Genomic DNA, 56,195 nt, shown 5'->3' on the forward strand with positions numbered 1-56,195 from the left:
GGGACTTGCCGCCCTCCTCGGTGGGCATCGACTGGTCGAGCATGATGGTGACCGCCGGATTTCCCGACGGCGCGGCCGTCGAGTTCGCCAGCGTCACCCGCATGGTGTTGTCACCGATCGACAGCGGCGCCGCGAGCTGGGAGAAGCCGGTGACGTCGCTGGACGGCGGCGTCGTTCCCTCGGCGCGGAACCCGGCCTTGGCGAGCTCGGCCAGCTGCTCCGGCTTGCGCAGATAGCGGGCGAACTCGTTGGCCGCGGTGACCTGTTCCTTCTCCAGCCAGTCTCCGGCCAGCAGCACCGTCGGGTAGTCGGCGGTGGCGGTCGGTCCGGGCGGCAGCCAGCCGGCCAACGAGGACTTGGCGTTGTCGAGCGAGGTGCCCCGCTGGAAGATCTGCTGTTCGGTGGTGGCCACCGCGTGCACCGGCGCGGTCGCCGGATCGGAGGCATTGAGCAGCGCGTCCATGGCGGTTCCCAGCTCGGAGTCGTCGAGTTTGGGCTGCCCGCGGAGCAGGCTGTTGACACCGCTCATGCCCGAGGTCGCCGGTGCGCCCGCGGGGGCAGATGCCGCGGCGACGGCCTCGACGGCCAAGGCGGCGGCATCGCCGTTGCTGTGGGTCGGCAGTGCGAGTTTGAGTGTGCCCCAACCGGGTAGCTTGAGCGCGTTCATCGCGGCCGGGCTGCTCTGCAGTTGCGGCAGGGTGGCCCAGGTCTGTTGTGCCAGTGCGTCCTTGAGCTGCGGACGGACAGCGAGCAGAACCGGTGAGGTGACCAGGGAGCGGCTGTCGCTGACCGTCTTGGCGCCGGCCGTCGCCTCCAGTCGCGCCTCGGCGATGCTGCTCGCCGGAATCCACAGCGCCGGACGGTCGCCGAGCTCGCTCGGCCACGCGTTGGCGAAGCCACTGACCACCCGGTCGGAATCGGCGGACTGGACGCGCACCTTGACGCAGCGGTCACCCACGGGGCTGACCGACTCGTTGTAGGTGTTGGCCAATCCCTCGATGCGGGACGAGATGGTCGGGTCTGCGATAACGGCGACCCCGAGTTCGCCGTCGACGCAGCGCGCGGCCGCGGCATCGCTGCGGCCGGCGAGTACGTCACCGAAGAACTTCCACAGGATCATCGCGCCGACCACGGCCACCACGGTGCACAGCGCGACGATCACGCCGATGCTGACACCCCTGCGGCCGGACTGAACGGCGCGGTGGCTGCCGGTCCACTCACCGTCCCAGTCGCCGCGCTGGCGACTCGTCGGGGTGGCCGGGGGTGGCGGTTCGGAAACCGCGCCGAACTGCGCGGTCGGTTGATCGTCGGCGTAGTCGTCGCCGTCGGAATACTCGCCCGCGTACTCCGCGGCATAGCCGTCGTCGGCATCGGCGTACTTGCCGCGATAGCCGTCGACGTATTCGTCTTCGTAGCCCTCGTCGTCCCCGGTGTAGTCGCCTTCGTCGTACTCGGCTTCTTCGTAATCGGCGTACTCCGAATCGCGATAGTCGGATTCGTAGTCGTCGTCACCGTCGGCGTACTGGGGCGTGCGGTAATCGGGCTCGGCCCGGTACCCCCGGTCGTCCCGGTAGTCAGGCCCTTCGAGGTACCCGGGCGCATCCCGGTACCCGCGATCGACCTGACGCCCGGGCGTGTCGAATTCGTCTCCGGCGCGCCCTGACTGGTCGCCGCGGGGACGCTCGTACTCGCCGGAGTAACCGGAGTCACCGACGGGCCCGTGGTCGGGCCCGTCGGGGGCATCCTCAGGGTCGGGAATGCTGTGCCTGCCCATTCCTAACCCCTGTACGTCTCGCGCCGACTAGTCATCCGGACCCGCCGAAGTCTAATCACTTCCCGGCGGTGCTCGCTTTGAACTCGCGGCGGCGGCGGTGCAGGATCGGCTCGGTGTAGCCGTTGGGCTGCTGAGCTCCGGCCAGGATCAACTCCTGCGCCGCGCCGAACGCGATGCTGGCATCCGGGTTGGGCGCCATCGCCAGATAGTCGGGATCGCCGGCGTTCTGCTCGTCGACGACCGCGGCCATCCGGCGCAGGCTGGCCTTGACGTCCTCTTCGGTGATGACGCCGTGACGCAGCCAGTTGGCCAGCAGCTGGCTGGAGATCCGCAGTGTGGCGCGGTCTTCCATGAGCGCGATGTCGTGGATGTCGGGAACCTTCGAGCAGCCGACACCGGCGTCGATCCAGCGGACCACGTAGCCCAGGATCGACTGGCAGTTGTTGTCCACCTCTTCGTGGATCTCCTCGGGCGACCAGGTCAACGAGGAATCCGCCAGCGGGATCGTCAGCAGATCTTCGATCGTGGCGCGCTTCTTGCCGGCCAGCTCCTTCTGCACGGCCTCGACGTCCACCTGGTGGTAGTGCATCGCGTGCAGGGTGGCGGCGGTCGGCGAGGGAACCCACGCGGTGGTGGCACCGGCCTTCGGCTGACCGATCTTCTGCTCGACCATGTCGGCCATCAGATCGGTCATGGCCCACATGCCCTTGCCGATCTGGGCCTTGCCGGCCAGGCCGGTGGCCAGGCCCACGTCGACGTTGTTGTCCTCGTAGGCCTTGATCCACGGCTGGGCCTTCATGGCGCCCTTACGGATCATCGGTCCGGCCTCCATCGAGGTGTGGATCTCGTCGCCGGTGCGGTCCAGGAAGCCGGTGTTGATGAACACCACGCGGTCGGCAGCGGCCTTGATGCTGGCCTTCAGGTTGACCGTGGTGCGACGCTCCTCGTCCATGATGCCGACCTTGAGGGTGCCGCCGGGCAGGCCCAGCACATCCTCGACGCGGCCGAACAGCTCGCAGGTGAAGGCGACCTCGTCGGGGCCGTGCATCTTGGGCTTGACGATGTAGACCGATCCGGTGCGGCTGTTCTTCAGCGGGCCATTCGCCTCATCGTCCTTGAGCCCGTGCATGGCGATCAGGCCGGTGAACAGCGCGTCCTGGATCCCCTCGGGGATCTCGTTGCCGTCCGCGTCCATGATCGCGTCATTGGTCATCAGGTGACCGACGTTGCGCACGAACAGCAGGCTGCGTCCGGGCAGGGTCAGCTCACCCTCGCCGTCCGGGGTGGTGAAGGTGCGGTCGGGGTTGAGGACGCGGGTGAAGGTCTTGCCGCCCTTGGCGACCTCTTCGGCCAGGTCGCCCCTGTTCAGGCCCAGCCAGTTGCGGTAGCCGAGCACCTTGTCGTCGGCGTCGACGGCGGCCACGGAGTCCTCGAAGTCCATGATCGTGGTGATCGCGGATTCCAGCACGACGTCCTTGATGCCTGCGGGGTCGGTAGAGCCGACGGGGGAGTCGGGGTCGACCAGAATCTCGATGTGCAGGCCGTGGTTGGCCAGCAGCACGGACCACTGCGGCTGCCCCAGCTCACCGGTGTAGCCGACGAACTGCTCGGGAGTGGCCAGGCCGGAGGACAGCCCGTCGCCGTACTCGACGAGCAACTGGCCGGCCCCGTCTTCGTGGACGATCTTGAGACCGGTTGCCTCGGCCCAGGTGCCCGCGGCCAGCGGCACAGCCTCATCCAGGAAGTTGCGCGCGTAGGCGATCACCTTGTCGCCGCGGACCTTGTTATAGCCCGTGCCCTTTTCGGCGCCGTCCTGTTCACTGATGACGTCCGTGCCGTAGAGCGCGTCGTACAGCGAGCCCCAGCGGGCGTTGGCGGCGTTGAGCGCGAAGCGGGCGTTGAGGATCGGCACCACGAGCTGCGGACCGGCGGTCGAGGTGATCTCGTCATCGACACCGGAGGTGGTGATGGTGAAGTCGGCGGGCTCGGGCAGCAGGTAGCCGATATCGGTGAGGAACTGCTTGTAGGCGTCGGGGTCGACAGGCTCCAGCACGTGAGCGCGGTGCCACTTGTCGATCTGCGCCTGCAGATCGTCGCGACGGGCCAGCAGGTCCTGGTTCTTCGGGGTGAGGTCAGCGACGACCTTGTCCACGCCGGACCAGAAGCTGTCCGGGTCGACGCCGGTGCCCGGCAGTGCCTCGTTCGTGATGAAGTCGTGCAGCACCTGCGCGACGCGCAGGTTTCCGACAGTCACGCGATTGGTCATGCGCGTTTCCTCCCTCGGCTCCAGGCACCGTGCGATGCCTGCCGTTTATCCAGCTTACCCATTGGTAACGTCGGCCTTTCAGCCGTCCAGCCTGGTGAGCAACTGCTCACACCTGTTTGCCAGAGTGACCCGCAACGGAGCCGCCCGTTCGGCGATGCGCTGTTGGGCCCTGACGTATTCGGCACGCCCGGCCGGTGTTTCGATGGCGATCGGCTCGAAACCATAGCGCTTCAAGTCGTATGGGCTGGCACACATGTCGAGTGCCCGCGCGTCGGCCGCCAGATCGAGCGCGTCCATCACCAATTCCGAAGGCACCAGAGGGCCCAGTTTGTAGGCCCATTTGTAGGTGTCCATGGCGGCGTGGATGCAGCCGGGCTGCTCGGCGTCGATCTGGTGCTCCCGGCTCAGTTGCCGGTCGTTGCGGGGAACGGCGGCGTCGGTGAAGAATCGGAATGCATCGAAGTGACTGCACCGCAACGGCATCGACTCGACAACGGCATCGGTTCCGGCGGTGCCGAGGCGCAGCGGAACCTGGTCGTGCCGTAGCTGGGGAGTCCGGTAGACCATCGCCCATTCATGTAGGCCGAAGCAGTTCATCCGGGGTGCCCGCGCGGCGGTCGCGCGCATCAGCCGCGCGACGAATCGGACCGTCTCGATGCGTGAGCTCAGGTAGTCGGCCCGCACCGTCACACCGTGCGGGTGCGGACCGTACCCGGTACGGCTCAGATAGGAGGCGGCGTTATCGCCCTCGAGTACCACCCCGAAACCCGGATGCCATCGCCGCAGCTGCCGGGGACGGAGGCTGTAATAGGTGAACAGGAAATCCCACACCGGATGCGGTTCACCGGCGTGTTGGCGGCGCAGGTGCGGTGTGAGGAATTCGTCGGCGCGTCGCCGGTGTGATTCAGCTCGTTCCGCCCAGTCCGGGGCCGCCAGAACTTCTTCGGCTTCGGCGATTCCCGGAAGGGTCAGTCCAGCCGCGTGAGATCCAGCGCGTCCTTCCATGTCTCCTCCACCGGGTGGCCCGCCGCCGCCGTGCGGCTCGAGCCTACCTGTGGAGTCACGGGCTCAGTCGTGTGCGCCCGTGGTGACCACCAGCCGGCCGGTGGTCTGCCGGGCCTGCATCCGCTCCAGTTGGGCGGGCAGGTCCGACCACGCCACCTCGGCGCCGATGACGGTCCGGATGGCCCCGGTACGCAGCATTTCGAGCAGTTTGACGTGGGCGTCGAGGCCCTCGGAGCGGGCCGGCCAGTTGAACCCGAGGGTGCGGCGAACCGCCAGCGGGTCGGTCACGTAGACCAGGCAGACCCCGCACACGTCGAAGTTGCCGTAGGCGATGGGACGCGGCGAGAGGTAGTCACCGTCCTCCAGAGCGATGTCCTCGGCGAACCCCGCCATCAGGTGCCGCCCGTGCAGGCCCATGCAGCGGAAGGTGTCGGTGGTCACGCTGCCGCCGACCGCGTCGAATGCGACGTCCACCCCGCGGCCGTAGGTGAGGTCCATGACCTGCTCCACCCAGTCGCCGTTGCGGTAGTTGACGGCGTGATCGGCGCCCAGTTGGCGACAGAACTCGACCTTCTCGTCACTGCCGGCGGTGGCGATCACGCGAGCGCCGAGCGCCTTGCCCAGCACCAGCGCGCCCGACCCGGTTCCGCCGGCCGCCGCGTGCACCAGCAAGGTCTCGCCGGGCTTGAGCCGGCCGCGCTCGTGCAGTGCGAACCAGCCCAGATGGAACGGGTAGTGCAGGGCCGCGCCGTCGGCGTCGCTGACCCAGGCCGGCAACTCCAGCGCGGTCGCCGCGTCGACGATGGCGTAGGAGGCGTACCCGCCGAAGGCCATCGAGGGGATGCCCACGATGCGCCGGCCCACCAGGTGCTCGGCGCCGAGCCCGGCGCTCTCCACGACGCCCACGGCCTCCATGCCGGGGATGAACGGCGGCTGCAGGGGCATGGTGGTGTACCGGCCACCGATGACGTCGATGTCGTTGAAGTTCAGGCAGAACGCGCGCACCGCGACCCGCACCTCGCCGGGCCCGGGTGCGCGCACCTCGACGGTCTGGCGTTCCAGGACCTTCGCCGGGTCCCCGAGGGCGGTGGCCACCCAGGCTTCGGCCGAAATCGGTTTGGCTGCAATATCGTTCACTGACTCACACCTCCATGGAGCATTTGTTATTACAGGATGTAACAACAAATGTGACACCATGGCAACAGTGAGTTCCGGTAGGCGGCCACCGTTGTGCCAGACTCGGCTGACCTGCCCGGCGATGTGAGGAGACAGCGTGGCGACGCGTTCGGTCGGCACTCGCCATCGGCGGCAGGGCTCGCGCCCCGACCCGTCGATCGACCAGGCCGTGCTGAGCACGACCCGCCGGCTGCTGGTGCAGCGCGGGTATGCGGCGACGTCCATCGACCTGATCGCCAGCACGGCCGGGGTCAGCCGGCCGACCATCTACCGCAGGTGGAAGTCCAAGGCGCTGCTGGTCCATGAGGCGGTGTTCCCGGACCTGGACCCGGCTGCGCCGAGCGACGACATCGCCACCGAGATCACCCGGCTCTGTCGCGGAGCGTTTCTGATGTTCTGCGATCCCGCTGTGCGGGAATCGATTCCGGGCCTGTTGACCGATCTGCGGGCGGACTCCGACATCCGCAGGCTCATGACGGAGCGGCTGGACTCCGCCGCGCGCACCCAGCTCGCATCGCTTTTGACCGATCCCGCCTCAGCGCGGCGGGCCCACCGGCCGATCAACGTCGACACCATCATGGATGCGATCGGCGGGGCGGCCCTGTACGCCGTGTGCGTACGTGGGGTCGACGATCCCCATGAGATCGAACGTGCCGCCGCCGATCTGGCCGACCTCATCCTGCGCGGGATGCTCGATCAACCCGAGGGATAGCCCTACCGCTCAGATGCGGTGGGTACCGTCGCGCACCGTGCCGACCAGATCCTCGACCAGGTCCTCCAGGGCCACCATCGCGGTCACGGTGTCGTCCGGTCCGGTCACGAGCGCGAGGTGGCTGTTGCTCCGCCGCATCCGCGACAAGGCGTCGGGCAGCGGTGTGGACGCCGGGATCCGCGGCAACGGGCGCACCATGGAAATGTCCAGCACCGCATCGGGGTCGTTGATGTGCGGCAGCACATCCTTGATGTGCAGGTACCCGATGAACTCGCCGAACGAATCCGCCACCGGGAAGCGTGAATAGCCCGTATCGGTGAGGGCCCGTTCCACATCGCCGACGGTCGGCCCTGACCCCGGCGCGGCGACCCGGATGGCATGGATCTCGCTCAACGGCATCGCGACATCGTCGACCGTGCGGCTGCGGGTCTGCAGGGCCCGGGTCAGCCGACCGTGTTCCTCGGTGTCGAGCAGGCCTTCCGAAACCGACTCGGCGATCATCTCCGACAACTCGACAGTCGACACCGCCGATTCCAGCTCGTCCTTCGGCTCGACGCGGAAAGTCCGCAGGGTGATGTTGGCGCACCAGTTGTAGAACGCGATGAACGGACGGGCCGCGCGGATGTAGACCAGATACGGCGGGACCAGCAGCATCGCAGCGGTCTCGGGGCCCGCGATGGCGATGTTCTTCGGCACCATCTCGCCGAGCAGTACGTGCAGGATCACCACGATGGCCAGCGCGACGACGAACGAGACCGTGTGCAGGACGGTGTCGGACACCCCGACCAACGCGAACGGCTTCTCCAGCAGGTGCGCGACGGCAGGCTCGCCGACCCGGCCCAATAGGATCGAGCAGATCGTGATGCCCAGCTGAGATCCGGCCAGCATGAGCGACAGGTGCTCGCCGGCCCGAATCACGGTGACAGCGCTGCGCTTACCCTGTTCGGCCAGCGCCTGCAGCCGATCGCGACGGGCCGAGATCAGCGCGAATTCCGCGGCCACGAAGAACGCGTTGGCGGCCAGCAGCAGCACGGTCAACAGCACACCGAGGATGTCACCCATGGCTGTTCCCCTTGTGGCCGAGGCTGGTCAGCTCGAGCAGGTCGATCCGGCGGCCGTCCATCCGCACCACCGTGGCCAGCCAGTGCGTCGGTTTGTCGGGGTCCCCGTCGGGATCGAAGGCGGCCAGCTCCACGGACTCGCCGGTCTCCGGTATGTGGCCGAGTTCCTGCAGGACCAGGCCTCCTATGGTTTCGTATTCGCCTTCGGGAGCACGGAATCCGGTGCTTGTCGCCACCTCGTCGATGCGCAGCAGCCCGGACACCTGCCAGCCGGCCCCGGCGGGCACCACGTCGGGAGTGGCGTCATCGTGTTCGTCGCGCACGTCGCCGACGATCTCCTCGATCAGGTCCTCGACCGTCACCATGCCGGCGGTGCCCCCGTACTCGTCCACGACGAGCGCGGTCTGCAATCCGTTGGCACGGATCTGGGTCATGACGGCGTCGCCGTCGAGGGTGGAGGGCACCGTCGCCACCGGCAGTGCCAGGGCGGCCAGCCGGGTCTTGTCCCGGTCCTCGCGCGGAATCGTGAACACCTGCTTGATGTGGACCACGCCGATGGTCTCGTCGAGGTCGCCTTCGACGATCGGGAAGCGGGAGTAGCCGGTGCGGATCGCCGCCGACATCAGGTCGGCGACCGAATCACCTGCGTCCAGAACCTCGATCTTGGAGCGCGGGGTCATCAGCTCCTCGGCGGAACGCTCGCCGAACTGCAGCGAGCGGTGCACCAGCAATGCGGTGGACGCGTCGAGCGACCCGCTGCGGGCCGAGTTGCGCACCAGTGACGCCAGTTCCTGCGCCGAGCGTGCCGACCGCAGTTCCTCGGCCGGTTCGATGCCCAGCCGGCGCAGGATCCAGTTGGCGGTGCCGTTGGTCAGCCGGATGACCGGGGTGAACAGCATCGAGAACAGCAGCTGGAACGGTGCCGACGCGCGGGCGGTCGGGACCGGGCGGGCCACCGCCAGGTTCTTCGGCACGAGCTCGCCGAACACCATCGACAGTGACGTCGCGATGAGGATGGCCAGGAACAGTGCCAGGCCACCACCGACGTTCGGGGGAATGCCGATGGCGTCCAGGCCGGGGCGGATCAGCTCCCCGACGACGGGTTCGGCGAGATAGCCGGTGGCCAGGGTGGTGATCGAGATGCCGACCTGGGCCCCGGAGAGCTGGAAGGACAGGGTGCGGTGCGCGCGGCGGACCAGCTGGTCGCGGCGGTCGCCGGTGCGGGCGTTGGCCTCGACCGTGCTGCGCTCCAGTGCGGTCAGGGAGAACTCGGCGGCCACGAACACCGCGGTGCCGAAGGTGAGCAGGACGATCGCGAGAATCGACAGCAACGAGGAGACCACGTCGGTTGAGCTGCCCATCAGATTCTCACCAGTGCTACGCCGGGCCCGGGGCCCGGCCGACTAGAAGCGGGGTCGTCAGCTTCGGCGCTCAGAAGTGACTGGTGTTCCACCCCGAAGGCCGGTTCAGAACCGGAGGCCTCGGTGGGTGCCTGCGGCACGTGAACCCTTTCGTTCGATCTGACCGAGTGGACGAAAGGGCGCGATGCCACCGTCCGCTCGGTATGCAGGAACCCCAATAGTATCGCGACTCGCCGGACTACCAGCCCGTCGGCAGCGGATGGCCTTCGGCGAAACCGGCGGCCGACTGGACTCCCAGCACCACCTTCTCGTGTAGTTCGGGGAGGTTGGTGGCGCCGACATAGGTGCAGGTGCTGCGCACCCCCGAGGTGATGTGGTCGAGGAGGTCCTCGACGCCGCCGCGGCCCGGGTCGAGGCTCATCCGCGAGGACGAGATGCCCTCCTCGAACAGGGCCTTACGGGCCCGGTCGAACTGGCTGTCCCCGGCGGTACGGGCGGCCACCGCACGCTTGGAGGCCATGCCGTAGCTCTCCTTGTACGGCCGTTCCTCCCGGTCGTGCAGCAGGTCGCCGGGGGACTCGTAGGTCCCGGCGAACCAGGAGCCGATCATCACGTTCGCGGCGCCGGCGGCCAGCGCCAGCGCTACGTCGCGCGGGTGCCGAACCCCGCCGTCCGCCCACACGTGGGCGCCGAGTTCCTTTGCCGCAGCCGAACATTCGACGACGGCCGAGAACTGCGGCCGGCCGACACCGGTCATCATCCGGGTGGTGCACATCGCGCCGGGGCCCACGCCGACCTTGACGATCGACGCGCCGGCATCGATGAGGTCGCGGGTGCCCTCGGCGGAGACCACGTTGCCCGCCGCCAGCGGCAGGCCGAGATCCAGTGACGCCACCGCCTTGATGGCCTCGAGCATCTTGACCTGATGACCGTGGGCGGTGTCGATGACGAGCAGGTCGACCCCGGCCTCGGCCAGTGCGCGGGCCTTCGCGCCGACATCGCCGTTGATGCCGACCGCCGCGGCGATGCGCAGCTGTCCGGCCGCGTCGACGGCCGGGGTGTAGATGCCGGCCCGCACCGCGGCGGTGCGGGTCAGCACGCCGGCCAGGGAACCGTCCGCCTCGGTGAGCACCGCGAGGTCGATCGGCGCGTGTTCGAGGAGGTCGAACACCTTCCTCGGGTCCGTGCCCACCGGCGCGGTGACGAAGTCCGTCACCGCGACGTCGCGGATCCGGGCGAACCGGTCCACGCCCGCGCAGCCGGCCTCGGTGACCAGCCCGATCGGGCGTCCCTCGAACACCACCACCGCAGCGCCGTGCGCGCGTTTGTGCAGCAACGCCGTGGCGTCGGACACCGAGTCGTCCGGGCTCAGGGTTACCGGCGTGTCCACCACCAGGTCGCGGCTCTTGACGAACTGCACGGTGTCGGCGACCACGGTGCTCGGCAGATCCTGCGGCAGCACCACGATGCCGCCGCGCCGGGCGATGGTCTCGGCCATGCGTCGGCCCGCCACCGCCGTCATGTTCGCCACCACCACCGGGATGGTGGTGCCGGATCCGTCGGATGTGGACAGGTCGACGTCGAACCGCGATGCCACATCCGACCGTCCGGGCACGACGAACACGTCGTTGTAGGTCAGGTCGTACGGCGGGGTGTGTCCGTTCAAAAATCTCACTGCAACCTCACACCAACGAATCTACTCAGGCAGGGACTTCGCTGCGGTCACCGCTCCAGAGGGTGTGGAACTTCTGGCCGGGCTCCGCGTCGGTGCGCCCGTAGGTGTGCGCGCCGAAGAAGTCGCGCAGGCCCTGGGTCAGCGCCGCGGGCAGCCGCTCGGTGCGCAACGCGTCGTAATAGGACAGTGCCGACGCGAAACCGGGGACCGGAATCCCCAACTCGGTCGCCTTGATCACGACCCGGCGCCAACTGTCGATGCCCGCCTCGACCGCGTCGCGGAAGTACGGAGCGGCGATCAGGGTGGCCAGATCGGCATCGTCGTCGTACGCCTCCTTGATCCGGTTGAGGAACTTCGCCCGGATGATGCAGCCGCCGCGCCAGATGGTGGCCATATCGCCCAGGGTGATGCCCCACCCGTACTCGGCCGAGCCCGCCTGGATCTGGTTGAAGCCCTGGGCGTAGGCGATGATCTTCGAGGCGTACAGCGCCTTGCTGACATCGTCGATGAACTGTGCCGATTCAGAAGGCTTGTCGCCGAGCTCGCCTGACGCCAGTCCGGTCGTCGCCTTGCGCTGGGGCACGGAACCCGACAGCGCCCGGGCGAACACGGCCTCGGCGATGCCGGTGACGGGAACCCCGAGGTCCAGGGCGGACTTCACGGTCCAGCGCCCGGTGCCCTTCTGCTCGGCCTCGTCGACGATCACGTCCACCAGCGGCTTGCCGGTCTTGGCGTCCACCTGACGCAGCACCTCGGCGGTGATCTCCACCAGATAGCTGTCCAGGTCGCCCTTGTTCCACTCGGTGAACACGTCGGCGATCTGTGCGGCCTCCAGGCCGAGCCCGTCGCGCAGCAACTGGTACGCCTCGCCGATCAGCTGCATGTCGGAATACTCGATGCCGTTGTGCACCATCTTCACGAAGTGCCCGGCACCGTCCGGGCCGATGTGGGTGCAGCACGGCACACCGTCCACGTGCGCGGAGATCTCCTCCAGCAGCGGGCCGAGGGACTTGTAGGACTCGGCGGGGCCGCCGGGCATGATCGACGGGCCGTTGAGCGCGCCTTCCTCGCCGCCGGAGATCCCCGCTCCGACGAAGTGCAGGCCGCGCTCGCGGATCGCCTTTTCCCGACGGATGGTGTCGGTGTAGAGGGCATTGCCGCCGTCGATGATGATGTCGCCGGGCTCCATGGCGTCGGCCAGCTCGTTGATCACCGCATCGGTGGGGTCGCCGGCCTTGACCATGATGATCACCCGGCGTGGCTTCTCCAGGGCGTCAAGGAATTCCGCGATCGTCTCGCTGCGCACGAACTTGCCCTCGGAGCCATGCTCGGCCAGCAGCGCATCGGTTTTGGCGATCGACCGGTTGTGCAGAGCGACGGTGTAGCCGTGGTGGGCGAAGTTGCGGGCGAGATTGGAGCCCATCACGGCCAGGCCGGTGACTCCGATCTGCGCCGTGCCGGAAGTGCTGGTCTTGGTCATGCCGCAGCCTTTCGTTGTTTTGTTGTAGCAGAACGCCTGTCGTGCAGAGCTTTATCCGAGTCCGGCGAACAGGCGGTGAAGCTCGGTGAGCCAGGGGACGGCAACGGCGACGGTGGGGACCACCAGGACCGCGGCCGCGGTGAGATAGGCGGTGACCGCCATGGCCACACTGTTGGGCTTGCCGCCGAGGCGTCGTACCCGGATCACGGTGGTGGGCCCGCCGGCGGCCAGCGCACCCGAGGGGGTGCGGCCGCTCGCACAGGCGACCAGCGCCCGGGCCAGGGGAGTGGGACCCGCGGTCCGTACCGCGGCGTCGTCGGCCAGCAACTCGATCAGCAGCCGGACCGCATCGAGGGCGTTGGCACTGCGGACGAACCTCGGGAAGGCGGCATGGACGGCGGTGAACATCTCCAGGACCAGATCATGGCGGGCGCGCAGGTGGGCCCGCTCATGGGTGAGGATCGCGGCGACCTCGTTGTCCGACAACGTGGTCAGCGTTCCCTCGCTGACCACGACGCGGCTGCGGACGCCGGGCAGACAGTAGGCGAGAGGCTGCGCGACATCGAGGATGCGCAGCCCGTCGCCGGCGAGCGGGCGGTGCGCCGTACAGAGGTGGGCCGGGACCGCGTCGCGCGACTTGCTGAGCAGGTCGACCATCATGCGGTGGTGGGCGCGCCGGCGCCGGGTGCCCACCGCCACCTGGACCACGGCCACGCAGAGCCGCCCGCCGATGAACAGGGTCAGGCTGAAAACCACGACGTAGAGCAGCCACAACGGCCAACCGAGAGCGTTGATCTCACTGGTGATGGTTGCGGTCGGCCGGCCGTCCGGACCGGGAACGAACAGGCGGCTGGCGATCGCGATACCGGCCGAGAAGGCCGAGAGTACGGCGGCCAGCGCGATGGACTGCCACAGCACGATCGCCGCTCGCGGGGCGCGCAACGGCCACGCCGCACGGGCCAGCACTGCCGGCACTGGTCCCACCAGGGCCAGCGCGACGAGAGTGAAGGCCAGCGCGGACACGCCGTAAGTCTCTCTCAGGCAGTGCCCGAATTACCAGCCGGTGGGGGCAGCTGGTGCTTGCTCTCCAATTCGGCGAGCGCCCGGCGCAGTGCCCGGGCCTCGTCCACACCGACTCGCTCGACGAAATGGACCAGCGCGGCCTGGCGGCTGCCGGAGTCCGCGGCCTGGTCGAGGGCATCGACCATCAGGCCGGCGACCAGCTCGTCGCGGCCGTTTGTGGGCGCATAGCGGTGCGCCCGGTCGTCGCGGTGCTGTACGACCAGGTTCTTCTTCGCCAGCCGTTGCAGCACGGTCATGATCGTGGTGTAGGCCAAGTCGCGGCGGGCGGCCAGCGCCTCATGGACTTGGCGCACAGTTTGGGGTTCGGGCGCGGACCACAAGTGGTCCATCACCTCGCGCTCAAGCTCCCCGAGACGCGTCATTTTGGCCATGTTCCGTTCACTCTCCTGAGCAGTAAAGCCAGCGTACTACGGGTTTACTACCGCGCGTCGTATGCGTTTGGCGACGGCGCTGCAACTGCCCTCCGTAGCGGTTTAGGGCAAGGTCAGCGCCATATATGGGGTCCGTTGTGAATCGAGTCACAGGGGGTAGCTCTCATCCTTCACGTGACTATAGTAAGGCTAACCTAAGTCAAACTGGAGTCTTCGGAGGTGACATGACGGTCTTGATCGAAGATCCGCTGATCGCGGGTATGGCTATCGAGCGGACGCTGCCGCTGCACGAGTCGAGTCGGCGTTTACGTGAGCTGTATCCGGAGTGTCCGCGGGTCTACGGCGTGGCCGTGGTGGGCGACCTGTCGCGTCGGCGGTGGTGGCCGCTGGCCGAGGCGTTGTCCGCGGATCGACTGCAGGGCATGTTCGACGCGGCGATGGCCGAGACGGGCAATCGGGCCGCGGTCGCCCAGCAGTTGGCCGCCACATTCACGCACGTGGTGATCGGCCGGGTGGTACCGCTGCTGGTGCTTGAAGGGCGGGCCTGGGACACCGGCCTGGAGAACCTGTGGGTCCACGTCGACTCCGAGGGTGCGATCGACTGGGTCGGCGTGGTCGATCCGACGCTGCGCGGCCTGCCCGAGGATCCCTATTACTGTGGCCGGGCCGCCAGGTTCGCCAGTGCGTGCCACGACGGGATCGTCGCGCTGCCCAGTGAGGCTGCGCTGACCACCTGGGTGGCTCATCGCAGTCATCGCGCGCTTGAGCCGCTGTTCGCCCGGTTGGTGGAGATCAGCGACGGCGCCATGTCGGTGGCGGCCATGTGGCACATGGTGGGGGCGGCGGTGGTCGGCGCGGCCACCCAGGTCCCGCTGTTGGCCGGCTCCAGTGAGGTGGTCAGCATGCGGCGCGGCCAGGCGGTGCTGGACGCCCTGGTGGGCTTCGGCCTGCCGGTCCGCGGTTCGGGTCGCGCAGGGAAGGTCTTGCTAAATTAGGATAGCCTTGCCTAGTATGTAGATACGAGACCAACGGACCGCGCCGGAGTCCTGAGGGCTGCAGAGACCCCCGGTCCGCTCGAGGGCGGGTCCCGCGTTTTATACGCGGGACCCGCCCGCATCTTTATGGCGACACGGCGTGTAGACACGAGAACTGTGACCACTGATTCCATCGATCGTCTGGGCCAAGGGTTCGATTCCGAACTGGGCCTGACCTATCTCGAGCTCACTCCCGACGGCGGCCGCGCACAGCTGACAATCCACGACAAGCTGCTGCAGCCCTGGGGCATAGTGCACGGCGGCGTGTACTGCTCGATCGTCGAGAGCCTGGCCAGTGTGTCGGGCCACGTGTGGCTGTCGGAGAACGGCGGCGGCACCGTGGTCGGGGTCAACAACAACACCGATTTCCTGCGCGCCATCCGATCCGGCACCATCACAGCGGTTTCCACGCCGATCCACCGAGGGCGGCGGCAGCAGCTGTGGCTGATCACCATCACCGACGAGAACGACAAGCTCGTGGCCCGCGGTCAGGTGCGACTGCAGAACATCGCCGAGTAGCGCTTCCGGCGCGACGGCGAGCGCTGCCGATCCCCGCTCGTCATGGCAGGATCGCGCACTATGCGTTTGACCCCGCATGAGCAGGATCGTCTGCTCATCTCCTATGCCGCAGACCTGGCGCGGCGCAGACAAGCCCGCGGCTTGCTGCTCAACCATCCCGAGGCCGTCGCGGTGATCACCGATCACCTGCTGGAAGGCGCCCGCGACGGTCGGACGGTCGCGGAGTTGATGGTGAGCGGACGCGATGTGCTGACCCGCGAGCAGGTCATGGAGGGAGTGCCCGAGATGCTGCACGACGTCCAGGTCGAGGCTACTTTCCCGGACGGCACCAAGCTGGTCACCGTCCACAACCCGATCTCGTGAGGCGCGCTGTGATCCCGGGTGAGATCGTGTTCGGCGAGGGTGACATCGCGCTCAATTCCGGTGCGCCACGGCTGATTCTCGACGTCGTCAACACCGGCGACCGGCCGGTGCAGGTCGGCAGTCATGTACACCTGCCACAGGCCAACGCCGCGTTGGACTTCGACCGCGCGGCCGCTCGAGGCCATCGCCTCGACATCCCGGCCGGTACCGCGGTTCGCTTCGAACCCGGTGTGGCCCAGCGCGTTTCACTGGTTCCGCTCGGCGGCGCCCGTGAGGTCCACGGAATCAGTCTCGACCCGCCCGGCCGATTGGGAACCGCATGACCGAGTTGACCCGGGCCCGCTACGCGGCGCTGTTCGGCCCCACCACCGGTGACCGGATCCGGCTGGCCGACACCGACCTGTTCATCGAGATCACCGAGGACCGCAGTGGCGGTCCGGGCCTGGCCGGTGACGAGGCGGTGTTCGGCGGTGGCAAGGTACTGCGCGAGTCGATGGGCCAATCGAGGGCGACCCGCGCCGACGGTGCGCCCGATACCGTCATCACGGGCGCGGTGATCATCGATCACTGGGGAATCATCAAGGCCGACATCGGGATCCGCGACGGCCGCATCGCCGCCATCGGCAAGGCCGGTAATCCCGACATCATGACCGGCGTGCACCCGGACCTGGTCGTCGGTCCGTCCACCGAGATCATCGCGGGCAACGGTCGCATCCTGACCGCCGGCGCGATCGACTGCCACGTGCACCTGATCTGTCCGCAGATCATGGAAGAGGCCCTGGGCGGCGGAATCACGACGATCGTGGCCGGCGGTACCGGTCCGGCCGAGGGCAGTAAGGCCACCACGGTAACCCCGGGCGCCTGGCACCTGGCCAGGATGCTGGAGTCGCTCGATTCCTGGCCGCTCAACGTCGCCCTGCTGGGCAAGGGCAATACCGTCAGCGCCGAGGCGATGTGGGAGCAGTTGCGCGGTGGCGCAGCGGGATTCAAGCTTCACGAGGACTGGGGCACCACGCCCGCGGCCATCGATGCCTGCCTGACGGTCGCCGAAGCCGCAGGGGTACAGGCCAACATCCACACCGACACCCTCAACGAGGCCGGTTTCGTCGAAGACACGCTGGCCGCGATCAAGGGCCGCGGCATCCACGCGTATCACACCGAGGGCGCCGGTGGCGGGCACGCACCTGACATCATCACCGTCGCCTCGCACCCGAATGTGCTGCCCAGCTCCACCAATCCGACCCGGCCGCACACCGTCAACACCCTCGACGAGCACCTCGACATGCTCATGGTGTGCCATCACCTGAATCCGAGCGTGCCCGAGGATCTGGCATTCGCCGAGAGCCGGATCCGGCCGTCGACGATCGCCGCCGAGGATCTGCTGCACGACATCGGGGCCATCTCGATGATCGGCAGCGACGCCCAGGCGATGGGCCGAATCGGCGAGGTGGTCCTACGGACCTGGCAGACCGCGCACGTGATGAAGCGCAGGCGTGGCGCCCTGGAAGGGGATGGTCAGGCCGACAACAACCGCGTCCGCCGGTACGTCGCGAAGTACACCATCTGCCCGGCCATCGCGCACGGGCTCGACGAGGAGATCGGGTCGGTCGAGGTCGGCAAGCTCGCCGACCTGGTGCTGTGGGAACCCGCATTCTTCGGCGTCCGGCCGCACGCGGTGATCAAGGGCGGCATGATCACATGGGCGGCCATGGGCGATGCCAATGCCTCGATCCCCACCCCGCAGCCGGTGCTGCCGCGGCCGATGTTCGGTGCCGCCCCGGCCTCCGCGGCCGCCACCTCTGTGCACTTCGTCGCACCGCAGGCGATCGAGGACGGTCTGGCGGACCGTCTCGACATTCGTCGAAAGTTGGCTGCGGTCAAGAATGTCCGGCAAGTCGGCAAGGCCCAGATGCCGCTCAACGATGCGTTGCCCCGCATCGAGGTCGAACCCGACACGTTCACCGTGCGGATCGACGGGCAGGTGTGGCAGGAACAGCCCGCCGTCGAACTGCCCATGGCTCAACGATATTTCCTGTTCTAGATGAGCAGCCTGGCAACACTTCTGACCCTGACCGATTCGCGGTTGCCGACCGGCGGGCATGTTCACTCCGGCGGTGTCGAGGAGGCGGTCACCAGCGGTCTGCTCACCGACGTCGGCACGTTGCGCGCCTATCTGGTCCGGCGCATCCGCACCAACGGGGTGGTTGCCGCCTCGATAGCGGTGGCGGTCCACACCGGGACCCTGGATCCCGAGACTGCCGACGCTGAAACCGACGCCCGCACACCGGCTCCGGCGGCACGCGAGGCCTCGCGTGCCCAGGGGCGCGGATTGATCCGGCTGGCCCGGCGGGTCTGGCCGCGGCAATCGTGGGAAGCGCTCGGACCCCGGCCGCATCTGCCGGTCGCGGCCGGCGCCGTCGGAGCGGCCGCCGAGCTGGATCCGGGCCAGACCGCGCTGTCGGTGGTGTACACCACCATGACCGGTTCGGCCACCGCCGCGCAGCGGTTGCTCGCGCTGGACCCGGCCGATGTCGCGGCGCTGACCTTCGAGCTGTCGGGGTTGTGTGACGCGGTGGCGGCCGAGGCGGTCATCGGGCCGGCCGACCTGTCCGACCCCTTGCTCGACGTCCTGGCGCAGCGGCACACCGAACGCGACCGGCCGCTGTTCGTCTCGTAAATCTGTAGTTCGATCTCGAAAGGCCCACCATGCCACCGCATTTCCTCGACGGCGAGCCCCACACCCATGTCGACCGGCCCAAACGGGTGCGCCAGGCGGGCGAGCCGCTGCGCATCGGTGTCGGCGGCCCCGTCGGATCCGGGAAGACCGCCCTGGTGGCCGCACTCTGCCGGCAGCTGCGCGATGAATTGTCGCTGGCGGTGTTGACCAACGACATCTACACCACCGAGGATGCCGACTTCCTGCGCAGGCATGCGGTGCTGCCCGACGAGCGGATCGCCGCGGTCCAGACCGGGGGATGCCCGCACACCGCGATCCGCGACGACATCACCGCCAACCTCGATGCCATCGACGATTTGATCGAGGAGAACCCCGCACTGGACCTGATCCTCGTCGAATCCGGTGGCGACAACCTCACCGCGACGTTCTCGTCGGGCCTGGTGGACGTTCAGATCTTCGTCGTCGACGTGGCCGGGGGAGACAAGGTGCCCCGCAAGGGTGGGCCGGGCGTGACGTACTCGGATCTGCTGGTGGTCAACAAGACCGATCTGGCGCCGCTGGTGGGTGCCGATCTGGACGTGATGCGCCGCGATGCGGCCAAGGTCCGCGCAAACAGGCCGACGGCGCTGATCTCGCTGACCGAGGATCCGTCCTCGGGCCCGGTGCTGGCGTGGGTGCGTGAGCAGTTGAAGGTCGCGCAGGCGCCGTCGGCGTGATGCACGCGAACGTCGTCGTCGTGGCCTCGCCGGGGCGGTTGCCCCGGATCGAGGCGCGCGACGGGCTGGCGGGACGCTGTACCGGGCCCGATACGGTGCACCTGATCTCCACGGCGGCCACTCCGCTCGGCGGCGACACCCTCACAGTGCGGCTGGTCGTGGAAGCCGGTGCCCGGCTGCGGATCCGCACCGCCGCCGCGACGATGGTGCTGCCCGGCGGCCATACGTTGCAATCGGCGGCGCAGTGGGAGCTCGAGGTGGCCGGGGAGTTGGACCTCGATCCGCAGCCGACGGTGGTGGCAGGCGGCTCGGTGCATCACACCACGACGCGGCTGCGGCTCGCCGAGCCCGCGCAGGTGCGCATCAGGGAGCGGGTCCAGATCGGCAGATCCGATGAGCGAGACGGGTTCTGGTCGTCGTCATTGCACGCGGACGTCGACTCGGTGGAGGGTTCGTGGCCGTTGTTGCGTCATCGCATCGAACTCGGCCGTGGGGCCGTGGGCGACGATGCGCTGGCCGCGCCCCGGGCCTGTATCAGCGAACTGCGCTATCCCGCACCGTCGTTCGAGGCTAACGGAACCGTGCTGGAACTGGCCCGCGGCGGCAGCCTGGCCACCTGGCAGGGTGACCGGCTACCACCTCAGACAGCACAGGGTGCAGAGGCCTAGGAAGCCGCTTTCTCGGTTTCCTGCACGGAAGCCGCGATTTCCTCGAGTTCTTCGATTCGGGTGCGCGCGTAGGCCTGCTGCTCTGTGATGGTGAGCTGCCCGCGCTTGGTGCTCAGGAACGTCACGCCCCACGACAGCACCGTCACCAGCCGGCTCTTGAACCCGACGATGTACACCAGGTGCAGCACCAGCCAGCACAGCCAGGCGAAGAACCCGGAGAACTCGACCGGGCCGACCTTGGCCACCGCGGAGAACCGCGACACCGTGGCCATCGAGCCCTTGTCGAAGTACTCGAACGGGGACCGGATCTTCGGGCTGGTGCCGGCGACCTCACGCTTGATCAGCTTGGCCGCGTACCGGCCGCCCTGGATCGCGCCCTGAGCGACACCGGGAACCCCGTCCACGGCGGCCATGTCACCGACCACGAACACGTTCGGATGGCCAGGCAGCGTGAGGTCGGGCTGCACCTTGACCCGGCCCGCCCGGTCCAGTTCGACCCCGGACTGCTCGGCCAGGTCCTTACCCAGCGGGCTGGCCGAGACACCGGCCGACCACACCTTGCAGGCCGACTCGATGCGGCGCAGCGTGCCGTCGGAATCCTTGACCGTCAGGCCGTTGCGGTCGACATCGGTCACCATGGCGCCGAGCTGAACCTCGACCCCCATCTTCTCCAGCCGTGCCTGGGCCCGTTTGCCCAGCTTCTCGCCCATCGGCGGCAGCACCGCCGGCGCGGCGTCGAGCAGGATCACCCGCGCCTCGGTGGGATCGATGTGGCGGAAGCTGCCGCGCAGCGTCTGATCGGCCAATTCGGCGATCTGCCCGGCCATTTCGACACCGGTCGGTCCGGCACCCACCACGGTGAAGGTGAGCAGCTTGGCCCGGCGCACCGGGTCACTGGAACGCTCGGCCTGCTCGAAGGCGCCGAGGATGCGGCCACGCAGTTCCAGCGCGTCGTCGATCGACTTCATGCCGGGCGCGAACTCGGCGAAATGATCGTTGCCGAAGTAGGACTGCCCGGCGCCCGCGGCGATGATGAGGCTGTCGTACGGCGTGGAATAGGTGTGCCCGAGCAGCACCGAATCCACCGTCTGGTTCTCCAGATCGATGTGGGTGACGTCGCCCAACAGCACCTGAGCGTTCTTCTGCTTGCGCAGGATCACTCGGGTGGCCGGCGCGATCTCGCCTTCGGAGATGATGCCGGTCGCCACCTGGTACAGCAGCGGCTGGAACAGGTGGTGTGTGGTGCGGGCGATCAGCTTGACGTCGACGTCGGCACGTTTGAGGGTCTTGGCTGCGGTCAGGCCGCCGAAACCCGATCCGATGATGACTACCTTATGCCGATCCGATGCCGTAGCTCCGGGATGGCTCATTGCTGCTCCTCGCGGACGTGTTTGCCACTCGATACAACCGATAGGTTAGTCGGCGCCATTCCAACGGGTGCGATGAGATGGGCAACCGAACCGAATGTTTACCCGGATATCAGTGGTTTCAAGGCTTCAGCCACCGCGGTGATACCGCCGGGAACGTATCCGCCCATGGTCACCGGGCTGAGGATGACGCCGTTGACGCCGGTGTCGAAGAGCTTGGTCTTGAGCTGCTCGGCGATCTGCTCGGCGCTACCGAATACCGCGCGCTGCTGGAAGTCGGGCGGGATGGCGTCGGCGGTGAACTGCTCGCCGATCAGGGCGATCACCAGCATGCTGGTCTCCAACGTGGCCGGGTCACGGTCGATCTGGTCGCACTGCTGCCGGATGACGTCGAGCTTGCGGGGCAGTTCGTCGAAGTTGGCGATGATGTTGAGGTGGTCGAAGTACCGGGTCGCGAGCGGAATGGTCTTCTTCTCGCCGCTGCCGCCGATCATCAGTGGAATGTGTTCGCGGAAGCGAGGATTGGCCATCGCCTCGACTGTCCGGTAGTACTTGCCCGAGAATGTCGGGCGCTCGCCTTCGAGCATCGGCAGGATGATCTGCAGCGCCTCGCCGAGTTTGTCGAATCGCTCGGTGAAGGTGCCGAATTCGTAGCCGAGCTGATCGTGTTCGAGTTCGAACCATCCGGTGCCGATGCCGAGGATGGCGCGACCCTGACTGATCACGTCGAGTGTGGTGATGGCCTTGGCCAGCAGGGTCGGGTTCCGGTACGTGTTGCCGGTGACCAGGGTGCCGAGCTGGACGTTCTGGGTCGCGGTCGCGAGCCCACCGAGGGCGGTGTAGGCCTCCAGCATCGGTTGATCGGGCGTGCCGAGACCGGGTAGCTGATAGAAGTGGTCCATCACGAAGACGGAGTCGAAGCCGGCCGCTTCGGCTTCCTGCGCCTGGGCGATGACGGTGGGGAACAGTTCCGCGACGCCGGTGCCGTAGGAGAAGTTGGGGATCTGGAGTCCGAGTCGGATTGTCACTCCTCCGACCCTAACCCGTTATCCCAAAGTGGCGAGGGCACCGCGACTGACGTGCAACGTCTGTCCGGTGATGTGGCGGGCGGCCGGTGTGGAGAGGAACACCGCCATCCGGGCGAACTCGTCGGCGACCGACGGCGGCGTGCTGCCGAGGCCGTCGTAGCCGGGGTCGGCCGACAGGCCGGGGGCGATGACGTTGACGGTGATCCCGCGGGTGCCGAAGTACGTGGCCTGACCGGCGGTCCAATCGCCGAGGGCTGCCTTGACGGCAGCTTCGGCGCTGCCCTCACGTGGGCTCGCGGGCACGACGTTGATGATGGAACCGCCCGAGCGCAGGTGGTCACCGACGATCTGCACGGTCAGCACCGCTGAGACGACGGTGGCCTCCAGCGCGTTGCGCCACGCGGTGGCCAGATCGGTCAGCGTGAAGGCGCGGGGGTCCTTGGCCTCGAACAACGGAGCCGGGACGTTGACCAGGGTGTCGAGGTGGTGGGGGAACAGCGCGCGGGCGTTCTCGAGGCTGGACGGATCGGTGTTGTCGAACACGATCGACTCGACGTCGAGCTGCTTGGCGGCCAGCTCCAGGTCTTCGCGGCGCGCACCCGCGATGACCACGTTGTGGCCCGCGTCGAGGAAACCGGCCGCGATCGTGCGGCCGAATTCGGTGTCGCCTCCGGTGACCAGCACCTCCGCCATGATGTACCTCCATGTACCAGGGGATCGCCGCGCCGGGCGGGGGCGACCAACGGCCAATGTTACTGGACAGTAGCTAGGACACGAAACTCGGCGCGCCAAATGCCGGCTCGCATAAGGTTGCGGGGATGATTCGACCCAGCGCTCTCACCTGCGTCGACGTGGTCGGCGGGGTCAGATCGTGACGAATCCGCCACGCCTTCCGCGCTGGATCTATGTCCCCGCGGCGGCGGGCGCGATATTCGTCGTGCTGCCCCTGGTGGCGATGGTGGCAAAGGTCGACTGGCCACAGTTCGGTTCGCTGATCTCAAGCGCGTCGTCCACCGCGGCGTTGAAGCTCAGTCTGGAGACCTCGCTGGCCAGCACCGCGTTGTGCGTGCTGTTCGGGGTCCCGCTCGCGCTGGTGCTGGCCCGCACCGACGGGCCCGTCACCCGGATCGTCCGGCCGTTGATCCTGCTGCCGCTGGTGCTGCCGCCGGTGGTCGGCGGCATCGCGCTGCTCTACGCATTCGGTCGGCTCGGGCTGGTCGGCAGATATCTGGAGAGTGCGGGCATACAGATCGCCTTCACCACGGTGGCGGTCGTGCTGGCGCAGACCTTCGTGTCGCTGCCCTTCCTGGTCATCTCACTGGAAGGAGCGGCCCGCACCGCGGGAGCCGATTACGAGGTCGTGGCGGCGACGCTGGGGGCGTCGCCGGCCACGGTGTGGTGGCGGGTGACCCTGCCGCTGTTGGGCCCGGGATTGATCTCGGGAGCGGTGCTGGCCTTCGCGCGGTCCCTCGGCGAATTCGGCGCCACGCTGACCTTCGCGGGTTCACGTCAGGGCGTCACCCGGACCCTTCCGCTGGAGATCTACCTGCAGCGCGAGAGCGACGCCGACGCGGCTGTGGCGTTGTCGGTGCTGTTGGTCGTGGTGGCCGCGGTAGTGGTCATCGGGCTTGGCAGCCGTCGGCTGCGGGCAGGGGGATGGGCTTGACGTTGCAGGTGCGCGCTGTCGTCGAAAACCGCGGTCTGGACCTGGAATTCGGCGTGGCGGCAGGGGAGGTGCTGGCGGTACTGGGCCCCAACGGCGCCGGGAAGTCGACCACACTGCACTCGATCGCAGGGCTGGTCGGCCTGGATGCCGGACGCATTCAGGTTGGGGATCGGGTGCTGACCGACCCGGCCGCCGGTGTGCAGGTGCCGACGCATGCCCGCAGGGTCGGCTTGTTGCTGCAGGACTCCCTGCTGTTTCCGCATCTGAGCGTGCTGGCCAACGTGGCATTCGGTGCGCGCAGTGGCCGTGGGCTGGGGCACCGCGCCGCGTATGCGAACGCCCACCGGTGGTTGGCCGAGGTCGATGCCACGGAGCTGGCCGACCGGCGTCCCCGCCGGCTGTCGGGAGGTCAGGCACAGCGGGTGGCGCTGGCCCGGGCATTGGCCGCCGAGCCCGAGGTGCTGTTGCTCGATGAACCGCTCGCGGGTCTGGACGTGACCGTGGCGGCATCCATGCGCAAAGTGCTGCGGCGAGTGCTGGCCAGTGATGGCAGGTGCACGGTGCTGATCACCCACGACCTGCTCGACGTACTCACGCTGGCTGACCGGGTGGTGGTGGTGGACGGCGGTCGGATCGTCGAAAGTGGTTCTGCTGCTGAGGTGTTGACAACACCCAAGAGCCACTTCGCGGCCCGGTTCGCCGGGGTGAACCTGATCGGCGGCACGGCGGTCACCGACGGGGTGCTGGCCACCGCATGGGGGGCGAGCTGGCACGGCACGCCGGCGGCCGAGGTGCGGCCCGGGGTGCCGGTGGTGGCGGTGTTCTCTCCGGCGTCGGTGTCGGTGTATCGCGACGAACCGCACGGCAGTCCGCGCAACACGGTCGCGGTGACGGTGGCCGAGCTCGACAGCAGGGGGCCCGGCATCCGGGTGCGCGCCGATGAGCAACCCGATGGCGCGCCCGGCCTGGCCGCCGACATCACCGCGGAGTCGGCCGCCGAGCTGCGGCTGGCCCCGGGAGACACGGTGTATTTCTCGGTGAAGGCGCAGGAGGTTGCCGTCCACCCCGCAGGGCACCGGCGGTGACTGGCGCACGCGGCGTAACGCAGGCGCGTCCGGGTCCGAATCACGTGGTGAGGGTCCCGGCACCGCACGTGTCGGGGGTGGGTTGCCAGGTCCGGCGTGGCGCCCGGCACACACGCGTGTCAGCAACCGTGCGTCTTATCGTTTAGCTGGATATATCCCATCTGTCGCAATCGCACTTTTGAGCACTCTAAGAGCAACTCACACTTGCGTCACGGCCGTAACACGGTAGTTTCTTCCCCATGGACGAGTCGGATGCGATGTCACATCGGCGCAGAGGTCTGTCGAAGAAGCTGGCGCTGGTTGCCATGACCGGTGCGACTGCCGCGGCTGTCGCGCTGCCTGCGGTGGCGTATGCGGATCCCGTGCCGGCACCCCCGGCGCCGGCTCCCGCCCCAGCCGTGCCCGGTGCGCCCGCGCCTGCCCCGGCCGCACCTGCACCTGCTCCCGGTGCCCCGGCCGCGCCTGTCGATCCCAATGCGCCCGCCCCTGCCGCGCCTGCTCCGGCTCCGGCGGACCCGAACGCGCCTCCCGCTCCCGCTCCCGCACCGGCGGACCCGAACGCTCCGGCCCCTGCTCCCGCCGCTCCCGCTCCGGAGCCAGGCCGGGTGGACAACGCCGCGGGCGGGTTCAGCTACGTCGTGCCTGGTGGTTGGAAGGTGTCCGACGCGACCCAGTTGTCTTACGGACAGGCGTTGTTGACCAAGATTCCGCCGGAGGGCACGCCTGAGCCGCCGAACGACACCAGCGTGCTGCTGGGGCGCCTGGACCTGAAGCTGTTCGCAGGGGCCGAGGCCGACAACGCCAAGGCGGCCGTCCGGCTCGCCTCGGACATGGGTGAGTTCTTCATGCCGTTCCCCGGGACCCGGGTGAACCAGGAGACCGTGCCGCTCGACGCCAACGGGCTCACCGGCGTGGCCTCGTACTACGAGGTGAAGTTCACCGATACCAACAAGCCCAACGGCCAGATCTGGGCCGGCGTGGTCGGGGCGCCGCCTGCGCCGGGAACCCCGCGCGGGCAACGCGCACCGGAACGCTGGTTCGTGGTCTGGCTGGGTTCGGCCAGCCATCCGGTGGACAAAGCTGCCGCCGCGACGCTGGCCAACTCGATCCGGCCGTGGACGCCGCCGGCTCCGCCCGCGGGCGATCCCAATGCGGCACCGCCGCCGGCCGACCCGAACGCCCCGCCTGCCCGTCCGGGTGTCGGGGTGCCGGTGCCGGTCACCAATGCTCCGCCGGAGATGCAGCCGCCGGCCTGATATCCGCTCGTCGCTCTCGCCGGCCCTGCTCAGGGCCGGCGTTCAGCATTTCTGGGGTCGGGTGATTTTCGTCTGCCCACCTAGGTGTGACTCGTCCGCGCGATGGGAAACCCATGGGCGAACGCTGATCGTTCCCAAACAGCCAACCGAATCGTTACGTTCGGGAGGTACACCTGGGGTGAGGCTCAGCGAGCCCGCTGGGCATGGCCAGTGACAGGCAGGAGACCTGCAATGGACGTAATGGCGGCTACCGAAATCCTGGCGCGTTCCTCCACGCTGACGAGTGTCGGCTGGATCGGCTACATCATCATCGGAGCGATCGCCGGGTGGATCGCCGGCAAGATCGTCGAAGGCGGTGGCCAGGGCATTCTGATGAACATCGTCATCGGTGTGATCGGCGCGCTCATCGGCGGGTTCCTGCTCAGCTTCTTCCTCGACACGGCCGGCGGCGGGTGGTGGTTCACCCTCTTCACCGCGATCCTCGGATCGGTGATTCTGCTCTGGCTCGTCGGACTGGTGCGCAACCGCAGCTGACCGGAGCGGGTGATGGCCTCCGGAACCGCCGGGAGCATGACGGCCTGGCAGGTCGTCACCCCGGGGCCGGTGAGTTCGCATCCGCTGCAGCGGGTCAGCGTGCCCACCCCGCAGCCCGGGCCTGACGAGCTGCTCGTCAAGGTCCTGGCCTGCGGGGTGTGCCGTACCGATCTGCATGTGGCAGAAGGCGACCTGGCCGTACACCGGCCACGGGTGATCCCCGGGCACGAGGTCGTCGGCGAGGTGGTCGCGGTCGGCGCCGACGCCAGCGGGTTCGCACCGGGCGATCGTGTCGGCGTGGCCTGGTTGCGGCACACCTGCGGGCGGTGCGCCTATTGCCTGCGGGGACGGGAGAACCTCTGTCCGTCCTCGCGGTACACGGGCTGGGATGCCGACGGCGGCTATGCCGAATTCACCACCGTCCCCGCGGCATTCGCGCTCCGATTGCCCGCCGGGTACTCCGACGTCGAACTGGCTCCGCTGCTGTGCGCGGGGATCATCGGTTATCGGGCGTTGTTGCGCACGGATCTGCCGCCGGGCGGCCGGCTGGGACTCTATGGCTTCGGCGGCAGCGCGCACCTGACGGCGCAGGTGGCATTGGCGCAGGGGGCCCGCGTACACGTGATGACCCGGGGCGAGCGCGCCCGCGAACTCGCCCTGGCCCTGGGAGCGTCGTCTGTACAGGGCAGCGCCGACATGCCGCCTGAACCATTGGACGCCGCGATCCTGTTCGCGCCGGTGGGGGATCTGGTGCTGCCCGCGATGGAGGCACTGGACCGGGGCGGTGTGCTGGCGATCGCGGGAATCCACCTCAGCGACATCCCCACCTTGAACTACCAACGGCATCTGTTCCAGGAACGCGAGATGCGCTCGGTCACCGCCAACACCCGCGCCGACGCCCGCGATTTCCTGGCGTTCGCAGGGGAACACCGGATGGCGGTCAGCACTCCGGTGTACGGCCTGGACGGCGCCGATCAGGCGCTGGCCGATCTGAGCGCCGGTCGCATTGCGGGTGCCGCGGTGCTTCAGCTGTAGCTGAAACCCGGTCAGAGTGCGGCGAGCGCAGCGCCCAATCTGCCGTCCAGGTCCCCGTGCCCGAACGCGTACATCGGTCCGAGACCGTCATTGATAACCCGGTTCAGGCGGGCCATGCCGCGCGCGCTCACCGGTAGCGGTGAATGCAGTCGCAGGGTGATCGTGTCGATCGTCGCTTCCGCTGCGGCAATATTCTTCCGGTGCAATGGAATTCGTGAGGACCACAATACGGTGTCGGTTGCGGCCTCGCGCACGCAGCGGCGCAGTACGCGGGCGATCGCATCCCGTTCGGAAGTCGACGTCAGCCGGGCCGCGCGGGCGGCGATGGCACTGCCGGCGGGAGTCGGTGCGCCGACGGCCAGCATGGCGTCCAGGCGACCCGACCTGATCCGTGCGGTCAGGCGGGCCCGGATCGACGGGCGGCAGGGGGCAGGTGCACGGCGGACTGCGGTCGCTGGCGTCGCAGAAATTCGATTGTCGTTCATGGCGATACCTCGTAGTTTTCCCGTATGCCCAGGCCGTAGATCGTGACTACCTATGACCGTACGCTGGTCATGAATGACTAGTCAAACCAATTTAGTGGTCACGGCGGTACGCTGGAGTGATGACGACGACGTGGGCCGGTGACTCCGAGACCAAACCCGCGCCCGGACCTCTGGCCCGGATTCAGGCTCTGGTCAACACGATCGAGTTGCCTGCCGGAACCGACCGTCTCGCGGACCCCGACGATGCGGCGCCCTGGCTGGCGGCAAACGGGTTGCTCGCCGCAGGTGCGCGTCCGACGGCGGCCGAACTGGACCTGGTTCGCCGGGTGCGCGAAGCGTTGCGCGCGCTGCTGATCCACAACACCGGCGGCCCACCGCCGCAGGCCGATCACCTTGCCGTACTGCAGGCGCTCACTGATGCGTGTACCGCGAGGGTCGAGCTGGCCTCCGACGGGCAGGTGCGGTTGGCGGCCACTGGTGAGGGCGTGGACGAGCGTCTGCTCGAGCTACTGCTGGTGATGCGCGACGCGCAGCGGGACGGCACGTGGGCGCGGCTCAAGGCGTGTGCGAACGACGAGTGCACGTGGGCGTTCTACGACCGGTCCCGCAACCACGGCGGCACGTGGTGCGTGATGTCCGAGTGCGGGAACAAGTTGAAGAACCGGGAGTTCCGGGCGCGTCGCCGTGCCGGAGGCGCGAAGTAGGCCCCGTGCCGGAGGCGCGAAGTAGGCCCCGTGCCGGAGGCGCGAATTAGGTCGACAGGTGCCACACCAGGGCGGCGGCCAGTGCACCGACCCCGTTGAGTGACCAGTGCAGGGCGATCGGGGCGATCAGGCTGCCGCTGCGCTTGCGCAGCCAGGTGAACACGAAGCCCGCGACGCCGGTGGCCACGACGGCCAGCACCACACCGGCGACCATGCCGAAGATGCCGCCGCCGAACAGTCGGGTGAAGCCGACGTTCTCACTCGTCAAACCCAGCGAACTGGCGATGTGCCACAGGCCGAACAGCAGTGAGCCCGCTGCAGCGACACCGCGAAAACCCCAGGCCCGGTTCAGGGCCCCGTGCAGCACGCCGCGGAACGCCAACTCCTCGGGGATCACCGTCTGGAGCGGGATGATCACCATCGACGCGAGCAGTGCGCCGGAGATGGTGGCGTAGTTGTCGTTCATGAACATCGGCCGGGTCCACGGCAGCATCGTCCCGATAGCGATCACCGAGACGACCAGGGCCACCGCCGCCAGCGCATAACCGGCCCCGGAGCGCCAGTGTTCGCGACCCAGTCCCAGCTCGGCCCAGCCCAGGCCGCGGGCCCGCACCAGGATCAGCAGGCCGATCGCCGCTGCCGGGACGGTGGCGATGCTCGCCCAGGGGGTGGTGAAGTGCGCGATCAGGTTGGTGACCGTCAGGATGACGATGACGATCCCGATGTCGGCATAGATCCGGAAATGGTGCAATGCCGAGAGCTGGGCCACCAGCGGATGTGGATGCGCGGCGACGGCGCTCTGCTCAGACATAACTTGCCAATCGTACCGGCGCGGTGCAATTACCCAGGTCACACTGGGTTGATCACACCGCGGTCCAGGTCCACTGGGAGATCGCCGGATCGTCCTCGCCGTGTTCCCGGGTGTAGTGGCGGGCGGCCAACCGGGCGTCGACCATCTCCTGGCGCAGCCCGGCGGCACGGGGTCCCAGCCCCTCGACCCGGTCGATCACGTCCATGACCAGATGGAAGCGGTCCAGGTCGTTGAGCATCACCATGTCGAAGGGTGTCGTCGTCGTACCCCGCTCCTTGAAACCCCTGACATGTAGCTGATCGTGGTTGGTGTGCCGGTAGGTCAACCGGTGGATGAGCCACGGGTAGCCGTGATAGGCGAAGATGATCGGTTTGTCGGTGGTGAAGATCGAGTCGAATTCTCGATCGGACAGCCCGTGGGGATGTTCGGACTCCGGTTGCAGCCGCATGATGTCGACCACGTTGACCACCCGGACCAGCAGGTCGGGAAGCTTGCGGCGCAGGATGTCGGCGGCGGCCAGGGTTTCGAGCGTCGGGATGTCGCCGGCGCATGCGAGCACCACGTCGGGTTCACCGGTCGTGGTGCTGGCCCATTCCCAGATCCCCAGCCCTCGGGTGCAGTGCGAGACCGCCTCGTCCATCGTCAGATATGTCAGGGCCGGTTGCTTGCCTGCCACGATGACGTTCACGTACTGACGGCTGCGCAGGCAGTGGTCGGCCACGGACAGCAGGGTGTTGGCGTCCGGCGGCAGGTAGACGCGCACGACCTCGGAGCGCTTGTTGGCGACGTGGTCGATGAAGCCGGGATCCTGGTGCGACGCGCCGTTGTGGTCCTGACGCCACACATGTGAGGTGAGCAGATAGTTCAGCGACGCGATCGGGCGGCGCCAGGTCAGGTGAGAACTGCTGAACAACCACTTGGCGTGCTGGTTGAGCATCGAATCGACGATGTGCACGAAGGCCTCGTAGCAGTTGAACAACCCGTGCCGGCCGGTCAGGAGGTAGCCCTCCAACCAGCCCTGGCACAGATGTTCGGAGAGGACCTCCATCACCCGCCCGTCGGGCGCCAGATTCTCGTCGACAGGCAGGATCTCGGCCTGCCAGGCCTTGTCGGTCTCCTCGAATACCGCGGCCAGGCGGTTCGAGGCGGTCTCGTCCGGGCCCATCAGCCGGAAACGGTCCGGATTGTGGGCGATCACATCCCGCAGGAACGTACCGAGCACCCTGGTCGCCTCAGCGGTATCGGTGCCGGGGCGCTCGACGGTCACCGCGTAGTCGGTGAAGTCCGGGAGGTCGAGGTCACGCAGCAGCAATCCGCCGTTGGCATGCGGGTTGGCGCTCATCCGCCGGGTGCCGGCGGGTGCCAACGCGCGCAGATCGGGCCGCAGCGCGCCCGTGGCGTCGAACAACTCCTCGGGCCGGTAGCTGCGCAGCCACGTCTCCAGCTGCGCCATGTGCGACGGGTTGGTCCGGGTCTCGGACAGCGGCACCTGGTGAGAGCGCCACGTGCCCTCGACCAGTTTCCCGTCCACCTCGTGGGGTCCGGTCCAGCCCTTGGGCGTGCGCAGGATGATCATCGGCCACAGCGGACGGCCAGGTTCACCGTCGAGGCGGGCCGCGCGCTGGATCGCCGCGATCTGGTCGAACGCCTCGTCCATGGCCGCGGCCAGTTGCTGGTGCACGTTGTCCGGGTCGTCACCGGCGACGGTGATGGGCCGATACCCGTAGCCGTAGAACAGGGATTCGAGTTCCTCGGCCGGAATGCGGGACAGCACTGTGGGATTGGCGATCTTGTAGCCGTTGAGGTGCAGGATCGGCAGCACCGCGCCGTCGACGACGGGGTTGAGGAACTTGTTCGAATGCCAGCTGGCGGCCAGCGGGCCGGTCTCGGCCTCACCGTCGCCGACGACGCAGGCCACCACGAGATCCGGATTGTCGAACGCGGCGCCGTAGGCGTGCACCAGCGCGTACCCGAGTTCGCCACCCTCGTGGATGGAACCGGGTGTCTCGGCGGCCACGTGACTGGGAATCCCGCCGGGAAACGAGAACTGGCGGAACAGTTTCCGCAGGCCGTCGGTGTCCTGGCCGATTCCGGTGTAGACCTCGCTGTAGGTGCCTTCAAGATAGGCGTTGGCCACCAGGCCCGGACCGCCGTGGCCGGGCCCGGTCACGTAGATGATGTTCGCGTCGCGCTCGCGGATGATCCGGTTGAGGTGGGCGTACAGCAGGTTCAGACCCGGGGTGGTACCCCAGTGCCCCAGCAGTCGCGGTTTGACGTGCTCCGCGGCCAGCGGCTCATGGAGCAACGGGTTGTCCAGTAGATAGATCTGGCCGACGGACAGATAGTTGGCCGCTCGCCAGTAGGCGTTGAGCTGCTCGAGTTCCGTGTCGGTCAGTGCCGGTGAGAGGGTCGCGTCGCTCATGTTCTCCATAGTGGCCGGTGTCGGTGAATGGCGCCCGCGATCCGGGTACCCGAATTCGTACCGGTCAACCAACGCCACGCGAAATACCCCGCTGCACGCGCCCCGATGTGCTATCCACAGCCACAGAACCCGCGTAGATCGGAGCCCATCATGGATCGCGTTCCCGCCCCGGGCGAGCCCGCCCAGCTGTTCGTCGACGGCGCGTTCCGTACTGCCGAGCGGGCCGAGCCGGTGATCGAGGCCGGCACCGGCGAACCCCTCGGATCAGGCTGTGCAGCAAATGAATCCGAGGTCGACGGGGCGGTCGCTGCGGCCCGCGCGGCATTACCCGGCTGGCGGGAGGTTCCGCTGGCCGAGCGTGCCGCGGTACTGATCCGGTTCGCCGACGCGCTGCAGTCCCGGGCGAACGGCACCAGGGAACTGTGCAGCCGGGAGAACGGGATGCCGCTCGCCTTGTCGCGCGGGGCCAACGGCGCGTTTCCCGCGGCGCTGCTGCGCTACTACGCCGCGCTGATCGTGGAGACCGGCGTCGAGGAGACCCGGCCGAGCATGATCGGCCACACCATCGTGCGGCGTGAACCGGTCGGCGTGGTCGCGGCGGTCATCCCGTGGAACTACCCGCAGGCGCTGGCGGCGATGAAGTTCGCGCCGGCCCTGGCCGCGGGCTGCACCGTGGTACTCAAGGCGGCACCGGAAACGGCCCTGGACGCACTGGTTTTCGGGGACGCGGCGACGGAGGCGGGACTGCCGCCGGGGGTGCTGAACGTGCTGGCCGGCGGACCCGACGCCGGGGCGCATCTGGTGTCGCATCCCGGGATCGACAAAGTGGCCTTCACCGGGTCGACGGCGGCCGGGCGCAAGATCGCCGAGGTGTGCGGGCGGCTGATGCGTCCGGTCACCCTGGAACTCGGCGGGAAGTCGGCGGCGATCGTGCTCGACGATGCCGACCTGGACGCGACGATCCGTGGGCTGCGCAACGCGTCGTTCGTCAACAACGGGCAAACCTGCCACCTCAATTCGCGTGTGCTGGCCCCGCGCTCGCGCTACGACGAGGTGGTCGACGCGGTCGCCGCGCTGGCCGACGGCTTGCGGGTGGGTGACCCACTGGACCCGGCGACCGAGGTCGGGCCGCTGGTCAGCGCCCGGCAGCGGCAACGGGTGATGGGCTACATCGAGGTGGGCCTCGGCGAGGGCGCCAAACTGGTCGCGGGCGGATCGGTTCCCGCCGACCAACCGCGTGGCTGGTTCGTCTCGCCGACCGTGTTCTCCGAGGTGGACAACTCGGCGCGGATCGCGCAGGAGGAGATCTTCGGGCCCGTGCTGACGGTCATCCCGTACGACGGCGACGACGATGCGGTGGCCATCGCCAACGACAGCGAGTTCGGTCTCGGCGGCAGCGTGTGGTCCACGGACGTGGAGCGGGCGACGAACATCGCCAGGGCGGTACACACCGGCACCATCGGGATCAACGACTACCAGCTGGACATGGGCGCGCCGTTCGGCGGCGTGAAATCCAGTGGCATGGGGCGCGAATTGGGGCCCGAGGGTTTGGCCGCCTACCAGATCCTCAAGTCCATCTACCGCGTCGGCTAGGTTCGTGGGCATGACCCTGCCCAGGACGCTCGACCCGCGAACCCCGGTACTGGTGGGCTACGGCCAGGTCAACCAGCGGGAGGAGAAGCCGGACGTCGAGCCGGTCGATCTCATGGTGGAGGCGGCTCGGGCCGCCGCCGACCCGCGGGTTCTGGAAGCGGTCGACTCGGTACGGATCGTCAATCTGCTGTCCTGGCACTACCGCGATCCGGGTTTGCTGTTGGCCCAGCGCATCCGGGCCGACAAGGCCGCGACGCGCTACACCGGGGTGGGCGGCAACGTACCGCAGACACTGGTGAACGAAGCCTGCCTGGATCTGCAGGGTGGCAGGGCCGAGGTGGTGCTGATCGCCGGCGCCGAGACGTGGCGTACCCGCAGTCGGCTGCGGGCCCGCGGGGCCAAACCGGACTGGACGCGCCAGGACGAATCCGTGCCGGAGGCCCCGGGTGCGCATGACGGCGTGCCGATGGCCGGTGAGGCCGAGATCCGGATCAAGCTGGACCGCCCGGCCTATGTGTACCCGATGTTCGAGCAGGCGCTGCGGATCGCGGCCGGAGAGACCAGCGATGAACATCGCAGGCGGATCGGCGAGCTGTGGTCACGGTTCAGTGCCGTGGCGGCGGGCAATCCGCATGCCTGGAGCCGGGAAGCCGTGCCCGCCGAGCAGATCTGGCAGCCGGGGCCGGACAACCGGATGATCAGCTGGCCCTACACCAAGTTGATGAACTCCAACAACATGGTGGACCAGGGTGCGGTGCTGATCCTGACCACCGCCGAGAAGGCGACGTATCTTCAGATTCCCACCGACCGTTGGGTTTTCCCGTATGCCGGGACGGACTCGCATGACACGTACGCGATCGGGGAGCGGGCCGAGTTCTACCGGTCGCCGGCGATCCGGATCGCCGGGCGCCGGGTCCTTGAGCTGGCCGGTGTGGGCTCTGACGAGGTCGACTTCGTCGACGTGTACTCCTGCTTCCCGTCGGCGGTCCAGGTGGCCGCGGCCGAAATCGGTCTGCCCCTGGCTGATCCGTCGCGTCCGTTGACCGTCACCGGCGGGCTGACGTTCGCGGGCGGGCCGTGGAACAACTACGTGTCCCACTCGATCGCCACCATGGCCGAGCGGCTCGCGGCCGATCCCGGGACCAAGGGCCTGATCACCGCCAACGGCGGGTATCTCACAAAGCACAGTTTCGGCGTGTACGGCACCGAGCCGCCGCCACACGAGTTCCGTTGGCAGGACGTTCAACCCGAGGTGGATGCCGAGCCGACGCGGCTGCTGCAGGTGGAATTCACGGGCACCGGCACGGTGGAATCGTGGACCACGCCCGTCGATCGCGACGGCACCGCGGAGCGGGCGTTCCTGGCGGTGCGCACCCCGGAGGACGGTCGCACGCTGGCCCGGATCGTCGACGAGTCACAGGCCGCGGCGACCATGACCGAAGACATCGCAGGGGCGAAGGTGCAGGTTCACGCCGACGGCAGCGCGACCCTGCTCTGAGCCCCCCCGGGGCCGGGTCAACAGCTCAGCGCGCGACCGGCTCTCGCTGCGCCAGCGCGAGGACCTCGTCGGTCGTCGGCGGGCTGGGCGGATGGTTGGACAGGCACCACGGCGTCTGGATCTTGTGGAAGGCATTGCCTTCCAGCGCCACATAGAACTGGCCGGACCGCAGCTTGCTGATATCGGGTACGTGGCCGCCCTTCACCCGGGCCATCTCCCGAGCCACGGCGATCTGCGCAGGGGAGTTCAGCAGACCGTAGAACTGCGTCGTGGCATTGCCCGGGATGTGGTTGTGCAGACCGCGTGGAGACTGCGTGGCGAACACCAGCCCCAGCCCGTACTTTCGCGCCTGCGACGACAGCGCCAGGGTGCTGTGTGTGGAGGCAGTCGTGTGACTGGACGGCGCGAAGTTCTGCGCCTCGTCCATCACCAGCAGCCCACCCAGCGGCCGGTCCCCGGCCGGGTTGCGCTTGATCCAGGCGAACAAGGCCATTTGCAGCTGGTTGACGAACCCTTCGCGTTGTTGATCGCTGGTCAGACCGACCATGCTGATCACCGATACCCGGGCCCGGTAGCCCGGTGACGGTGTCAACAGCACCCCGGGGTCGGCGGCAGTCCCGGAGCCACCGAACAGCGGATCGTTGACGGTCGCGGCCCGAAGGTTCTGGGCCAGTTCGGTGGCCAGTTTGTGCGCCCCGCTTAGTGCGCTGACCTCTGGGGGCAGATTGCCGAGCAGGTCGATGAAGCCGCCCAGGGACACCGAGGGGCTGGCACCGTAGAACCGCAGCGCCTCACGCAGCACCGCGCGGGACCGCTCGGCCTTGGCGGTGTTGCCGGCGATCAGGGCGCGGGGTTCCAGTGCGGCGACGGCGGATTCGACGGCGTCGGAGAACTCGTCGGCGTCATCGATGACGCTGGCGAAGTCGGGGAGTGGGTGGAAGGACAGCGGGCGGCCGGTCGACCGGCCCGGCGTCCACACCACGACCTCGGCGTTGTCGAAATACGCGTCGGCGCGTTCGTCGTCGGCCGGGTTCCATCCTGGCGGATTGTCGGGCCAGCGGGCGCCCAGCCGGGACAGGTCGTTGTTGGGGTCCAGGACGATCGACGACACGCCCCGCAGCGCGCACTCCTCGACCAGGCGCCGGATCAGCACGGTCTTGCCCGATCCGGAGCCGGCGAAGATCGCGGTGTGCTTGCGCAGCGCGGCCAGGTCCACCGATACCGGGCGCCCGCCGGGGCTGTCCAGGCCCAGGGTGACGGCGGTGGGCGAATGCTCGATCACCGGCGCGGGCGGCGTTACCCGTATCGGTCCGGTCGCGAGTTCGGCCTCCACATCGATCTGGGCCGGTGGCGGCGGATCGCCCGCGATGTCCCCGAGCGCGGATCGCAGCCAGCCGATCCCGTGGGCGGGCCGCCGCCGGCGCAACCACTCGGGCAGGTCGGGGTGATTGTCGTCGATCAGATCGCGCAGCGCCGTCATGGTGCGCACGTCGTCCTCGTTCATCGGCAACACCCGACCGCCGGCCGCCTCGAACTCGGCGATCGCCACCGCGGTTTTCGCGCCCTTCGGCCACGCGGTGTTGCGCAGCAGGAACAGCCGGCGCCGGTCAGGGTTGAAACCGGTTGCTTCCCAGGCTTTCCGAATCCTGTTCTGCACCGCGACGGCATTGCCGGACGAGATGGCGCGAAACGCCCAGTGCCGCTCGTCGTCGGTGGCGGCGTCGAGCGTCTGGCGCAGCCGCCCGTGCAGCACCACCCGTTGGCCCGGCAGCGGATCGGGGCGAAATGCCTGCCCTGCCTCGCCGAGTTCGGTGATCCACGCATCCAATGCCGCCGACAACAGGCCGGGCATCGTCGTGTCCTCGCCGTCGGGGTCGAGCGCGGCGACGGTCACCGCGCGGCGCCGGTAGTCGGCGAAGCGGCGGTCCAACTCGCCGGTGTCACCGGCGGCGGTGCCGCCCGCAGCGGGTTCGTGTGGTTCGGCCACCTCACCGGTGAGTTGGGACAGTTCTTCGATCGTGTCGCGGTCCAGGCAGCGGCGGACATGGGTGTCGGCCCGCTTGAGCAGTTGACGCGGCGTGTACTGGGTGGCCTCGTCGAACGCCGAGGGCAGGATCGGCCAACTCGGGTACGGCGCGGTGAATCCGATGGACGCGTAGCTCGCGGTGAACCGCCGTTCCAGGATGGCGCGGCCGACCTCTGGCGTCGGCAGGCCCTGCAGCAGAGCGGTGGTCCGGAACCGGTCCTGCACCGTGGCGGTGGCCCGGTCCTGGATCGCCTCCCAGGCTGCGGGAAGGCAGGCCACCACACCCACCGTGCGCCGCATGGTTTGGCGGATCGACATGAGCCCGTGCGCGATGTGCTCCAGGTCGCGGTTATCCGGCGCAGCGCCGACGGCATCCGTGCGCTCGGTGGACTGGGCCAGCAGCGTGTCGATCTGGTCGAGGGCCAGAACCGACGGCCCGGCCAGGGCGATCAGCCGGGAGATGTCGCGTACCGATTCCTGCGGGGTGAGCACCGGCGCGGGCAGCCCCCAGGCCTCCCGTTCGCCGCTGCCGGTCAGGAACGCCTCGCCGACGTCCTGCAGCTCGAGGTCTCCGGCACCCAGCAGCACCAGGGCGCGCAGGGTGTGGTGCGCGCGCTTGACGGTGTGGCGGTGGACCTTGTGCAGCGAGTTGACGAAATCGTTGAGGATCTCGGGAGTCAGGTCGTCGTCGCCGATCACAGCGCGACGATTGGCCCGAGAGATGTGGGCCACCGAGGACAGTTCCCACAGCAGATCTTTGAGTTGGGTTTCGCGCTCGCTGCCCGGCCGGCCGAGGCTTTCCAGGATGCCCGCGCGGGCGGACTGCCAGAAGCTGGCCGCGTCGAGAAGTTCGACGAGGAAGAAGAAACCGCCGCCGGTTTGCACTTGTTCGCGCACCTGACCGAGCAGGTGGGTCTTGCCGGATCCGGCCGGGCCGCGGACCACCACGCCCAGCGGGCTGGAGTCGGTTTCCCGTTCGGCATCGCCGAAGGCGGCCAACACGTCGGCCATCGGCCGGTCGTGCAGCCCGCGCACGTGCAGCGCGCCCTGCGAGTGCCACAGGTCGTCGGCGGTGGGCGCCCAGGTCAGGCGGAGCGCGCTGAGCGCTTCGCGGTGCTGTAATTCCATCAGGACTCGATCGCGATCAGGTGTTTGTCCTGGTTGCCTATCTCCACCGCGGCTTCGCGGTCTGCGGGGGTGAGCACCTTCTGGTTCTCCTCGGGGATCAGGCTGACGCCGGGTTGCTGATAGAGGCTGATCAGGGCGGCGTCGACGGTGGGGCGGGGCAGCCCGGGTACGGCCTGACGCAGCCGCAGCAGACTCACCCAGCCTCCGGGCCGGGCCGTCAGCCCGGCATAGGCGGTGCGCAGCTGGATTTCGGGACCGGCTTCGGGAGCCGGCGTGGCCGCCTGGGCGGGCGCCTCGGCGGGCAGGAACACGTCGGCGGGAACGAGGTCGGCGTGTTCGAAATAGCGGTGCAGCGCACCCAGCAGCGTGTACAGGGCCTTGCCCTGTCCGGTGGACCGCGGTGGTGCGTCGGCGCCGAACAGGGATCGGCACAGCGCCCACCCCGTGTCGGTCAGCTCGTGGACGAGGGGCCGGGTGCCGGTGGACTCGATCAGGCCCAACCGGTTGAGACGGTCCCGCTTCGGTTTGTCGAGTTTGGGCCCGAGCCGCTCCAGCTCGGCGTTGGGCACCGGGCGTGACTCGGCCATCAGCACCAGCAGGACTGCCTGCTCGGTGCCGGACAGCTCGTCGGGTGCGACATTCACCGGATGCTCACCTTCCTGCTGTCGTGGGTGTGGCACGCGGGCGCCGATGCCGGCACGTGTCTCAAGCACGTTAGCGCGTACTCCCGACCGCGCGAGAATGTTGTTGCGCCGCACGGTTTTCGCGCACGCGGCAGGCGCGGTGCCCCCAGCTACCCGGGCGGCAGTGTCTGGGCAGGGTCGGCGATACGTTCCGGATCGACGGGCTCGGCCGATCGGATCAGTGCCTTGACGTCGTCAAGGACGTCCCACACGTTGACGTTCATCCCCGCCAGAACACGGCTCTCGGCGTCGAGCCAGAATGCCACGAACTCGCGCCCAGCAACGTCGCCGCGGAAAACTACTCGCTGATATCGGGGTGCGTGGCCGACATATTCCATGCCGAGGTCGTACTGATCGGTGAAGAAATAGGGCAGTTCGTCGTATTCGGCGCTTTTGCCCAGCATCCCCGCGGCCGCCACCGCGGGCTGTTTGAGTGCGTTGGCCCAGTGCTCGGTGCGGATACGCACCCCGAAGAAAGGATGTTGTGCGGCGGCGATGTCGCCGACGGCGAATATGTCGGGATCGCTGCTGCGTAACGATGCGTCGACGAGCACCCCGCCGTCCGCGATGGCCAACCCGGCCTTTTCGGCCAGTCCGATGTTCGGCGCCGCGCCGACGGCGATCAGGACCGCGTCGGCGGTGACGGTGGAGCCGTCCCCGAGTCGCAGACCGGTGGCGGTGCCGTTGTCGGTGGTGACCTCCTTCACCGACTGATCCAGCCGCAGATCGACCCCGTGCTCGCGGTGCAGTTGCGCGAACACCTCACCCACCTCGGCGCCGAGGGCGGCCAGCAGCGGCAGGCGTGCGGACTCGACGACCGTGACGTTCACGTCGCGGCCGCGCGCGCCCGCGGCGACCTCCAGTCCGATCCATCCGGCGCCCACGACGGCCAGCGTCGAACCCGGGGTCAGCGCGGCGCTCAGGGTCGCCGCGTCGTCGATCGTGCGGAGATAGTGGACTCCGGCGGCGTCCGATCCCGGAATCGGTGGTCGGCGTGACGAGGATCCGGTGGCCAGCAGCAGTTTGTCGTAACCGACGGCGGTGCCGTCGGGCAGTGCGAGCGTGTGCTCGGCGGCGTTGACGGCGGTGACCTCGGTCCCCAGCCTCAGCTCGACGTTGTGGTCGCGGTACCAGGACGCCGGATCGACGGTGAAGTCGTCGAGCTTCTTCTTTCCGGCCAGGTATTCCTTGGACAGCGGTGGACGCTCGTAGGGGAGCTGGTCCTCGGCAGCGAACAGCACGACATGCCCGTCAAAGTCGTTGTCCCGCAGAGCTTCAGCGGCCTTGGCGCCGGCCAGGCCACCGCCGACGATCGCGAATGTGGACGACGTTGTCATGCCAACTCAGCCTACTCGCCCGATACCAACTGCTTCAGTTTTCGGGCGTTGCGTACCGCATGACCACCGAGATCGTTGTTGAAGTACACGACGACGCGGTGGTCGTCGCGGTCCCACTGCCGGATCTGCTGTGCCCACCTGTTCAACTCGTCATCGGAATAGGAACCGGCGTACATGGCCTCGTCACCCGGACCGTGCATCCGGACATAGACCAGGTCACCGGTGACCACCGGGCGGCAGGTCAGCCCGGGGCCGCTCATCACGACATACGCCGCGCCGAAACGCTGCAACAGCGCATCCACCGCAGGTTCCTGCCAGGAGGGGTGGCGCAACTCCATCGCCACCCGGATCTGGCGGGGGAGTTGGGAAAGGAAACCGGTGAGCAGTGCGTCGTCGCGCTCCAGGGCGGGGTGAAGCTGGACCAGGAGCGCCTCGTTGTGTGCGCCCAGTAACTGCCAGTAGCGCTCGAACCGCGGCGTCCAACTCTCCGGTGACCGCAGCCGCCGGTAGTGGGTCAGGCCGCGAGGCGCCTTGACCGACATGGTGAAACCGCTCGGCACCTGCCGGCTCCACCCGGTGAACGTGGTCTCAGCGGGCCAGCGGTAGAAGCTGCCGTTGAGTTCAACGGTGTCGAACTCGCCGGCGTAGTGGGCCAGCCGGGATTTCGCCGGTGTGCCCCGCGGATACAGCACGTCGGTCCAGTGGTCGTACGACCAACCCGAGGTGCCGATCCTGATCATGTGCCATCGCTAGGGGACGTCTGTGTAGTGCGGGGTGTAACCCTCGGCGGAGAAGGTGAAACCTCGGCCGGTCACCTCCCGAACGCAGGACACCCCGGACTGTTCCTGGACGTTGCAGCGGAATCCGGCCACTGCCAGCACCTTCCCGAACGGCAGCACGACGGCGGCCGATTGCGCGAACTCGGGCTGTGCCAGGTTGGCGAATTGGGCGTCGTTGTCCCGGTCGAGCACAAGGGCATTCGGTGCTGCCGTCCCGCCGGTCGCGTCGGGCACCTCCTCGGGTGCTCCCGCCACCGCCATCGCCGATGTGCCGCCTGCCGGTTGGCAGCCGGCGCGATCGCGGGGCAGGATCGCGCACTGCCACCGACCGCTCGGGGTGCTGAAGTAATAGGCCTTGTGGCCGTTGACCTCGAGCGCGTAGTCGGCGGCGTTGACCAGATGCGCGGTTCCGAACGCCGGTGGCGCCGCGGTGGTGCTCGTGGGCGGTGGCGACGCGGCGTCGTCGGTATTGACGACGGTTCCCGACGCGCATCCGGCGAGTGCGGACGCGGCGGCTCCAAAGATTGCACACCTGACGAGGCAAGCCTTCACGACGCAAGACCCTAGTCAATCGTCGCGGCCGCCCGGACGGTAGCGTCGAATTTCCGTGACACCTGATGCCCGCCCCGCGGCCGCCCGGCTCACCACGGCACTGCTCGCCGCCGGGGTGGCGGAGCTCAGTGCCTCGGCGAAGATCCACGGCGTGGCCGGAGGGCTCGGCTTCCTGTCCGCGACCTGCGGATGCTTCGCGCTGGCAAGGTATTTCGCCCACATGGGGGACCGGGTCTGGATGGTGGTTTCGGCGGGGGTCGGCGTCGCGGTGTTGTCGGTGGGCGTCTACCTGGGCCTCAACGCCGGCGCGCAGACCGAGACGTTCAACTATGTGCCGACATGGATCAGTGGTGCGGCGTTGTGGCTGTTCGTCGCGGCTGTGGCGGCGCGACTGTTGCACTCACAGCGCGACGCACACGTCGGCGCCCAGTAGCAGCACCGGCCACAGCAGCGTCACCTGGCCGAAGGCCACCAGATCGGCGCCGGCCGGGAACTTGGTCAACAGGCTCGATTCGATGAGCTGCACCTGTTCGGGATGGAAGAACGTCCAGACCAGTCCGATCACGAGGTAGGGCAGGGCCAGCCACATCAGCGTCTCGAGCACCTGCTCGACGCTGGCTTTGTGGCCCAACATCCGGCGGATCCGGTGCATCAGATCAGGGCCTTGTCGGCCGATACGCGGCGGCGGACGTCGGCCAGCAGCAGGTAGCTGCCACCCTGGCGGACGAACACCGGCAGGAAGCGGTTGCCGAATGCCACCGCCAGGAACAGCCATTCGAACAGCCGCTGCCTGCCGCGGCCCCAGCCGAAGCCGACGGCGTCGCGGAACACCGGAGCGAGGAAACCGGTGGTCAGGAATTTCAGCAGTGGCCGAAACGGTATCCGGAGCAGCGGATTGATCATCCGTAGGTCGACCAGGTCGTGCAGATACCGTCTGACGACGTCGTCGATCTGCACCCGGCCGCACGCGGCGTCCCAGTACGTGTCGAACTCAGCCCGCGTCGCGGGCCACTGCTCCGGGCTGACCTGCAACGTGGTGCCCAGCGTCGCCGCGGATTGATAGAACTGCTCGGCCTGAGCGTGCGTCATCTCACCCCGCAGCAATTGGTAGACATCTTCCAGCCCGACGAACAGGCAGGCGGCCACCCACAGCTGCAGGTCCCGGTCAAAGGCGTTGTACTGCACGGGACTTGCGGGCCCGGATCGGACCTGCCGGTGAGCAGCGTCCACGGCGTCGCGGAACGCCGCCCGATCCTCGGGCTTTCCGAGGATGGCCACCGCCAGATAGCTCAGTGTGGTGCGGGCCCGCTTCCACGGGTGCTTGAGCAGGTTGCCGGAATCGACGGTGCTCTCCACGACCCCGTAACCCACACCCGGCGAGGACAGCTGCATGATCACGTTGGCCGCGCCGGCGGCGAAGCCCCACAGGTCCATCGCATCGGCGATGGTCACGTCCTCGTCGGACCAGCGAGCTGTCCGTCGGGTGATCGCGATGCGGTTGGCGGGAGTGGTGTCGCCGAGAGACATGCGCCGGCTCCTCTCAGCTCATGCACACGTTGGTGAACAGCAGGACGGGCCAGGAGACGATGGAGCCGAGAAAGGACACCACGGCGTCGGCCCCGTCCATTCCGGCCAGATGGCTGGTGTGGGTGAGTGACCAGACCAGGCCGATGAGCAGGTAGGGGACCGCGAGGATGACGGCGGTGCCGATCCACTCGGCGATGGTCATCTGGAAACCGAGGATCTTGCGTACTGCGGTCAGCATATGAGCGGGCCCCCGTCGTTGTCAGGCACGCTCTATGTTAATGGTGATTCTCATCGGCCGCGGCGGAAACTACTTGGGCGGCAGCCCCTTGGCGAAATCGATGCCGCGGGTTACCCATGACTGGAGCTGCCGCCGGGTCTTGATGCCGGGACCGGCGATCCGCAGCCAGCCCCGCATCTCGCGGCCGCCCATCACCATCGGCTCGACGTGATCGCGTCGCAGCAGGTTCTCGCCGTCGTCTCGCGAGACCCGCACCATGAGGCCGCCTTCGCGGGTCGCCGCGACGGCCATGTTGCCGTGGACCAGAAAGGCCAGCCCGCCGAACATGCGTCTCTCGTCGAGGCCGCTTTCGGTTGCCGTCAACTCGCGGATGCGATCGGCCAGGTCCGGGTCGAAGGCCATGTCAGTCGAGGTCGATGCGGAGGGTGAGCAGATCGCTGCCCATGGCCCGGACCACCGCACTGTTGAGCGTCGGCAGCTCCTTGAGCCGCGCGACCGGGTCGTCGTCGGGCAGCAGGTACGCCGTCCCGGTCCGCCAGTGGCCGTTGATCCGCAGCCGCACAGCAGGATTGGCCTTGATGTTGAGCACGTAGTGGGAGCGCTCGCCGTGCTCGGCGACCATCCAGAATTGATCGCCGATCACCCGGCCGCCCACGGCGGTGTGCCGTGGTTCGCCGGATTTCCGGCCGACCGTCTCCAGCATGGTGACGGGCAGTTGGCGGCCGACCGGATTGACGATGCGGCGTTGGGCGCCATGGACGATGCGTCGCTTCAGATCACGAAGATCCACCATGGCGCCACCCTACCGAGCGTCAGTCAGAATCCGTCGACTTGAGTTCGGCGCGGAATTCGGCTTCGCGGGCCAGATGTTGCGGGCGACGCCGCAGCACCAGCCAGGCGATACCGAGTACCAGGAACCACACCGGCGTCACGAGTTCGGCCTGCAGGGTGTCTTCCTTCAAGGCGAACGCCACGATCAGGAAGGCGAAGAAGGCCAGGACGACGTAACACATCACGATGCCGCCGGGCATCTTGAACTTCGACGCCTCGTGCAGTTCCGGCCGGCGTTTCCGGTAGACGAGGTAGCTGACCAGGATGATCGTCCAGACGAAGATGAAGCACAGCGACGAGATGGTCGTGACCAGGGTGAAGGCCGCGACGATCGAGTCGCCGGCGGCGACCATGACCACACCGGACAGCAGGAACACCCCGGACAGGAACAACGCGTTGGCGGGCACGCGCCGTGAGGTGAGCCGGCCGAACAGGCGGGGTGCGTCACCTTCGGTGGCCAGGCCGTAGACCATCCGGGAGGTCGAGTAGATGCCGGAGTTGGCCGACGACGTCGCCGAGGTCAGCACCACGAAGTTGACCACCGAAGCGGCGATTCCCAGGCCCGCCAGGCTGAACATGGCCACGAACGGGCTGAGTTTGGGATCGATCTCGCGCCACGGCGTGACCGCGATGATGATGGTCAGGGCGGCGACGTAGAAGAGCATGACGCGCACGGGGATCGAGTTGATCGCCTTGGGCAGGTTGCGTTCCGGGTCCTTGGCCTCGGCGGCAGTGGTGCCCACCAGTTCGATGCCGACGAACGCGAAGGTCGCGATCTGGAAGCCGGCCACGAATCCCATTGGGCCGGTGGGGAAGAAGCCGCCGTCGTTCCACAGGTTGGCGAAGGAGGCCTGGGCGCCGGTGGGCGCTTGGAAACTGGTGAAGATCATGACGAGGCCGACGATGATCAGCGTCACGATCGCGATGATCTTGATCAGGGCGAACCAGAACTCGGTCTCGCCGAAGGCGCGCACGGTCGGCAGATTCAGTCCGATCAGCACCACGACCGTCGCGAGAGCCGGTATCCACAGCGGGAGGTCCGGCCACCAGAAGGCCACGTACCCGGCGATCACCACCACGTCGGCGACGCCCGTGACGATCCAGCAGAACCAGTAGGTCCAGCCGGTGAAGAACCCCGCCCACGGGCCGAGGAGGTCGGCGGCGAAATCGGCGAAGGACTTGTAATGCAGGTTGGACAGCAGCAGCTCGCCCATGGCCCGCATCACGAAGAACAGCATGAAGCCGATGATCATGTAGACGAACAGCACCGATGGGCCGGCCAGCGAGATGGTCTTGCCGGACCCCATGAACAGGCCCGTGCCGATGGCACCGCCGATCGCGATCAGCTGGATGTGCCGGTTGGAGAGCTGACGGGAAAGGTGCTGTGGCTCGCCGGACGATGCGGGCGATTCCGCTGAATCAGCGGACAGATCACTGGATTGGGACATAGCAACCTAAGGATCTCAGGCCCCATGGGGAGCGCGGACTGCGGGCGCCTCCCCGCTCTGTCGTTTTGAACCTGAGAGTTTTCACGAACCGCCGCTACCGGCGCTTCACCTGCCCCTTCGGTGAGCCGGTCCTGGACTGGCCGACTGCTTTCCAGAGGTGCCTAGTCGCGGCGATACGGGGGCCTGAGAGATTCCTGGGGAGGATTTGCTCCTGCGGCGCCCGCCGGCTGGATGGGGCGGGACTCTCCCGCCGCGACTCAACGGCGTCTTGAGTTGTGAGCCACCCCGAACCTGGAGTGTGCCGCGCGTCACGTTAGCAGCCGAGTGCGGATCGCGCACCCCCATGGGGACCGCGCGTCATCCGCGCACGCCGAGCGACCGTGTCTGTACGGTGACGCGCCGTCACCTGCGTACATTCACGGTCGCTCGCGCGGTGGATTTCCTTACGCGGCGGCGGTCGCCTGCTCGGCGGCCGGTTCCAGCGCCGCCGCGATGATGTCGGCCACGTCTGTCATCGGCTTGACCTCCAGTGCGTCGAGCACCTCGGCCGGCACGTCGTCCAGGTCCGGCTCGTTGCGCGCCGGGATGAACACCGTCTTCAGCCCCGCCCGCTGCGCAGCGAGCAGCTTCTGCTTGACGCCGCCGATGGGCAGCACCCGGCCGTTCAGCGTGACCTCGCCGGTCATGCCGACATCGCCGCGCACCTGCCGCCCGGTGGCCATCGACACCAGTGCCGTCACCATCGTGACGCCGGCCGACGGCCCGTCCTTGGGCACCGCGCCCGCGGGGACGTGCACGTGGATCTGACGGTCCAGCGCCTTCGGGTCGACGCCCAACTGCTCGGCGTGGGCCCGCACGTAGGACAGCGCGATCTGCGCCGACTCCTTCATGACGTCACCCAGTTGACCGGTCAGCTTCAGGCCCGGCTCACCCTCGTTCGAGTTCACCTCGATGAAGAGCACGTCACCGCCCAGTCCTGTGACGGCCAGGCCGGTCGCCACACCCGGCACCGCGGTGCGCTCGTCGGACTCCGGCGTGAAGCGTGGACGCCCCAGGTACTCAACGAGATCCGGCTCATCAATCACGATCGGGGCCTCGGTGGAGTCCAGTTTCGTGGTCACCTTGCGCAGCGCCTTGGCCAGCAACCGTTCGAACTGACGAACGCCTGGCTCACGGGTGTAGTCCGCGGCGATCTTGCGCAGCGCCGCATCCGTCACCGTCACCTCGGCATCGGTCAGGGCAGCGCGTTCGGCCTGCCGTGGCAGCAGGTAGTCCCGTGCGATCGCGACCTTGTCGTCCTCGGTGTAGCCGTCGATCTGCACCAGTTCCATGCGGTCCAGCAGCGCCGAGGGAATGTTCTCGATGACGTTGGCCGTCGCCAGGAACACGACGTCGGACAGGTCCAGATCCAGGTCCAGGTAGTGGTCGCGGAACGTGTGATTCTGCGCCGGGTCCAGCACCTCCAGCAGCGCGGCAGACGGGTCGCCCCGGTAGTCCGAGCCCACCTTGTCGATCTCGTCCAGCAGCACAACGGGATTCATCGAACCCGCCTCGCCGATGGCCCGCACGACCCGGCCCGGAAGCGCGCCGACGTAGGTACGCCGGTGGCCGCGGATCTCGGCCTCGTCACGCACACCGCCTAGGGCGACGCGCACGAACTTGCGGCCCAGAGCCCGGGCCACGGACTCACCCAACGAGGTCTTGCCGACCCCGGGCGGACCGGCCAGCACCATCACGGCGCCCGAGCCGCGGCCACCGACGACGGCCATGCCGCGCTGGGCACGACGGGCCCGCACGGCCAGGTACTCGACGATGCGGTCCTTGACGTCGTCCAGACCGTGGTGATCGGCGTCCAAGATCTCGCGGGCACCCTTGAGGTCGGTCGAGTCCTCGGTCCGTTCGTTCCACGGCAGATCCAGAACGGTGTCCAGCCAGGTACGGATCCAGCCGCCCTCGGGGCTCTGCTCGCTGGAGCGTTCCAGCTTGCCGACCTCCCGCAGCGCGGCCTCGCGGACCTTCTCCGGCAGATCGGCGGCCTCGACCCGGGCCCGGTAATCGTCTGACCCCTCGGGCTCGCCTTCGCCCAGTTCCTTGCGGATCGCGTTCAACTGCTGGCGCAGCAGGAATTCCTTCTGCTGCTTGTCCATCCCGGCCCGGACGTCCTCGGCGATCTTGTCGTTGACCTCGACTTCGGCCAGGTGCTCGCCGGTCCATTCGATGAGCAGGCTCAGGCGGCGACTCACGTCCTCGGTCTCCAGGAGCTGACGCTTCTGCACGTCGGTCAGGTACGAGGCGTAGCCGGCCGTGTCGGCCAGTGCGGACGGGTCGGTGATCTTGTTGACCACGTCGACGATCTGCCAGGCCTCACGCCGCTGCAGCATGGCCAGCAGCAGCTTCTTGTATTCGGCGGCCAGCGTCTTGGTCTCGTCGGTCACCGAGTCCGGCTCGCCGGCTTCCTCCACCTCGACCCACAGGGCCGCACCGGGTCCGGTGGTTCCAGAACCGATGTGGGCACGGTGTTCACCGCGGACAACGGCGGCTTCCGCACCTCCGGGCATGCGCCCGACCTGCACGATCGACGCGATCACACCGTGGGTGGGGTAGCGGTCGTCCAGGCGCGGGGCGATCAGCAGCTTGCCCGATTCGCTGGCCTGGGCGGCGTCGATCGCCGCCCGGGCAGCGTCGTCGAGTTCGACGGGCACCACCATTCCGGGCAACACGATCGGTTCGCTCAAGAACAAGATGGGCACTGCGTTTGATTCGGACATCAAACCTCCAAAGTTCAGTCTGATGCGCTCAACCTTGGTGGGCTCCCATTTGTTCCCGGAGGAGTTCCCCCTTGGCCCTGGCTCGTTTCGCGACCACCACGGTGGCCGCCATCAGCAGGGCCGTGAAAGCCAGCGAAACGACCGTGTTCACGCCGTTCGCGACGTCTATGGCCAGGGAGAAGATGATCGCCAGGCTGATCAACATCCCGATCAGCAGGCCGATGCCCCACATCGCTGAGAGCGAAACGTGGACCCGGTGCCTGAACGCCGCCTCGCCGGGATCGGGAGCCTCGTCAGGGGCGGGCCGGACCCGTTCGGCGACGATCTGGGTCAGCGGTTTGCCGATGAAACAGCTGCCGAGGAAAGCCAGGGCGCCGATGCCGCCGACGAGGGTGTTGCCCGCCATCAGCATCCGGGCGTCCGAGGTCGCCAGGCCCACCGCGAGGCTCAGCCCGAAGCTCAGCATCAGATACCCCGCGAACGGATCGAGCCGGCGGGCCTTGATCGCGTCATAGGAGACCTTGATCCCCGCGACCACGGTCCCCGTCAGCAGTGCGGCGTACTCGGAGACGCCTGCGGCTCGCAGCCCGTAGTAGGCGATCAGTGGAGGGGCGACATCAAGGAGGATGCCCCGCATGACGGGGCGCAGTGAGTGATCTTGGCTCACCACCGCGAAGATATGGACACACCCTGTGAACTCACTGTGCCCTGAGGGGAAGCGGCCCTGCGGAATGTTTCCAGCGTTTGGTTCGTCGTAAGGAAACATGAGCAGAGCAGTCCAATTCGATGAATACGGCGGGATCGACGTCCTGCAGGTGCGTGACGTGCCGAGGCCGGTTCCGGCGGCAGGCGAGGTGCTCGTGCAGGTCCGGGCTGCTGGAATCAACCCGGGCGAGGCCATGATTCGCCGTGGCGCACTGCACGATCGGTTCCCGGCCGTCTTTCCGTCAGGCGAAGGCAGCGACCTCGCGGGTGTGGTGGCCGAACTCGGGCCCGGCGTGAACGGATTCGACGTCGGTGACGAGGTACTCGGGTTCACCGACGATCGCGCCAGCCACGCCGAGTATGTGACCGTGCCCGCCACCCAGTTGGCTCCCAAACCGCCCGGCCTTCCGTGGGAGGTCGCCGGATCGCTGTATGTCGTGGGTGCCACGGCCTACGCGGCGGTGCGGGCCGTGCGGCTGCAACCCGGGGACACCGTTGCGATCGCGGGTGCCGCGGGTGGTGTCGGCACCATCGCGGTGCAACTCGCCAAGCGCGCCGGCGCCACCGTGCTCGGCATCGCCGGGCCGGGAAACGATGAGTGGCTGACGGCGCACGGCGTCGTCCCGGTCAACTACGGAGACGATCTGGTCGCCCGGCTCCGCACCGCGTCCCCGTCGGGTCGCGTCGATGCCTTCCTCGATTTCTTCGGCGGCGGATACGTGAAGCTGGCTGTCGAGGAGCTGGGCGTCGCGCCCGACCGGGTCGACACCATCATCGACTTCCCGGCCATCGAGGAGTTCGGTGTCCAGGGTGCAGGCAACGCCGAGGGGGCCGACATCGCGATCATCGCCGAATTGGCCGATCTCGCCGCCTCCGGGGAACTCGACGTGCCGATCGCCGAGGTGTTCGCCCTCGACGACGTCCGCGCCGCGTACACCGAGCTGGAAAAGCGGCATACCAGAGGGAAATTGGTGCTGCGACCGTGACCGGTGACCCGATCGCCGGATTGAAGATCGTGCCGGACATGGGCGTTTACGCGGCGACCAAGTATGCGGTACGGACCGTGATGGAGACACTGCGCCAGGAATCCACCGACGGTGCCATCCGGGCCACCGCCATCTCTCCGGGATTTGTCCGTACGGAGCTCGACGGTTCGATAGACGATCCGGGGCTGCGCGCCCGGATACGGTCCAACATGGACGAATTCGGCCTCGCACCGAAGGCGGTGGCACGTGCGGTGGCATTCGCGATCGAGCAGCCGCCCGATGTCGAGATCGGCGAGATCGTCCTGCGGCCCACCGTGCAGGGTTGATGCGGCCACCTCCTGGTGTGTGGCGCGTAGCATCCAACTATGAACAGGGGATTCGTCGTGACACTCGCGATCGGTGTGATCGTGGCGCTGTTCGGACTGATCTGGGCCTTGCAGGGATTCGGTGTGCTGCAGGGTAGTCCGATGAGCAACACCACCACCTGGTCGATCATCGGTCCGATCACCGTGGTGATCGGGATCGTGATCTCAGTCTTCAGTTGGCGCAAGATCTCCCGCAAGTAGGCTCGGCGTCATGCCACGGTGAAGTTCACCGAATGCCAACCGGTGGCGCCATCGGGCACGGTCGGGGCTTCGTCTGATGTCTGGACGGCTCCGCTGTTGTCGGTGGCCCGCACCGTGAGGGTGTGTTCCCCCGGGCTGTCGGCCTGCCATCCGAAGCTCCACAACCGCCAGGTCTGGTTGGAGTAGGCGTCCCCGAGCTGGGCGGGTTGCCATGGGCCGTCGTCGATTCGGACCTCGACACCGCGTACGCCGCGGTTCTGCGCCCACGCGACTCCACCGAAGGTCGTCGCCCCCGACGGGATCTGCTGGCCGCGTTTCGGCACGTCGATGCGCGACTCGGTCTTGATCGGGCCGCGCGCTGCCCAGCCCTGCCTGGTCCAATACGCCTCTGCCCGGTCGAAGCGGGTCAGCTCCAGGTCGGTGACCCATTTGGTGGCCGACACATAGCCGTAGAGTCCGGCGACCACCAGCCTGGCCGGGTAGCCGTGGATGACGGGTAGCGGCTGACCGTTGAGGCCGACGGCCAACATCGCATCCCGGCCGTCGTGCAGGGCCTCCACCGGCGTGCCGACGGTGAAGCCGTCGACCGACGTCGACAGCAACATGTCCGCATCGGGGGAGACCCCGGCCGCCTGCAGCAGGTCTGTCAGTCGATAACCGGTCCACATGCCCGTCGAGATATATTCGCCACCAACCGGATTGGACACGCAGGTCAGCGTCACCGCCTTCTCGATCGCTTCGAATCGGTCCAGGTCGGCGAAGCTGTAGGTGATCTCGCGATCCACCATGCCGTGAATGCGCAGTCGCCACTCGTCGCGGCTCAGCTGGGGAACGGAAAGCGCGATGTCCACCCGGTAGAAGTCGGCACCATCGGTGATGAAACTCGGCAGGGCAACATCTTTCGGCTGCACGCCGGCCGGTATCGGCGGAGCGGGTATGCGCGGGCGCGGGATCACCGAGACATCGCGCTCGGCCGCCACGGAATTGGTCAAGCGGCCGACGACGACGCCCAGCAGCCCGCTAGCCGCCCCGAACGCCAGCAGACCGCCGGTGGTCAGCCACAGTCTTCTGCTGACGTCGGGTTCGTCGCCGCCGTCGGCGTGTCCGGTCTCGGGGACCGTCCACAGGCGCACCGCCAGCAGACGCAGCACCGCCACGCCGCATGCGGTGCCCACCACCGTCGGCACGATGTCGGGCAGGGTCGCGCCCGGCCGTGAGAGCACGGCGGCACAGCCGAGAAGTCCCGCGACGACGAAGATCACGCTGCCGACCGGCCGGCGCCGGGTCTCGTAGGTCGCGGCGAGGGCGGCGATGGCCGCGATCGCCACCAGGACGACGACGGCGAGGAAGAGCTTGTCCAGGCCGCCGAGGGCCTGGATCACCAACTCTTTGACGGGGCCCGGTGTGCGGTCGACGATCACCGCGCCGACCGCGCCGAGCGGTTGGGCCTGAGTCGCGAACGGAATGGCGACAACCGCCGCGACACCGAGCGAGACCGCGGCGGCCGCAACGCCGCCGAGCATCCGCGCATTCGGCGAGGGCCCGGACGAGGACCTCGACGAGGACTCAGTCATCGTCACCAACGTACTCCGGACACAGGGCAGGGAGCCTGCCGTAGGGGTGACGACAGGCTCCCTGGGTGGGTGGTCTGCTAGGTGGCCGACTGTGCGCCCAGCACCCGCTGGATGTCGGGCTTCATCTGCTGCAGCTGCTGTCCCCAGTAGCTCCAGGCGTGCGTGCCGTTGGCCGGGAAGTTGAACACCCCGTTGGTGCCGCCGGCGGCGATGTAGTTGTCCCGGAAGGTGACGTTGGTGCGCAGGGTCAGGCCTTCGAGGAACTGAGCCGCCATCAGGTTGCCGCCGTTGGTCCCGGAGTCGAGATCCGACGGGGTGCCGGTGCCGCAGTAGATCCAGAGGCGGGTGTTGTTGGCGACCAGCTGGTTGATGTTGACCATCGGGTCGTTGCGCTTCCACGCCGCATCGGTCGACGGTCCCCACATGCTCTCGGCGTTGTAGCCGCCCGCATCGTTCATCGCCAGCCCGATCAGCATCGGCCACCAGCCCTCGGACGGGTTGAGGAAGCCCGAAAGCGTTCCGGCGTAGATGAACTGCTGCGGGTGATGGATCGCGTAGGTCAGCGCTGCGCTGCCCGCCATCGAGATGCCGACGACGGCGTTGCCGGTCTGCGACACGCCGCGGTTCGCGGCCAGCCAGGCCGGCAGCTCATTGGTCAGGAAGGTCTCCCACTTGTAGGTGTAGTCCTGACCGTTGCCCTTGGAGGGCTGGTACCAGTCGGTGTAGAAGCTGGACTGGCCGCCGACGGGCATGATCACCGACAGGCCCGATCCGTTGTACCACTCGAACGCCGGGGTGTTGATGTCCCAGCCGTTGTAGTCGTCCTGGGCCCGCAGGCCGTCGAGCAGGTACACCGCGTGCGGTCCGCCGCCCTGGAACTGGACGCGGATGTTGCGGTTCATCGACGGTGAGAACACGTCGAGGTACTCGACCGGCAGACCCGGGCGGGAGAATGCGCCAGCGGTCGCCGAACCTCCTGCGAGACCGATCAGCGCCGGCAGGGTGGCGGCTGCCATTGCCCCCGCCGCCAGTCGGCGCGTCCACGCTCCGCGAATCTTGTTGAGGAACTTCATAACGGCAACCAACCGTCCTTTCTGCACGTATCCCAAGCAGTTTGCCGCTTGCTTCCGTAGTGAAACACGCGTCCCATCAGTCACACGTGTAACAACACCGCACGTGCAGATCGCGGTTTACTAACGGTTGGAACTCGGCGCCGAGACCGTCGGCGACGGGATTCAGCGAGCGGCCGCGCCGAGTGCCTGCCTGACGCTGGCCCTGCGCTCCTCGATCGCCCGGCCGATGTCCTGCAGCAGTACCGGCTTCCGCGCCACCAGATCCTCGATGCACTCGCGGTCGAACTGCGCGACGGTGACCTCTGTCAGTGCGTATGCCGTCGTGATGACCGGCTCGCGGGTCAGCGCGGTCTGCCCGAGGAAGTCACCCTGTTCCAAGGTGAGGACCGGGAGGAACAGATCGTCCGCGTCGGCCACGGCCAGTTGCACCGTGCCGGCGACGACGAACGTCATCTTCTTGGGAACTTGACCTACGACCTGGATGATCTCGTCCGTGCCGTACCGGGTGAGACGGACGTACGGTGCCAGATCCCGCTGGTCCTCGGCACTCAGGCGGAGTGTCGGTGCGATCAGGCGAAGCGTCTGCTCGACGCGTTCGCTGGTCTCGAACTCATCCTCGGCCTCGTCCAGATGCAGACCGGCCCGCCGCGAGGCGTACCACGTCCAGCGCAGGAACGTGGATCTCGCGCTGAAATCGTCGGCGGGCGAGTGCAGTGGGATGAGCGTCTTGTACTGCAACGCACCGGCCGCAACGGTGGATACCGTTCCGTCGCTTCGTAGTTGAGGTAGGCGGCGGCCCACTTCGTTGAGTACGCGGCAGACCTCGTCGGGGGCATCATCGACGGCGAACACGGTGATCACAGAAATGGTGTGCGCGCCTGACGGGCGGCTCAGGTTGGTGAACGATGCGCCGGCCAGCACGGAGTTCGGGATCACCTGCAGGCCGCTTCCGGTGTCGATATGGGTTGCGCGCCAGTTCACCTCCACCACGCGCCCGCGCGCCGACGGCGCATCGACCCAGTCACCGAGTTGGAACGGCTGCTCGAACAACACCAGCAGCCCGGAGATGATCTGGCCGACCGAGTTCTGCAGGGCCAGGCCCAGCACGATCGACGACACTCCCAGGGCCGTGAAAAGCCCGCCGATGTTGGCGCCCCAGATGTAGGCGAAGATCAAACCGATGCCGATGGCTATCAGTGCGAACCGGGCGACGTCGAGGAAGATCGACGGAATGCGCTTGCGCCAACTGCCTTCCGGAGCACTCTGGAACAGTGTCGCGTTGAGTCCGGACAGCAACAGGACCAGTACGACAAAGCCGAACACCGTCGCCACAATCCGCACCGGTGTGGTTTCCCCGGAGATCTGCATCGCCTGGCTCAGCAGGATCAGCAGCGCACCCAGCGGCAGGATGTAGGTCCGGACCAGGTGCACCGGGCCGGCCAGGAAGCTGCCCCGTCTGCGGAGCGCGTTGTGGAGTTCGGTGAGGAGCACCAGACAGACGGGAAATCCGACCGCGACGCCGATCGCCCAGTAGAACCAGGGAGCGTCGAGCAGACCGGTCATCGTCGGTCCTGCAGTTTCCAGATCGGCTGGTCGGTACCGTCGACGTGCACGGTGCCCGCCGGCTCGAGGTCGCGGGTATCGCCCATCACCTCGAACACCCGCTCGGTGACGTACACCCCCGGCTGTGGCGAGCCCCGCTGAACCCGGTAGGCGAGGTTGACCGCCGAGCCCCACATGTCGTAGGCCAGGTTGGAGCGTCCGACCAGGCCACTGCTCACCGCGCCGGTGTCGATGCCCGCGCGCAGGCTGAGTGCGGTCCCGGCCTCGGTGTTGAACCGTTCGATGATGCGCTGCATTTCGAGAGCGAAGTCGACAGTACGGCGGACATTGTCGAGCCGTGGGACGCTCAACCCGGAGCTGGCCCAGTAGCCGTTGCGCAGGGTGCGGACCCGTTCCACTCCCAGATCATCTGCGGCGGCGTCGAATTGGTGCACCAAGCGGTTGACGATGGCCAGCGCTTCCTCGGAGGACATTTCGGATGTCAGCTCGTCCAGGCCGACGGTGTCGGCGAACAGGACCGTCACGTTGTGGTGGTCCTGCGCGATCGTCTCCTCGCCGTCGCGGTAACGCTGTACCACCGACTCCGGCATCAGCGTGCGCAGCAGGCGGTCGTTCTCCCGACGCTGCTCGGCGAGCAGATCTTCCTTGATCGCCAAATTGCGGCTCATGTCGTTGAATGCTGTTGTCAGATCACCGAACTCGTCCCTCGACTGCACCGGCAGCGAGATGTCGTAATCGCCCGCGCCGATCTGCTGGGCGCCGGCCTCCAGCCGGCGCAGCGGTCGGACGAACAGCCGGGCCAACATCATGGCGGCCAGACACACGATGAAGGTGATGATGACGGTCGACAACACCAGGGTGCGGGTGAACGTCGCGACGGGAGCGAATGCCTCGGCCGTGTCGATCTTGGCGATGATCGACCAGTTCAGACCTTGCAGACTGACCGGTGCGTAGGCCTGCAGCGTCTCATTGCCCAGGTAGTCGTC

Annotated in this window: 54 protein-coding genes and 1 riboswitch (2 of these 55 cut by a window edge); of the genes, 21 read left to right on the plus strand and 33 right to left on the minus strand. The window is 67.9% G+C overall.

Annotated features, from left to right (window positions below; translation table 11 throughout):
• From EH231_RS07910 to EH231_RS07925, 4 genes are all read right to left on the minus strand, one after another.
• Positions 1–1,774: the 5' portion of a substrate-binding domain-containing protein gene (locus EH231_RS07910; RefSeq protein WP_124712194.1), read on the minus strand. It extends 518 nt beyond the left edge of the window; 1,774 of the gene's 2,292 nt are visible here — the first part of the coding sequence; it begins with the start codon at positions 1,772–1,774; its stop codon lies off the left edge, out of view.
• Positions 1,775–1,829: 55 nt separating this feature from the next.
• Positions 1,830–4,040, minus strand: coding sequence for a malate synthase G (locus tag EH231_RS07915; protein ID WP_124712195.1), 2,211 nt, complete (start codon positions 4,038–4,040; stop codon positions 1,830–1,832).
• Between the two features lie 78 nt (positions 4,041–4,118).
• The gene (locus EH231_RS07920) at positions 4,119–5,045 is read right to left on the minus strand and encodes a 3-methyladenine DNA glycosylase (RefSeq protein WP_090433169.1); all 927 of its coding nucleotides are present in this window, start codon (positions 5,043–5,045) and stop codon (positions 4,119–4,121) included.
• A 63-nt stretch (positions 5,046–5,108) separates the two neighbouring features.
• Entirely contained in the window at positions 5,109–6,182 is a 1,074-nt protein-coding gene (locus tag EH231_RS07925) for a zinc-binding dehydrogenase (protein WP_164480806.1), read from the minus strand.
• Between the two features lie 136 nt (positions 6,183–6,318).
• On the opposite strand from EH231_RS07925, the gene EH231_RS07930 reads away from it, so the two are divergent.
• Positions 6,319–6,933 carry a TetR/AcrR family transcriptional regulator gene (locus tag EH231_RS07930; protein WP_090433172.1) on the plus strand — a complete coding sequence of 205 codons (615 nt, stop codon included), beginning with the start codon at positions 6,319–6,321 and terminating at the stop codon, positions 6,931–6,933.
• Positions 6,934–6,942: 9 nt separating this feature from the next.
• Here EH231_RS07930 and EH231_RS07935 read toward each other — a convergent pair whose 3' ends face one another.
• From EH231_RS07935 to EH231_RS07960, 6 genes are all read right to left on the minus strand, one after another.
• Positions 6,943–7,995 carry a hemolysin family protein gene (locus EH231_RS07935; RefSeq protein ID WP_090433174.1) on the minus strand — a complete coding sequence of 351 codons (1,053 nt, stop codon included), beginning with the start codon at positions 7,993–7,995 and terminating at the stop codon, positions 6,943–6,945.
• Positions 7,988–9,355 carry a hemolysin family protein gene (locus EH231_RS07940; RefSeq protein ID WP_090433176.1) on the minus strand — a complete coding sequence of 456 codons (1,368 nt, stop codon included), beginning with the start codon at positions 9,353–9,355 and terminating at the stop codon, positions 7,988–7,990. The genes EH231_RS07935 and EH231_RS07940 overlap by 8 nt, the downstream gene beginning before the upstream one ends.
• Before the next feature lie 238 nt (positions 9,356–9,593).
• Positions 9,594–11,030 carry a GuaB1 family IMP dehydrogenase-related protein gene (locus EH231_RS07945; RefSeq protein WP_090433178.1) on the minus strand — a complete coding sequence of 479 codons (1,437 nt, stop codon included), beginning with the start codon at positions 11,028–11,030 and terminating at the stop codon, positions 9,594–9,596.
• 25 nt (positions 11,031–11,055) lie between these two features.
• Positions 11,056–12,510 carry an NADP-dependent phosphogluconate dehydrogenase gene (gene gndA / locus EH231_RS07950; protein WP_044518809.1) on the minus strand — a complete coding sequence of 485 codons (1,455 nt, stop codon included), beginning with the start codon at positions 12,508–12,510 and terminating at the stop codon, positions 11,056–11,058.
• A 51-nt stretch (positions 12,511–12,561) separates the two neighbouring features.
• Positions 12,562–13,533 carry a M56 family metallopeptidase gene (locus EH231_RS07955; RefSeq protein ID WP_090433180.1) on the minus strand — a complete coding sequence of 324 codons (972 nt, stop codon included), beginning with the start codon at positions 13,531–13,533 and terminating at the stop codon, positions 12,562–12,564.
• A gap of 14 nt (positions 13,534–13,547) precedes the next feature.
• On the minus strand, positions 13,548–13,964 hold the full coding sequence (locus tag EH231_RS07960) for a BlaI/MecI/CopY family transcriptional regulator (protein WP_044518806.1): 417 nt from the start codon (positions 13,962–13,964) through the stop codon (positions 13,548–13,550).
• A 224-nt stretch (positions 13,965–14,188) separates the two neighbouring features.
• Between EH231_RS07960 and EH231_RS07965 the strand changes: the two genes are divergently transcribed.
• The 8 genes from EH231_RS07965 (at position 14,189) to EH231_RS08000 (ending at position 19,941) form a co-directional block, all read left to right on the plus strand.
• Positions 14,189–14,959, plus strand: a complete 771-nt coding sequence (locus EH231_RS07965; protein ID WP_090433182.1) for an iron reductase — start codon at positions 14,189–14,191, stop codon at positions 14,957–14,959.
• 156 nt (positions 14,960–15,115) lie between these two features.
• A complete protein-coding gene (locus tag EH231_RS07970) occupies positions 15,116–15,517 on the plus strand; it encodes a PaaI family thioesterase (protein ID WP_090433184.1) in 402 nt (133 codons plus the stop codon).
• A gap of 60 nt (positions 15,518–15,577) precedes the next feature.
• Positions 15,578–15,880 carry an urease subunit gamma gene (locus EH231_RS07975; RefSeq protein WP_044518803.1) on the plus strand — a complete coding sequence of 101 codons (303 nt, stop codon included), beginning with the start codon at positions 15,578–15,580 and terminating at the stop codon, positions 15,878–15,880.
• Positions 15,881–15,888: 8 nt separating this feature from the next.
• On the plus strand, positions 15,889–16,203 hold the full coding sequence (locus EH231_RS07980) for an urease subunit beta (RefSeq protein ID WP_090433187.1): 315 nt from the start codon (positions 15,889–15,891) through the stop codon (positions 16,201–16,203).
• Positions 16,200–17,921: an urease subunit alpha gene (locus EH231_RS07985; RefSeq protein ID WP_090433189.1), complete on the plus strand. Its 1,722-nt coding sequence runs from the start codon at positions 16,200–16,202 to the stop codon at positions 17,919–17,921. Before EH231_RS07980 ends, EH231_RS07985 begins: the two co-directional genes overlap by 4 nt.
• Positions 17,922–18,557, plus strand: coding sequence for an urease accessory protein UreF (locus EH231_RS07990; RefSeq protein WP_090433191.1), 636 nt, complete (start codon positions 17,922–17,924; stop codon positions 18,555–18,557).
• A 29-nt stretch (positions 18,558–18,586) separates the two neighbouring features.
• Positions 18,587–19,273: an urease accessory protein UreG gene (gene ureG, locus EH231_RS07995; protein ID WP_090433193.1), complete on the plus strand. Its 687-nt coding sequence runs from the start codon at positions 18,587–18,589 to the stop codon at positions 19,271–19,273.
• On the plus strand, positions 19,273–19,941 hold the full coding sequence (locus tag EH231_RS08000; RefSeq protein WP_090433194.1) for an urease accessory protein UreD: 669 nt from the start codon (positions 19,273–19,275) through the stop codon (positions 19,939–19,941). The genes ureG and EH231_RS08000 overlap by 1 nt, the downstream gene beginning before the upstream one ends.
• Here the strand turns inward: EH231_RS08000 and EH231_RS08005 are convergent.
• The 3 genes from EH231_RS08005 to EH231_RS08015 all read right to left on the minus strand — a co-directional run bounded on the left by EH231_RS08005 (position 19,938) and on the right by EH231_RS08015 (position 23,029).
• Positions 19,938–21,311: a type II NADH:quinone oxidoreductase Ndh gene (locus EH231_RS08005; protein WP_090433196.1), complete on the minus strand. Its 1,374-nt coding sequence runs from the start codon at positions 21,309–21,311 to the stop codon at positions 19,938–19,940. The genes EH231_RS08000 and EH231_RS08005 overlap by 4 nt on opposite strands.
• Positions 21,312–21,409: 98 nt before the next feature.
• Positions 21,410–22,336: an LLM class F420-dependent oxidoreductase gene (locus EH231_RS08010; RefSeq protein WP_090433198.1), complete on the minus strand. Its 927-nt coding sequence runs from the start codon at positions 22,334–22,336 to the stop codon at positions 21,410–21,412.
• Between the two features lie 18 nt (positions 22,337–22,354).
• Positions 22,355–23,029: an SDR family oxidoreductase gene (locus tag EH231_RS08015; RefSeq protein WP_090433200.1), complete on the minus strand. Its 675-nt coding sequence runs from the start codon at positions 23,027–23,029 to the stop codon at positions 22,355–22,357.
• 178 nt (positions 23,030–23,207) lie between these two features.
• Here EH231_RS08015 and EH231_RS08020 point away from each other — a divergent pair, with 178 nt between their 5' ends.
• The 5 genes from EH231_RS08020 to EH231_RS08040 all read left to right on the plus strand — a co-directional run bounded on the left by EH231_RS08020 (position 23,208) and on the right by EH231_RS08040 (position 27,912).
• Positions 23,208–24,002 (plus strand): ABC transporter permease, encoded by a 795-nt coding sequence (locus tag EH231_RS08020; RefSeq protein ID WP_090433202.1) that lies wholly within the window; start codon positions 23,208–23,210, stop codon positions 24,000–24,002.
• Positions 23,993–25,087 carry a sulfate/molybdate ABC transporter ATP-binding protein gene (locus tag EH231_RS08025; RefSeq protein WP_090433203.1) on the plus strand — a complete coding sequence of 365 codons (1,095 nt, stop codon included), beginning with the start codon at positions 23,993–23,995 and terminating at the stop codon, positions 25,085–25,087. The genes EH231_RS08020 and EH231_RS08025 overlap by 10 nt, the downstream gene beginning before the upstream one ends.
• Positions 25,088–25,326: 239 nt before the next feature.
• Complete coding sequence (locus tag EH231_RS08030) at positions 25,327–26,343, plus strand: alanine and proline-rich secreted protein Apa (RefSeq protein WP_124712197.1); 1,017 nt, start codon at positions 25,327–25,329, stop codon at positions 26,341–26,343.
• 231 nt (positions 26,344–26,574) lie between these two features.
• Positions 26,575–26,877: a GlsB/YeaQ/YmgE family stress response membrane protein gene (locus tag EH231_RS08035; RefSeq protein ID WP_090433207.1), complete on the plus strand. Its 303-nt coding sequence runs from the start codon at positions 26,575–26,577 to the stop codon at positions 26,875–26,877.
• Between the two features lie 36 nt (positions 26,878–26,913).
• Positions 26,914–27,912, plus strand: a complete 999-nt coding sequence (locus tag EH231_RS08040) for a zinc-binding alcohol dehydrogenase family protein (RefSeq protein ID WP_090433400.1) — start codon at positions 26,914–26,916, stop codon at positions 27,910–27,912.
• Positions 27,913–27,923: 11 nt separating this feature from the next.
• On the opposite strand, the gene EH231_RS08045 is transcribed toward EH231_RS08040, so the two are convergent.
• On the minus strand, positions 27,924–28,277 hold the full coding sequence (locus EH231_RS08045) for a hypothetical protein (protein ID WP_321180041.1): 354 nt from the start codon (positions 28,275–28,277) through the stop codon (positions 27,924–27,926).
• Between the two features lie 239 nt (positions 28,278–28,516).
• On the opposite strand from EH231_RS08045, the gene EH231_RS08050 reads away from it, so the two are divergent.
• A complete protein-coding gene (locus EH231_RS08050) occupies positions 28,517–29,101 on the plus strand; it encodes a CGNR zinc finger domain-containing protein (protein ID WP_090433212.1) in 585 nt (194 codons plus the stop codon).
• 46 nt (positions 29,102–29,147) lie between these two features.
• On the opposite strand, the gene EH231_RS08055 is transcribed toward EH231_RS08050, so the two are convergent.
• Together EH231_RS08055 and EH231_RS08060 are read right to left on the minus strand one after the other, a co-directional pair.
• Positions 29,148–29,912 carry a CPBP family intramembrane glutamic endopeptidase gene (locus EH231_RS08055; protein ID WP_090433214.1) on the minus strand — a complete coding sequence of 255 codons (765 nt, stop codon included), beginning with the start codon at positions 29,910–29,912 and terminating at the stop codon, positions 29,148–29,150.
• A 52-nt stretch (positions 29,913–29,964) separates the two neighbouring features.
• Positions 29,965–32,334 carry a phosphoketolase family protein gene (locus EH231_RS08060; RefSeq protein ID WP_090433402.1) on the minus strand — a complete coding sequence of 790 codons (2,370 nt, stop codon included), beginning with the start codon at positions 32,332–32,334 and terminating at the stop codon, positions 29,965–29,967.
• 150 nt (positions 32,335–32,484) lie between these two features.
• Here EH231_RS08060 and EH231_RS08065 point away from each other — a divergent pair, with 150 nt between their 5' ends.
• Entirely contained in the window at positions 32,485–33,927 is a 1,443-nt protein-coding gene (locus EH231_RS08065; protein WP_124712198.1) for an aldehyde dehydrogenase, read from the plus strand.
• Between the two features lie 10 nt (positions 33,928–33,937).
• Positions 33,938–35,425, plus strand: a complete 1,488-nt coding sequence (locus tag EH231_RS08070) for an acetyl-CoA acetyltransferase (protein WP_090433218.1) — start codon at positions 33,938–33,940, stop codon at positions 35,423–35,425.
• 25 nt (positions 35,426–35,450) lie between these two features.
• Here the strand turns inward: EH231_RS08070 and EH231_RS08075 are convergent, their stop codons facing one another.
• The 5 genes from EH231_RS08075 to EH231_RS08095 form a co-directional block, all read right to left on the minus strand.
• Positions 35,451–38,579: a helicase HerA domain-containing protein gene (locus EH231_RS08075; protein WP_090433220.1), complete on the minus strand. Its 3,129-nt coding sequence runs from the start codon at positions 38,577–38,579 to the stop codon at positions 35,451–35,453.
• A complete protein-coding gene (locus EH231_RS08080) occupies positions 38,579–39,223 on the minus strand; it encodes a hypothetical protein (RefSeq protein ID WP_090433404.1) in 645 nt (214 codons plus the stop codon). The genes EH231_RS08075 and EH231_RS08080 overlap by 1 nt, the downstream gene beginning before the upstream one ends.
• Positions 39,224–39,372: 149 nt before the next feature.
• Entirely contained in the window at positions 39,373–40,599 is a 1,227-nt protein-coding gene (locus tag EH231_RS08085) for an NAD(P)/FAD-dependent oxidoreductase (protein ID WP_124712199.1), read from the minus strand.
• A gap of 11 nt (positions 40,600–40,610) precedes the next feature.
• Positions 40,611–41,339 (minus strand): DUF72 domain-containing protein, encoded by a 729-nt coding sequence (locus EH231_RS08090; protein WP_090433224.1) that lies wholly within the window; start codon positions 41,337–41,339, stop codon positions 40,611–40,613.
• A 9-nt stretch (positions 41,340–41,348) separates the two neighbouring features.
• Entirely contained in the window at positions 41,349–41,930 is a 582-nt protein-coding gene (locus EH231_RS08095; protein ID WP_124712200.1) for a hypothetical protein, read from the minus strand.
• Between the two features lie 55 nt (positions 41,931–41,985).
• On the opposite strand from EH231_RS08095, the gene EH231_RS08100 reads away from it, so the two are divergent.
• Positions 41,986–42,363, plus strand: coding sequence for a hypothetical protein (locus EH231_RS08100; protein ID WP_090433228.1), 378 nt, complete (start codon positions 41,986–41,988; stop codon positions 42,361–42,363).
• Here EH231_RS08100 and EH231_RS08105 read toward each other — a convergent pair.
• From EH231_RS08105 to EH231_RS08140, 8 genes are all read right to left on the minus strand, one after another.
• Positions 42,331–42,564, minus strand: a complete 234-nt coding sequence (locus EH231_RS08105; RefSeq protein ID WP_409365868.1) for a hypothetical protein — start codon at positions 42,562–42,564, stop codon at positions 42,331–42,333. The genes EH231_RS08100 and EH231_RS08105 overlap by 33 nt on opposite strands.
• A gap of 17 nt (positions 42,565–42,581) precedes the next feature.
• On the minus strand, positions 42,582–43,457 hold the full coding sequence (locus tag EH231_RS08110) for an oxygenase MpaB family protein (protein WP_090433229.1): 876 nt from the start codon (positions 43,455–43,457) through the stop codon (positions 42,582–42,584).
• A 13-nt stretch (positions 43,458–43,470) separates the two neighbouring features.
• Entirely contained in the window at positions 43,471–43,695 is a 225-nt protein-coding gene (locus EH231_RS08115; RefSeq protein WP_090433230.1) for a hypothetical protein, read from the minus strand.
• Positions 43,696–43,764: 69 nt separating this feature from the next.
• Positions 43,765–44,097, minus strand: coding sequence for a TfoX/Sxy family protein (locus EH231_RS08120; protein ID WP_090433232.1), 333 nt, complete (start codon positions 44,095–44,097; stop codon positions 43,765–43,767).
• 1 nt (position 44,098) lies between these two features.
• Positions 44,099–44,488 carry a nitroreductase/quinone reductase family protein gene (locus EH231_RS08125; RefSeq protein ID WP_090433234.1) on the minus strand — a complete coding sequence of 130 codons (390 nt, stop codon included), beginning with the start codon at positions 44,486–44,488 and terminating at the stop codon, positions 44,099–44,101.
• 19 nt (positions 44,489–44,507) lie between these two features.
• Entirely contained in the window at positions 44,508–45,974 is a 1,467-nt protein-coding gene (gene cycA / locus EH231_RS08130; protein ID WP_234927173.1) for a D-serine/D-alanine/glycine transporter, read from the minus strand.
• A 161-nt stretch (positions 45,975–46,135) separates the two neighbouring features.
• Positions 46,136–46,234, minus strand: a riboswitch (glycine riboswitch).
• A 183-nt stretch (positions 46,235–46,417) separates the two neighbouring features.
• Positions 46,418–48,742, minus strand: a complete 2,325-nt coding sequence (gene lon, locus EH231_RS08135; RefSeq protein ID WP_090433236.1) for an endopeptidase La — start codon at positions 48,740–48,742, stop codon at positions 46,418–46,420.
• A 28-nt stretch (positions 48,743–48,770) separates the two neighbouring features.
• Entirely contained in the window at positions 48,771–49,409 is a 639-nt protein-coding gene (locus EH231_RS08140) for a VC0807 family protein (RefSeq protein ID WP_241177908.1), read from the minus strand.
• A 97-nt stretch (positions 49,410–49,506) separates the two neighbouring features.
• Between EH231_RS08140 and EH231_RS08145 the strand changes: the two genes are divergently transcribed.
• From EH231_RS08145 to EH231_RS08155, 3 genes are read left to right on the plus strand one after another with little or no spacing between them, the layout of a single operon-like run.
• The gene (locus tag EH231_RS08145; protein WP_090433238.1) at positions 49,507–50,433 is read left to right on the plus strand and encodes an NADP-dependent oxidoreductase; all 927 of its coding nucleotides are present in this window, start codon (positions 49,507–49,509) and stop codon (positions 50,431–50,433) included.
• Complete coding sequence (locus EH231_RS08150; protein WP_241177909.1) at positions 50,430–50,759, plus strand: SDR family oxidoreductase; 330 nt, start codon at positions 50,430–50,432, stop codon at positions 50,757–50,759. The genes EH231_RS08145 and EH231_RS08150 overlap by 4 nt, the downstream gene beginning before the upstream one ends.
• Before the next feature lie 39 nt (positions 50,760–50,798).
• Positions 50,799–50,999 (plus strand): hypothetical protein, encoded by a 201-nt coding sequence (locus tag EH231_RS08155; RefSeq protein ID WP_090433240.1) that lies wholly within the window; start codon positions 50,799–50,801, stop codon positions 50,997–50,999.
• An 8-nt stretch (positions 51,000–51,007) separates the two neighbouring features.
• Here the strand turns inward: EH231_RS08155 and EH231_RS08160 are convergent, their stop codons facing one another.
• The 4 genes from EH231_RS08160 to EH231_RS08175 form a co-directional block, all read right to left on the minus strand.
• Complete coding sequence (locus tag EH231_RS08160) at positions 51,008–52,573, minus strand: molybdopterin-dependent oxidoreductase (RefSeq protein ID WP_241177910.1); 1,566 nt, start codon at positions 52,571–52,573, stop codon at positions 51,008–51,010.
• A 77-nt stretch (positions 52,574–52,650) separates the two neighbouring features.
• Positions 52,651–53,646 carry an esterase family protein gene (locus tag EH231_RS08165; RefSeq protein WP_090433244.1) on the minus strand — a complete coding sequence of 332 codons (996 nt, stop codon included), beginning with the start codon at positions 53,644–53,646 and terminating at the stop codon, positions 52,651–52,653.
• Positions 53,647–53,808: 162 nt separating this feature from the next.
• The gene (locus EH231_RS08170; protein WP_090433246.1) at positions 53,809–55,209 is read right to left on the minus strand and encodes a mechanosensitive ion channel family protein; all 1,401 of its coding nucleotides are present in this window, start codon (positions 55,207–55,209) and stop codon (positions 53,809–53,811) included.
• Positions 55,206–56,195, minus strand: the end of a protein-coding gene (locus tag EH231_RS08175) for an adenylate/guanylate cyclase domain-containing protein (RefSeq protein ID WP_124712201.1). 1,164 nt of this gene lie beyond the right edge of the window; the window shows 990 of its 2,154 coding nt (coding positions 1,165–2,154); its start codon lies beyond the right edge, outside the window — the gene reads right to left on this strand; the stop codon is at positions 55,206–55,208. The genes EH231_RS08170 and EH231_RS08175 overlap by 4 nt, the downstream gene beginning before the upstream one ends.

It is taken from the genome of Mycolicibacterium nivoides (genome assembly GCF_003855255.1).
Classification (GTDB): domain Bacteria; phylum Actinomycetota; class Actinomycetes; order Mycobacteriales; family Mycobacteriaceae; genus Mycobacterium; species Mycobacterium nivoides.

Excerpts from the sequence above, each read along its gene's own strand:
- EH231_RS08030 (WP_124712197.1), top strand. The coding sequence starts at position 25,327 with ATGGACGAGTCGGATGCGATGTCACATCGGCGCAGAGGTCTGTCGAAG.
- lon (WP_090433236.1), bottom strand. The coding sequence starts at position 48,742 with ATGTCCGAATCAAACGCAGTGCCCATCTTGTTCTTGAGCGAACCGATC.
- EH231_RS08050 (WP_090433212.1), top strand. The coding sequence starts at position 28,517 with ATGACGACGACGTGGGCCGGTGACTCCGAGACCAAACCCGCGCCCGGA.
- EH231_RS08085 (WP_124712199.1), bottom strand. The coding sequence starts at position 40,599 with ATGACAACGTCGTCCACATTCGCGATCGTCGGCGGTGGCCTGGCCGGC.
- cycA (WP_234927173.1), bottom strand. The coding sequence starts at position 45,974 with ATGTCCCAATCCAGTGATCTGTCCGCTGATTCAGCGGAATCGCCCGCA.
- EH231_RS08060 (WP_090433402.1), bottom strand. The coding sequence starts at position 32,334 with ATGAGCGACGCGACCCTCTCACCGGCACTGACCGACACGGAACTCGAG.
- EH231_RS08090 (WP_090433224.1), bottom strand. The coding sequence starts at position 41,339 with ATGATCAGGATCGGCACCTCGGGTTGGTCGTACGACCACTGGACCGAC.
- EH231_RS08075 (WP_090433220.1), bottom strand. The coding sequence starts at position 38,579 with ATGGAATTACAGCACCGCGAAGCGCTCAGCGCGCTCCGCCTGACCTGG.
- EH231_RS08145 (WP_090433238.1), top strand. The coding sequence starts at position 49,507 with ATGAGCAGAGCAGTCCAATTCGATGAATACGGCGGGATCGACGTCCTG.
- EH231_RS08120 (WP_090433232.1), bottom strand. The coding sequence starts at position 44,097 with ATGGCCTTCGACCCGGACCTGGCCGATCGCATCCGCGAGTTGACGGCA.
- EH231_RS08155 (WP_090433240.1), top strand. The coding sequence starts at position 50,799 with ATGAACAGGGGATTCGTCGTGACACTCGCGATCGGTGTGATCGTGGCG.
- EH231_RS08070 (WP_090433218.1), top strand. The coding sequence starts at position 33,938 with ATGACCCTGCCCAGGACGCTCGACCCGCGAACCCCGGTACTGGTGGGC.
- EH231_RS07990 (WP_090433191.1), top strand. The coding sequence starts at position 17,922 with ATGAGCAGCCTGGCAACACTTCTGACCCTGACCGATTCGCGGTTGCCG.
- EH231_RS07965 (WP_090433182.1), top strand. The coding sequence starts at position 14,189 with ATGACGGTCTTGATCGAAGATCCGCTGATCGCGGGTATGGCTATCGAG.
- EH231_RS08170 (WP_090433246.1), bottom strand. The coding sequence starts at position 55,209 with ATGACCGGTCTGCTCGACGCTCCCTGGTTCTACTGGGCGATCGGCGTC.
- EH231_RS08015 (WP_090433200.1), bottom strand. The coding sequence starts at position 23,029 with ATGGCGGAGGTGCTGGTCACCGGAGGCGACACCGAATTCGGCCGCACG.
- EH231_RS08055 (WP_090433214.1), bottom strand. The coding sequence starts at position 29,912 with ATGTCTGAGCAGAGCGCCGTCGCCGCGCATCCACATCCGCTGGTGGCC.
- EH231_RS08110 (WP_090433229.1), bottom strand. The coding sequence starts at position 43,457 with ATGTCTCTCGGCGACACCACTCCCGCCAACCGCATCGCGATCACCCGA.
- EH231_RS08025 (WP_090433203.1), top strand. The coding sequence starts at position 23,993 with ATGGGCTTGACGTTGCAGGTGCGCGCTGTCGTCGAAAACCGCGGTCTG.
- EH231_RS07940 (WP_090433176.1), bottom strand. The coding sequence starts at position 9,355 with ATGGGCAGCTCAACCGACGTGGTCTCCTCGTTGCTGTCGATTCTCGCG.
- gndA (WP_044518809.1), bottom strand. The coding sequence starts at position 12,510 with ATGACCAAGACCAGCACTTCCGGCACGGCGCAGATCGGAGTCACCGGC.
- EH231_RS07960 (WP_044518806.1), bottom strand. The coding sequence starts at position 13,964 with ATGGCCAAAATGACGCGTCTCGGGGAGCTTGAGCGCGAGGTGATGGAC.
- EH231_RS08115 (WP_090433230.1), bottom strand. The coding sequence starts at position 43,695 with ATGCTGACCGCAGTACGCAAGATCCTCGGTTTCCAGATGACCATCGCC.
- EH231_RS07915 (WP_124712195.1), bottom strand. The coding sequence starts at position 4,040 with ATGACCAATCGCGTGACTGTCGGAAACCTGCGCGTCGCGCAGGTGCTG.
- EH231_RS08105 (WP_409365868.1), bottom strand. The coding sequence starts at position 42,564 with ATGTTGGGCCACAAAGCCAGCGTCGAGCAGGTGCTCGAGACGCTGATG.
- EH231_RS08045 (WP_321180041.1), bottom strand. The coding sequence starts at position 28,277 with ATGCTGGCCGTCGGCGCACCGACTCCCGCCGGCAGTGCCATCGCCGCC.
- EH231_RS08035 (WP_090433207.1), top strand. The coding sequence starts at position 26,575 with ATGGACGTAATGGCGGCTACCGAAATCCTGGCGCGTTCCTCCACGCTG.
- EH231_RS07985 (WP_090433189.1), top strand. The coding sequence starts at position 16,200 with ATGACCGAGTTGACCCGGGCCCGCTACGCGGCGCTGTTCGGCCCCACC.
- EH231_RS07920 (WP_090433169.1), bottom strand. The coding sequence starts at position 5,045 with ATGGAAGGACGCGCTGGATCTCACGCGGCTGGACTGACCCTTCCGGGA.
- EH231_RS08160 (WP_241177910.1), bottom strand. The coding sequence starts at position 52,573 with ATGACTGAGTCCTCGTCGAGGTCCTCGTCCGGGCCCTCGCCGAATGCG.
- EH231_RS08165 (WP_090433244.1), bottom strand. The coding sequence starts at position 53,646 with ATGAAGTTCCTCAACAAGATTCGCGGAGCGTGGACGCGCCGACTGGCG.
- EH231_RS08040 (WP_090433400.1), top strand. The coding sequence starts at position 26,914 with ATGACGGCCTGGCAGGTCGTCACCCCGGGGCCGGTGAGTTCGCATCCG.
- EH231_RS08065 (WP_124712198.1), top strand. The coding sequence starts at position 32,485 with ATGGATCGCGTTCCCGCCCCGGGCGAGCCCGCCCAGCTGTTCGTCGAC.
- EH231_RS07975 (WP_044518803.1), top strand. The coding sequence starts at position 15,578 with ATGCGTTTGACCCCGCATGAGCAGGATCGTCTGCTCATCTCCTATGCC.
- EH231_RS08125 (WP_090433234.1), bottom strand. The coding sequence starts at position 44,488 with ATGGTGGATCTTCGTGATCTGAAGCGACGCATCGTCCATGGCGCCCAA.
- EH231_RS08005 (WP_090433196.1), bottom strand. The coding sequence starts at position 21,311 with ATGAGCCATCCCGGAGCTACGGCATCGGATCGGCATAAGGTAGTCATC.
- EH231_RS07935 (WP_090433174.1), bottom strand. The coding sequence starts at position 7,995 with ATGGGTGACATCCTCGGTGTGCTGTTGACCGTGCTGCTGCTGGCCGCC.
- ureG (WP_090433193.1), top strand. The coding sequence starts at position 18,587 with ATGCCACCGCATTTCCTCGACGGCGAGCCCCACACCCATGTCGACCGG.
- EH231_RS08000 (WP_090433194.1), top strand. The coding sequence starts at position 19,273 with ATGCACGCGAACGTCGTCGTCGTGGCCTCGCCGGGGCGGTTGCCCCGG.